We start from the raw sequence: 56,817 nt of genomic DNA on the forward strand, positions 1-56,817 counted from the left end.
AGGCCAAGCCACTCGCCGCGACTGAGCTCTTAATGGCGCTGCTCTGCTAGGTCGGTCACATGCTCGAGGCCGCCCGGCAAGCGCTTGATGCGCTCGTCCCCGCTGAGCTCGAGCCCGTTCCTCTTCAGCGCCTCGATCATGCTGTTGCCGCTGCGTAAATCAGCCCGAGAACCGAGCTCCCCAGAAGCACGGGGATGATCCCGATCTTGAAGCGAAAGACCGCCACCATCGCGCCCGCCGTCAGGACCAGCGCAGGCAGATTGATCGAGCTGAGCACAGGCACGTTTACGCTCATGCCGAAGGCGTTGACCTCGCGCAATGCGCCGAACAGTACGTGAAGGGCAAACCACAGCGCCAGGTTCAGGATCACGCCGACCACAGCTGCCGTGATCGCCGCTAGCGCGGCAGAAAGAGCTCTGTTGCTGCGCAGGGCCTCAACGAACGGCGCACCAACGAAGATCCAGAGGAAGCACGGCACGAAAGTGACCCACGTGGTGAGCAGCCCGCCGAGCGTGCCGGCCAGCAACGGATTGAGCGAACCCGGCGCACGATACGCTCCCATGAACCCCACGAATTGAGTGACCATGATGAGCGGGCCGGGCGTGGTTTCCGCCATGCCCAGCCCGTCCAGCATCTCGCCTGGCTTCAGCCAGCCATAGGTATCGACGGACTGCTGCGCCACATAGGCGAGCACGGCATAGGCGCCGCCGAAGGTTACAACGGCCATTTTCGAGAAGAAGACGGCGATGTTCGTGAAGACGTTGCCCGGTCCTGCAAGAACGAGCAATCCGAGCACCGGCACGAACCAGAGCGCCAGAAAAACACCGCCGATCTTGAGCGACCAGCTGAGCGGCGGGCGCGCATGCGACGGGATTTCCTCCCCGAGCGCGGTGTCGGCATCGGCGACCTGGTTGCCGCCCACCTTGCCGTGGCCGCCACTCGATCCGAAGGCGGCAGCGCCGGCTCGCTCGCCGATGAAACCGACTATTGCTGCCGCTAGGATGATCACGGGAAATGGTACCCGGAAGAAGAACAGCGCAACGAATGCGGCTGCCGCGAGCGCGATCATCACGTTGTTCCTGAGCGCTCGCCTGCCAACGCGAACGACGGCCTCAAGCACAATCGCGAGGACCGCAGCCTTCAGCCCGAAAAACAGCGCCTGAACTGCACCGACATTGCCGAAGATGGCGTAGATCCAGCTGAGCACCATGATCGACACGACACCAGGCAGAACGAACAGGACGCCGGCAACGAGGCCGCCCTTGGTCTTGTGGAGGAGCCAGCCGATGTAGACGGCGAGTTGCTGGGCCTCGGGGCCGGGCAGCAGCGTGCAAAAGTTGAGCGCGTGCAGGAAACGCATCTCGCCGATCCAGCGCTTCTCCTCCACGAGAATGCGATGCATGACGGCGATTTGTCCGGCTGGCCCGCCGAAGCTCAGGGCTGCGACCCGCACCCATACCCGCACGGCCTCGCTGAATGAGATGCCATGATGGGGTGTGTCGGTCTGCAAGGCCGATACGGCCGTGGTACCGGCGAGATTGGCCATGGCTTGATACCTACTTACCCGCGTTTCTGGCGAAAATACTGGTAGAGATTGTCGAAGACGGAAGCGCCCTGCGAGGTCCGCTCGTCGTCCTTCCTGTTGTTGGCGGCGATGCCGGTGATCAGGCTGGCGATGCCGGTGGCTTCCTCGCGTCCGAACTTGCTGTCCTTGAGATCTATGTCGTGAACGATCTCGGCTATGGCTTGCAGTGCCGGATCGGAAAGTCCCGCGCGCTTGAGCAATACCTCGAAGCTGCAGCTGTCGCCTTCATGGGTGATCTCGCCTTCGAACATGTCGAACCGCAGTTCACCCGGTTTCGGGATGTAGCCCTTGCCAGGTACGAAGCGGATGATCGCTTCCGGATCGATGAAGCGGCGGATGAGCCAGCTGCAAGCGATGCGATCCACATGCACGTCGCGACGCGTGACCCAGGTCCGGCCCTTGAGGTCCGAGATCAAATCACCTGACTTTGACGCTTCCTCGCTCACGGCCGGCTCCTCTGCAACGTTCCGTTCGAGTTCCCCGAGCAGTCCCTCGACCGCAAGGCGGCCCGTGGCGCCGAAAAAGTCGATCGCATCGAGCTCAACGAGCCGCTTGCGCAGCCGCCCTAGCTGCGACCGCGCCTCTGCGCGTTTTTGCGCGGACGCGTTCGCCTCGACATCCGCAATGAGGCTGCGAGCTTGCTCAACGATCTCGGCGTAGTCGGCATCACGCGCGGAATTGAATAGCGTCTCGACTTGCGCATCAGACAGGCCGTCGACCAGGCGCGCCTCGCAGACAATCGCTTCACCACCGCCAGCGATGATCTCCTTGAGTAGCCACTCGAAATCCTCCTGTGTCTCGGCGTTGGCGGGCAGCGCATAGACCGTGCTTTTGACTGCCACCGCGCCGATGCCTTGCAGCCGCCGCCAGATCTTCACGCGAAAGTAGGCCGGCTTGGTCGGCAGCTGATGAATGAGGAGCAGCCAGCGCTGCTCCCTCGGTTCCGCCCCCTCGTTCATGAACATACCGTATCATCTAATCGTGAAAATGCAACACTTGTATCACCAAAACCCCAGGGCTAGCATCTGCCTATCATCGATGCCGACCTCATCATGTGCGGGAAAAAGGGAGGACTTCACCATGAAATGGGTCACTCGCGAACGTCCTGTCATTGACCGCATTGCCTGTCCTTGGTTGATTGCGCGCTTCATCGACAAGGAACCGGAGTTTCTGTTCGTGCCGCCAGTCCAAGTGGTTCGGGTAGCGCAGGAAACTGGGGCGACTCCTTACGACGTGCCCGGTGTTGAGCTCACGCATGTCGGGGATGGCTGCAGCTTCGATACGTTCGTCTCGAAATATGACCTGGATCGCGACCCCGCCATCGCAACTATTGCCGCGATCGTGCGCGGCGCAGACACCGACCGGCACGACCTTACCCCGCAGTCCGCCGGTCTCCTGGCAATCTCGATGGGGCTGCGGGACGTGACGCCCGACGACCACGAGGTGCTTAGGCATGGGTTCGTTATTTACGACGCGCTCTACGCCTGGGCCGCGCGCCGACAGGCGGAGAAACACAGCTGGCCTCCGACGATGAAACCGGCGGCCTGACCGGCTGCCGCAAGTCGCAATTCCGGAAGCGTGCTGCCGCTTTCTGGGCGGGCGATGTTTACCGATTTGGGCACTTGGGACTGAGTACAGGAGTAAAACCATGCATGCAAAAAGCGTAGCTGGCCTCGCGTTTGCGGCAGCCCTCGGAGTCGCTCAACCTGTTCTGGCGGCACCTGACTGGAAGGCCGTAGCGCAGGCGCTTGGAAAATCCGGTACCGCGATGCCGGATGGCGTTTATCGCGTCGGGCTGCCGCGGTCGGACCTGAAGGTGACGGTCGATGGAATCGAGATCAAACCGGCATTCGCGCTCGGCGGCTGGCTCGCTTTCCAGGCGGCAGGCGACAAGGATGCCATGGTCATGGGCGATCTCGTACTCACAGAGAACGAGATCAACCCGGTGATGGAAAGCCTTGCGGGGTCGGGGATCGAGACAACCGGGCTTCACAACCATCTGTTACGCGCCGACCCGGCGACGATGTACATGCATGTCGAAGGGCACGGCGATGCCGTCAAGCTGGCCGACAGCCTTCATGCCGCCCTCGCGCTCAGCAAGACGCCGTTCGGGTCGTCGCCGAGCGCGAAGTCAGAAACCGTTGACCTCGATACGGCTGGCATCGATGGCATCATGGGCAGCAAGGGCAAGGTGAATGGCGGCGTCTACCAGTTCACCATTCCGCGGGCCGACAAGATCACGGAAAGCGGCATGCCCGTTCCGGCATCGATGGGTACCGGCATCGCCATCAACTTCGAGCCGCTCGGTGGCGGCAAGGCTGCAATCACCGGCGATTTCGTTTTGACGTCCGAGGAAGTGAATCCCGTGCTCCGCCAGCTGAGAGAACATGGGATCGAGGTGACCGCGCTGCACAATCATATGCTCGCCGAACAGCCGCGTCTGTTTTTCATGCACTTCTGGTCTCACGACGACGCCGCGACCCTGGCGCGCGGCCTCAGATCCGCCTTGGACAAGACCAACCTGCAGCGCTCCTGATGAAGCTGATGATTAGTGGGCGCCAATGCGAAGACCTTCCGTGCAGGCGGTAAGCATCCTGCTAGCGGGTGCGTTCGTCGCCGCTACTGCGCCACCTGTCGCGCAGGCGGCTGAAGCAGCGCCCCTCCAACTCGTGACGAAGATCCCGCTCGGCGAAGTGAAAGGCCGAATCGACCACATGGCGATTGATCTGGCTGGGCAGCGCCTCTTCGTGGCCGAACTCGGTAACGACAGCGTGGGGATCGTCGACCTGAAGACATCGCAAGTGTCGGGCCGGGTCCGCGGACTCAAGGAGCCCCAGGGTGTCGGCTATGTCGGTTCGAATGACACGCTCTACGTGGCCGACGCGGGCGACGGAACAGTGCATCTGTTTCGCGGGCAGGACCTCAAGAAGGCAGGCCGTATCCGGCTTGGCGAAGACGCGGACAACATCCGGATCGACAGCGCCGGCAACCAGGTGTTCGTGGGCTATGGCAAGGGAGCGCTGGCAATCATCGATGCCAGCAAAAAGCGGAAGGTTGCCGACATTGCACTGGATGGCCATCCCGAAAGCTTCCGGCTGGAGAGCGGCGGAAGCCGGATCTTCGTGAACGTTCCCGACGCGCATGCGATCGAGGTGGCCGACCGACAGGGCAATAAGGTGGACACCCGCTGGGCGACCGCTCAAGCCGGCGAGAACTATCCGATGGCGCTGGACGAGGCCTCGCGGCAAGTTATCGTGGTGTTCCGTAAGCCGGCGACGCTGGCCGCGTTCTCCATGCAGGACGGAGCGCCGGTCGCACGTGCAGCAGTTTGCGGGGATGCCGATGATGTGTTCGTCGATGCGACGCGGCACCGGGTCTATGTCAGCTGTGGCGAAGGCTACCTCGACGTCTTCGAACCGGAAGACGGCGGCTTCCGGCGCATCGCACATCTCGCCACCGCTCCAGGCGCACGTACGTCGCTGTTCGTATCTGAGCTCGACCTCCTATTCCTCGCCGTTCGGGCCGGAACCACGGAAAAAGCGGCTATCTGGACATATCGGCCCACGCCTTGAGGGACCGCAACTTCGAAGATGGAGTGTCGTGACATCGCTGACGAAGGTCCGAGCAGGCGCGCGGCACGGCGCCGCGGCATTGGACGAGCACCGGATGTCACGCGCGTTCTCCTGGCTCGCTCCATGCGCGCCTTCGGGGATGGCTATGTCGCTATCCTGCTGCCTGTTCATCTTTCCCATTTTGGCTACGATGCCTTCGCTGTCGGCCTGATCTCGACGGCGACCCTGTTGGGCTCTGCCATTCTGACGCTGGCTGTCGGGCTGCTCTCTCACCGGATTTCTCGGCGGAGCGCCCTGCTCGGTGCCGCCCTTCTGATGACCATGACCGGGTTGGGCTTCGCCGGGCTCGACAGCTTCTGGCCGCTGGTCGTGATCGCGTTCGTGGGAACACTCAACCCGTCAGGCGGCGACGTCAGCGTCTTCCTACCGCTCGAGCATACCGTCCTCTCCCAGGTGATCGCTGACGCGGATCGGACGGCAGCGTTCGCCCGCTATAGCGCGGCGGGTGCCTTTTTCGGCGCCCTCGGAGCGCTCTTCGTCGGGGTGGTCGACTGGCTCGCCATACTCCTTGCGCCCTCAACGACGGGCGCTCTCCTCTTCGGGCTCTACGGTGCCATCGGGCTGCTCACATTCCTGCTGTACCGCCGTTTGTCACCCAGGGTCGAGGCTGGCGCCGACCGCCGGCCGGCACCGTTGGGCCCGTCGCGAAGTATAGTCTATCAGCTCGCTGCGCTGTTTTCGGTTGATGCATTCGGGGGAGGTCTAGTTATTAACGCCTTGCTGACGCTCTGGCTCAGAGCGCGCTTCGGGCTCGATGTCTCCACAATCGGAGCGATCTTCTTCGTGACCAGTCTGTGTTCCGCGGCCTCCTACTTCGCAGCGGTGCCGCTTGCCGGACGTTTCGGGTTGGTGAACACGATGGTGTTCACGCACCTGCCGTCCAACTTGTTCCTGATCCTGACCGCCTTTGCGTCGACAGTCTGGGTCGCATTCGGGCTCCTGATCCTGCGGGCACTGCTGTCCCAGATGGACGTGCCGACCCGCTCGTCCTACGTCATGGCTGTGGTGCAGCCGGAGGAGCGGCCCGCGGCCGCGAGCGCGACCGCAGTGCCGCGCAGTCTTGCATCCGCGGTCGCACCGCTGCTGTCCGGCTGGTTGCTGAGTGTGTCGCCCTTTGGCTGGCCGCTCATCCTCGCAGGGATCATCAAGGCGGCTTACGATTTAGCGCTGCTGCAGCGGTTCTCCGGCATCAAACCGCCTGAGGAACATTGCGGCGAATGAGGGGCGCATCTCAATGGCGTGTTCCGGAGCGTACAGTTCTGCCCGAATGGCCAGGGAGGCCCCGGCTTCCTGCAAGTGGAACCCACACTGTGGTTGAAGCGTTTTGAGCGCAGCATGCTGGGCCGCGCCCGGCCTTCCCTTCGACAGTCAAGCCAAGGTGCGGCCGCACAGCGGTTTGCGGAAGGAGAAGGTACCATGATCCGCAGTTTCCTGGTTACTACGGTGCTTGCGACGCTTGTCGCGACAGCCGCCTACGCCCAACAGGCGCCGGCGCCCGCACCGGCTCCCGAGCCGCCAAAGCCCGTCCAGGCCGACGGCTATCTCGCCAGCAACTACATCGGCACGAGCGTCTACAACGGCACAGACCCCAACGCCCAGAAAATCGGCAAGGTGAACGACATCCTTATCGACTCGAAGGGCACGGCCAAATCGATCGTGATTGGCGTTGGCGGCTTCCTCGGTATTGGCGAAAAGAACGTCGCAATCGACTTTCCCAAGCTCTCCTGGGTAGAGGCCAATGGCCAACGCTGGATGGTGACAGCCGCCAGCAAGGAACAGCTCGAAGCGGCGTCTGCGTTTGATACCACGCCTTATCGGCCGGCACCGCCGCCACCTGCGTCAGGCGGAACGATGGCGACACCTCCGGCGACCACGCCTCCGGCCAATACATCGCAGTAATCGGTGACTGGCTCCGCCGCGGTGGTAAAGCAGGGGGCCGACGGCAAGCTCGCGCGGGAAACGGCGCGAGCTTTTTTCATCTATGACGGCAGCGCAGTCTAAGATTAGGCTGGAAGAGTGTCCGAGCCGGTATTCCAGCCCGGCTTGCAAGAACCAGACTTCCGCCACCAACGCTACCCAACGAACTGCCTCAGAACGATCAGCGTCGCAGCGCCGGCGAGGAACATCGTCAGCATGCCACCGCGCAACGCCACCAGTCCGGCGACAGCGAGCGCGGTCCATTCGATCCAGCTCCCCTGCATGGCGGCGGGAGCGACCAGCGTCGTGAGCACAGCCGCCGGCACGGCATTGAGCGCTGCCTCGATCCGCGGATGGACATGCTCGAAGCGCGACAGCACGAGATGGCCGCCGATGCGAGTGAGGTAGGTCGCGACCGCGCCGGCCAGGATGATCCAGATCGTGGTGCTCAACCGCCTGCTCCCGCCCTTCCATCGGACATTCCAGTCTTTGCCCGGACGGGCATGGCAGCAGCGAGCACGACCCCGGCGAGCGCGCCGAGCGAGACGTGCCACGGCGAGCCGACGAAGTGTTCGGCCGCGACCGATGCGACTGCGCTCGCCGCCACCACCGGCAGCCAGAGCGGCCGTTTCCTGAAGCTCATGACAAGGCCGAGGAAATAGATGGGCAGCAGGAAGTCGAGTCCGAGAGCTTCAGTGTTTTCGACGAACCGGCCGAAATAGGCACCCAGGCCGGATTCGATCACCCAGGGCAGCCAGAGTGCCGCGCCGAAGCCGAAATACCAGGCGAAGCTGACTGTCTTGCCTGCCTCCCTCCTTCGCTCCGTCTCGGCGAACTGCGGATCCGTGAGCAGGAAAAAGGAGAGCGCCTTGTGCAGGAGCGGCCATGCCGACACGCGCCGTCCGAAAGCGGCCGAATAGAGCACGTGGCGAAAATTGACGGCGAATATCGAAAAGACGATCAGCCATGGCGCGAGCTTCTGGCCGAACAGCTCGATACCGACCATCTGACTGGCGCCGCCATAGACGACAGCGCTCATCAGCATCGTCTCCAAGATCGAAAAGCCGTTGTCCACGGCGAGAGCGCCGAACAGGATGCCGAACGGAACGATGGCCACGGCCACGGGAACGCCAGTACGCACACCCTCCATCAATTCGCGCAGCGTGGCGCCGCGATCGATCGTTTCGACAGCCATTGGCCCTCCAGATCGGGGTTTTAGCTGGAGCATGATCCCGAAAGTTGCAGACTTTTCGGATAAGATCATGCTGCAAAAACAAAGACCTAGATCAGAATGAATAACTCCATTTCATTCTGATCTAGGTCGGGCGGATCGACCTGTCACATGAATTCGCTTGAGCGAATCTTCAGCGATCGTGATCCGATCCTGACGGCTCCTGCCAGGATCAGGCCGGAACGAGACGGCCTTCGATCGCCCTCCCCCAGTCGAGCAGTGGCCTTGCCCGCACGGTGAAATCGACGAGCTCGTCGAGAAGCTTCGGGCTGTGGATGCCGGCAGGATCGATCGCATGACGGGCGATGAAATGCCGGTTGCGGACGGCCTCGCTCAGGTCCGGATCCGTCACATGCTCGAACCCGCGCGGCAGGCGCTTCATGCGCTGGTCATCGCTGAGCTCGAGCCCGTTCTTCTTCAACGCCGCGACCATGGCGCGGAATTCGGAGGGACGCGTGACGATCGCGCTGCGCATTGACTGGAGCAGTTCAGGCCGGGACTGCCACCAGGCAAGACCTGCGAAACACCTGTCGACGCCGACATAGATGAAAAGGACGCCTTCCGACGTCTTTCGCCCGTCGGGCGAGAGGATGGCCGAGAGGTGCTGGTTATACGGCCGCTTGTCCTTGGAGAAACGCACGTCCCGCGTGATGCGGAACATCGACTTCTTGCGGTCCCCCTTGAGCCCAAGACCCAGCGTGGCGAAACGCTCAGTCAGCGCGTCGATCAAGTCGCCGAACGGCTCGCGCAGCTCGCGCTCGAAGAGATCCCGGTTCTCCTGGAACCATTCCCGGCTTTGATGGAAATCCAGCGCCTTGAGAAAGGGGATCGCCTTCTCCCCAAACCCGTTGAAGACCGCGCTCATCAGGCCGCTCCGCCGACCCGCTCGAACCACGCGTTCTCGTCGATCACCTCGATGCCGAGTTCCGTCGCCTGCTTGAGCTTCGAGCCGGCGCCCGGTCCGGCGACGACTAGGTCGGTCTTCTTCGAAACAGAACCGGCAACCTTGGCGCCGAGCTTCTCGGCCATCGCCTTCGCCTCGTCGCGGGACATGCGCTCCAGCGCCCCTGTGAAGACGATCGTCTTGCCGGCGACCGGCGAATCCGTCTTCGGCCGCTCCGCGTCGATCACATCGATCTCTGCCGCGAGCTCCTCCACCAGCTTGCGGTTGTGTTCCTCAGCAAAGTAGCGGGCGACCGCGTCTATGGCTGCATCGCCTATGTCCTCAAGCGCATCCATCTCGGCCCTTGCGTGCTCATCGCCGCCGGCGATCGCCAGAGCTGCATCGTGAAATGCCTGCCAGTTGCCATAGGCGCGCGCAAAGGTCACAGCGGTACGCTCGCCGACGTGACGGATGCCGAGACTGTAGATCATCCGATCGAGGCCGATTCTGCGACGGTCCTCTATCGCCGCGAAAAGCTTTCCGACGGAGACGTCGCCGTAGCCGTCCTTCTCCTTGAGCTTGATCTGGTTCTCTGCGTCGCGGCGGGCGAGCGTGAAAATGTCGGCGGGGCTCTTCACCGGCAGGTCAGGGTCTGTGAAGAAGAATTCGATCTGCTTTTCGCCGAGGCCCTCGATGTCGAAGGCGCGGCGCGACACGAAGTGACGGAGGTGCTCGATGCGCTGGAACGGACAGGCGAACTCGCCCGAACAGCGCCGCACCACCCCCTCCGCGCCGCCGGCCGTTGCGTCGCGCACGATCGGCGTCTTGAGCTCGCAGGGGCAGACGGTCGGGAAGTGGAACGGTTTGGCGTCCTCTGGCCGCTTGTCCGGCACGTAGCCGAGGATCTGTGGGATCACGTCCCCGGCCCGCTGTACGATAACCGTGTCGCCGATCATGACGCCGAGCCGCTCGATCTCCTCGGCATTGTGCAGCGTTGCGTTGACGACGACGACGCCGCCGACCGTCACCGGCTGCAGCCGCGCCACCGGCGTCAGCGCCCCCGTCCGGCCGACTTGGATGTCGATCCCGTTGAGGATGGTCATCGCCTTCTCTGCCGGGAATTTGTGGGCGATTGCCCAGCGCGGCGTGCGCGAGACGTAGCCAAGTCGCGCCTGCAGGTCCAGCCGGTTGACCTTATAGACGACGCCGTCAATGTCGTAGCCGAGCGTCGCGCGGTTCTCTTCGATGAAATGATAGTGGGCGAGTAGCCCCTCGACGTCGGTGAACAGCTTCATCAGCGGGTTGGTATGGAAGCCGTAGCTCGCGAAGGCTTCGACCATGCCCATCTGGGTGTCGGCGGGCATCTTGCTGATCTCGCCCCAGGCATACGCGAAGAAGCGCAGTGGGCGGCTGGCGGTGATCGAAGTGTCGAGCTGGCGCAATGACCCCGCCGCGGAGTTGCGCGGATTCGCGAAGATCTGCTTGCCGGCCTTGGCGTTGCGGCGATTGAGCTCGGCGAAATCGGCGGTGCGCATATAGACTTCGCCGCGCACCTCGAGAATGTCCGGAAAGTCCCCGGAAAGCACATTGGGGATCTCGGCGACTGTCCTGGCATTGGCGGTCACGTCCTCGCCGACCTGCCCGTCGCCGCGCGTAGCTGCTTTCACCAGCCGCCCATGCTCGTAACGCAGCGAGAGCGACAGCCCATCGATCTTCGGTTCGGCCGTAAATGCCAGCTCCTTCTCGCCGTCCAGGCGCAGGAAACGCCTCACACGGGCGACGAAATCGGTGACGTCCTGGTCGGCGAACGCGTTGTCGAGCGATCCCATCGGCACGGCGTGCACGACCTTGCGGAACTTCTCCGACACCGCCGCCCCGACTTGTTTGGACGGCGAGTCCTCGCGCACCAATCCCGGGAAGCGTTGCTCGATGGCGAGGTTGCGGCGACGCAGAGCATCGTACTCCGCGTCGGAAATGAGCGGCGCGTCCTCCGTGTGGTAACGCTCGTTATGGAAGGCAATTTCCTTGGCGAGCCTCGCAAGCTCGGAAGTCGCCTCCTCTTCGTTCAGCTGATCGACGGGCTTGCTGGCGAGTTGCTGGCTGGGCATTGGGTGCTGGGACAGTTTGGTGCTGGGGACAGTTTACTTTTTTCGGAAGAGTGCGAGTTCGTCTAAGTCTTTGGCAAGTGCCGAAAAAAGTAAACTGTCCCAGGGGCGTAGCTGGCACTCAACTGACAGCCGTGTTTTCCCGAAGCAGGCGCTCCGCGGCTGCTCGAGCTTCCTCGGTAATGGTGGCACCGGCGAGCATGCGCGCTATCTCTTCCTGGCGGGCAAGCCTGTCCATTTCGGCGACCCCGGTCGAGACACGGTCGGCGCCCCCGCTCTTCGAGATGAGGTAATGCGTCTGCGCACGCGCGGCGACCTGAGGCGCATGCGTGACCGAAAGCACTTGCACGCGCTCGGCAAGCCGCGCCAATCGCTGCCCGATCGCGTCGGCGACCGAGCCTCCGACGCCAGAATCGATCTCGTCGAAGACCAGGGTCGGCGCCGACCCACGGTCGGCGAGCGCGACCTTCAGCGCCAACAGGAATCGCGACAGCTCGCCGCCCGAGGCGATCTTCATCAGCGGTCCAGGCTTCGTGCCGGGGTTGGTGCGCACCCAGAACTCGACATGGTCGATGCCCTCCGGCGTGCGGTTCTCCGCCGATGCCGAGAGATTGACGATGAATTCCGCCCGCTCCAGCTTGAGCGCCGGCAGCTCACCCATGACGGCGCGCGACAACGAAGCCGCCGCGGCGGCTCTTGCCTCCGACAGGCTCACCGCCTCACGATCATACTCGTCGCGTGCTGTTGCCGCCTGCGCTTCCAACGCGTGCAGCCGTCCCTCGCCGGCATCAAGATCGGCCAGGTCGGCCAGCATCGAATCGCGCAGCTCCGCAAGATCGTCCACCTGGACGCCGAACTTCCGGGAGGCCGCGCGCAAGGCAAAGAGGCGCTCCTCGGCGCTCTCCAGCGCCTTCGGATCGAACTCGCTGGCACGCATCGCCACCTCGACCGCCGACTGCGCGGCGTCGAGCGAAATCAATCCGCTGTCGATTGCCTTGATGATTTCGTCGAGCAGCCCCGGTGCTTCGGCCGCCTTGCGCTGCAGGCGCCTGAGAAGGCTCGCGAGTTGCGGCACGGCAGATGCCGGCCCCGAAAGCACGTCCTGCGCATCGGCGATATCGGCAGCGATCTTCTCCGCCCGCATCATCGCGGCACGTTTCTCCGAAAGTTCGGTCTCCTCGCCTGGCTGAGGATCGAGCTTGGAGAGCTCGGCGGCCGACGCGCGGAGGTATTCGGCCTCGCGCGCCGACGCCTCGACCTTTGCGCGATGCCGCGACAGCTCCTGCTCGGCGCTGCGCCAGCGCTTCCAAAGCTCCGCCACGCCGTCGGCAAGGCCGACATGGCCGCCGAATGCATCGAGCAGCTGCCGGTGCATCGCCGGCTCGACGAGCGCACGGTCGTCATGCTGGCCGTGGATTTCGACCAGGGCGCGACCGATGTCGCGCATCAGCGCCACGCTTGCCGGCTGGTCGTTGACGAAGACGCGCGTGCGTCCGTCAGCGGCCTGGACGCGCTTCAGGATGATGTCGCCGTCATCCTCGATCGCATTGTCGGCGAGCAGCATCCGCGCGGGATGGTTGCGCGGTACATCGAACACCGCTGTCACCTGCCCTTGCGCTGCACCATGACGGACAAGCGACGCATCACCGCGAGCGCCCAGCGCCAGCGACAGGGAATCGAGCAGTATGGATTTGCCGGCGCCGGTTTCGCCGGTCAGCACGGAGAGTCCGGAGCCGAAGTCGATCTCCAGCTTCTCGATCAGGACAATATCGCGAATCAACAGATGCGATAGCATGTCCCGGAACTTACGAGGTTCCGATGAGCTTGCCAGCCTTGGAGAGCCATGAACCGGTGTTCTCGCGCGGTTGCAGGCCGCCAGTCTGCAAAAGCGCGTAGGAATCCTTGTACCATTGGCTGTCAGGATAGTTGTTGCCCAGCACTGCCGCTGCAGTCTGCGCCTCGTCCGTCAGGCCCATCGCGTAGTAGGCCTCTGTCAGGCGCGACAGCGCCTCTTCAACCTGCCGCGTGTTCGAGTAGTTTTCGACGACGATGCGGAAGCGCTTGATGGCGGCAATATATTCGCGGCGCTCGAGATAGTAGCGGCCGATCTGCATCTCCTTGCCGGCGAGCTGATCGCGCGCGAAACGCATTTTGGTCTTGGCGTCCTCGACATATTCCGAATCGGGCCAGCGCTGCACCAGCTCGTCCATCGCCTCTATGGTGCGCCGTGCTTCTTTCTGATCCTGCGTCACGTCGCGGATCTGCCGGTAATAGCTCAGCCCGATGATATATTGCGCATACGCGGCGTCGGGATTGCTGGGGTAGAGATTGACGTAACGCTTGGCGGCGTTGATCGCGTCGGTATAGTTGCCTTGTCGATACTGGGCGAAGGCGGCCATGACCATCGATTTGCGCGCCTGTTCCGAATACGGATGCTGGCGATCGACGGCTTCGAACTTCTTGCCCGCCTCCCTGAGATTGCCCTGCTCCAGATTGGCGAGCCCCTGGTTGTAGAGCTGGTCAGCCGGCTCGGTCTGCTCGACATAGGTGGCGAGATCGATGTCTTTGTCTGACGAGCAGGCTGAAAGCAGCGGCAGTCCCGCGGCGCAGAATATGGCGAAAGCCGACCTGACAAGCGGTCTGACCGACATCGTTGTGTGCACTCTACTCATGCGGAAAGCCGCCCTTTCGGAGCGTTGTTCTTCATTGCAAGGCCGTCATATCTCATAACGGCCCGTATACAGCAACGGCATGGCCAGCCAATGGCGCCAATTTGTGGCGTCAATACCGTCGCCCACAGGAATCAATCGATTTCGGCTGCGCTGTGTATTGCGCGCAACAGTATCCGGCAAAACTTACCGAGCTTTCGAATAAGATCATGCTGAAAAAGAGCCGGAGCAGGATGGATGGGTCCGTTCGGACTCAACCTGCTCTGGCCTGGAGCCTCAAAGCACCCAAGGGGCGTAGGCCGGTGCGTTGACGGCGATCAACTCGGCCGAACGGCCGCGCTCGCGGCGCGTCGCTTCGACGATCTCGAACGCACTGCTGTCAGAAAGCAGGTGGCGAAGTGCTGCTGCGTTGAGCTTGTGACCGCCGCGATAGGAGCGGAAGCAGCCGATGAAGCGCGCGCCGGCCAGCGCAAGGTCACCCATGGCATCAAGCGTCTTGTGCCGTGCGAATTCGTCCGGATAGCGCAGGCCTTCCATGTTGATGATGGCGCCGTCGTCGCCGACGACGACGGAATTTTCCAGCGATGAGCCGAGCGCATAGCCTGCCGCCCAAAGCCGCTCGACGTCGCGCATGAACCCGAAGGTGCGGGCCCGCGCGATGTCGCGCCGGAAAACCTTGGGATCGATGTCCGACTTGAATGCCTGCCTGCCGATTGCCGGATTCTCGAAATCGATCTCAACCTCGAAGCGCGTTCCGTCATAGGGCTGGAATTCCGCCCAGGACGCACCGCTGTCGATCCTTACCGGCTTGACGACGCGAATATAGCGGCGATGCGCCGAGAGCTGCTCGATGCCTGCCTGCTCGAAGGCCTCTACGAAAGCCGCGGCGCTGCCGTCCAGGATCGGCGCTTCCGTACCGTCGACCTCGATCGCGACATTGTCGATGCCGAGTCCGAGCAGCGCAGCCATAAGGTGCTCGACCGTCGCGACGTGACTTGAGGAGAGCTTACCGAGAACGGTGCAGAGGTCGGTCGCCCCGACCTCGGAGACCAGCGCGCGGATCTCCGTCCCGTCATTGCAGTGGAAGACTACGCCCGTATCGGCATCCGCAGGATTGAAATGCATGGTGACCGGTCGTCCGCTGTGGACGCCGACACCAGACAATGTCACCCTGGACCGGAGAGTAGTCTGACGATCGTGCAACTCAACCCCCTATGCTCGCCCATTTCGTCCGCTCGCGGATTGCGGCTCTCGTGGAACCACGCCGGAAACACATCCCCTTGCCTCCAGCACCCGCCCGCCGGATTGTGACGGAACATAGACACGCAACCGGGTGACTCCAAATCAAGCTTCATTACCCGATGTAACGGCCAAAGGGCGCGCGAAAGTCGTAGTAACTCCCCGTAATTCCTTGTCTTTCATGCGTGATGGGCGGACGCTTTCCCGGCGTCCGCCCACGACATTTCAGCGCACCGGCAAGGCAGTCAGTTTGCTTGCCGCCGCAAGAATGCCGGAATCTCCAAATGGTCCTCCTCCTGGACGATACGCGGCTGCGGCACCGGGCGGCCATGCTCGTCGAGCTGGCTGCGGCGCGGTGCATAGAGCTGCGCATCCTGGGGAGCCAGGCGACGCGCTTCCGGGGCCGGCTGGCGCAGCTTCGGCTCGCGCGGCTGCGCCGCCTGCAGCCTGGCCGGCTCTTCCTCGCGCCGCGACAGGCCATTGGTGAGTCGCTTCAGCAAGCCCATCGGGCCGCGCTCCTCGTGATCGGCAGGACGGCCGCTATGAGCTTCGACCTCGGCCTGGACGATCGGCGGGAAGTCTTCCACGCGTGGCATGCGCGGCTGCGGCGCCGGCTGCGGCTCGCGAAGCTGCGGGGCGGCATGCGCAACCGGCGCGGGTTGATGCTGGACCGGAGCATGGTGGTGCTGAACCTGCGCGGGATGATGCTGAACAGGGGCCGGAGGAGCCTGGAACAGCCTGCTCTGCGGGCGGAAATCATCAGCGGGCGCTGCGGCCGGCCTCATGGCTGCGAAATCGGCTGCGTTCGATTCGGCCATACGAATCGCCTCGGCGACCGGATCGCCGACATCTGCGCGCATCGCCTGCTCCGCAACCGGCTGCGTGGCAAGCGCTGGACGTGCCTCTGCCGGACGAGCCTGCGGCTTCGGAGGCTGGCGGATCGCAGCGATGGGCGCGGCCGCAGCGATCTCGGCAGCCGACTTGTCGATGCCAGTCGCCACCACGGAAACGCGGATGACGCCTTCGAGATCCTCGTCGAAGGTCGCGCCGAGGATGATGTTGGCATCCTGGTCCACCTCTTCGCGAATTCGAGTCGCCGCCTCGTCGACCTCGAACAGCGTCAGGTCACGGCCACCGGTGATGGAAATCAGCAGGCCCTTGGCTCCCTTCATCGAGGTCTCGTCGAGCAGCGGGTTGGAGATCGCCGCCTCCGCTGCCGCCATGGCGCGGCCCTCGCCAGATGCCTCGCCGGTGCCCATCATGGCCTTGCCCATCTCGCGCATCACCGAGCGAACGTCGGCGAAGTCGAGGTTGATCAGGCCTTCCTTGACCATCAGGTCGGTGATGCAGGCGACACCCGAGTAAAGCACCTGATCGGCCATCGCGAAGGCATCCGCGAAAGTGGTCTTGTCGTTCGCCAGCCGGAACAGGTTCTGGTTGGGAATGACAATCAGAGTATCGACGCACTTCTGCAGCTCTTCGATGCCGAAATCCGCGGTCTTCATGCGGCGCTGGCCCTCGAAGTGGAAAGGCTTGGTGACGACGCCGACGGTGAGGATGCCCTTCTCGCGCGCGGCACGAGCAACGACCGGGGCAGCGCCCGTACCGGTGCCACCGCCCATGCCGGCAGTGACGAAACACATATGGGTGTTGGACAGGTGGTCGATGATCTCATCGATGCATTCCTCCGCGGCAGCGCGGCCCACCTCCGGCTGGGAGCCCGCACCCAGGCCCTCGGTGACATGCGCGCCGAGCTGGATGAGCCGCTCGGCCTTCGACATCGTCAGCGCCTGCGCGTCGGTGTTGGCGACCACGAACTCGACCCCCTTCAGGCCGGCGGTGATCATGTTGTTGACGGCATTGCCGCCGCCCCCGCCGACGCCGAAGACGGTGATGCGGGGCTTGAGCTCGGTGATATCCGGCTTTTGGAGATTGATCGTCATTGTCCTGTCCTTTGCCTTTCCTGCCGCTCGCCGCCGCGGCTACCGTGGGCTGCGCCCCGATTTTCCTAAAAACTGTCCCTGAACCACTGACTCATTCGATGGAACGTGCCGCCGGTACCGGTCATGCGCGGCACGAAACTTCCCTTTGCCTGCTTGCTCTCGAAACTCGCCACCTGCGGATAGATCAGGAGGCCGACGGGGGCCGAGAAAGCCGGCCCCTTGGCCGCTTCCGGAAGGCCGGCCACGCCGAGCGGGCGACCGATCCTGACATTGCGCCCGAGTATGCGCCGCGCTGCCTCCGGCAGTCCGGCGAGCTGGCTGGAGCCGCCGGTGAGCACGACGCGTTTTCCGACGGCATTGCCGTAGCCCGACTTGTTGAGACGGTCGCGGATCAGTTCCAGCGTCTCGTCGATGCGCGCGCGGATGATGCGCGTCATGGCAGAGCGCGGCACCTGGATCGGCATTTCGCTGTCGTCGGCACCGATCGGCTGCACGCTCACGACATCGCGGTCGTCTCCGCTGCCGGGCAACGCCGAACCGTGCATGACTTTCAGCCGCTCGGCATTGTCGAGTCGCGTCGAGAGACCGCGCGCCAGGTCCATCGTGACATGGCTTCCGCCGACGGGAATGGAGTCGGCGTAAGCGAACTTGCCGTCCGCGAAGACCGAGATCGTCGTCGTGCCGCCGCCCATGTCGATGCAGGCAGCCCCCATCTCCAGCTCGTCGTCCACGAGCGCGGCGAGGCCGCTCGCATAAGGCGTTGCGACCATCCGCTCGACCGACAGATGCGCGCGATTCACGCACAGCTCGAGATTGCGCAGCGGCGCGACATCGCCGGTGAGCACATGCATGTCCACGCCGAGCTGCGCACCGACCATGCCGCGCGGATCGCGAATGCCACGCTCGCCGTCGAGCGAGAATGAGGTCGGCAACGAGTGGACGACCTCGCGCTCGGATTTCAGCGCCTGCTTGGCGCCGGCCATGAGCACGCGCTTTATGTCGCCGGCTTCGACCTCATGACCGCCGAGGTTGATGGAGGCGACAAAGGTCTCGCTCTTCAAACGGCCGGCGGCCACGTTGACGATCAGCGAATCGACGGTCAGGCCGGCCATGCGCTCGGCCGCGTCGACAGCGAGGCGGACCGACTGCTCGGCCTTGTCGAGATCGATGACCACGCCCGATTTCACGCCGCGCGACTTCTGATGGCCGATGCCGATGACCTGCACCTGATGGGTGCGGCCGCGCAGGAGCTGGCTCTCCTCCTGCGGCTTCAGCCGGGCGATCATGCAGCACACTTTCGTCGATCCGACATCAAGCACGGTCACCACGCCGGAGCGCCGTGCATCGCCGTTCTTTGGGGCGCCGAGCCAGCTCATATCTTTTTCTCCGGCCTCGACGCGGCCTTGAGCCGCTCTTTGAACGCAGCTTCGCGACGAGTAGCAGCTTCGGGAGTAAGCTGGACCACAAGGCGGTCTGTAAGACGCATGTCCACGGACGCGATATCGCGCGACAGCAGCCCGAACTCGCGATCCGTCGCCGCGAGCTCGTCGAGCGCCTGATCCTCGTCCAGCTCGGGAAGCTTGACGGTTACGCCGTTCTCGAACCTGAGATCCCAACGCCGTTCGGCGACCCGGATATAGCCCTTGATGCGCAAGGCAAGCTCGGGATGGCGACGCATCTTCTCGATGAAAGCAGGTGCAGCTTCCGGAGCGCCACGACCGATGATCAGCGGCAACTTCGCCTGTTGCCCGCCGGAATAAGGCACGATCACGCGGCCCGAGCGCTCGACAACGGAAAGCTCGCTGCCAAACTGCCAGATCGCGTAGGCCTTGCGCTCCTCGATCTGGACTTCCAACGTATCGGGGTAGACTTTGCGGACTGCCGCGGTCTCGACCCATGGAAGTTCGGCAATCCGCTCCCGCGCGGACTCGGCATCGAAGCCGATCGTAGAGGTCCAGCCGTCGAGTCCCAGACGCTCGAGAATGTCGATCTCTGAAGTCTCATGGTGGCCGGAGACCTTCACCGCATCGATGGCGAAGCCAAGCCGCGAAGTCACTGCCTGCGCCATCGTCGGAATATGGCCACCCAGATATGCGCCATAGAGACTGAATGCGCCGAGAAAGCCCGCCGTGAGCATGGAGGCAGAATAGCGCGGCGCCTCCAGCTCGCCGGCAGCCAGACGGCCGAGCAGCCGTGCCGGCCGGCGCAGGACGCGCGGCAAAACGATGCCATCGGACGGCTTGCCGCGAGCGGCGGCCGACACGCCGCGCTCACCCGACAGCCATGACATCAACGCAGACACGAAGCCTCCTCCACCATCCAACTGACGAGATCGCCGAACGAATGCCCCGCCTGTGCAGCGATCTCCGGCACCAGCGAAGTCGGCGTCATGCCCGGCTGCGTGTTCACCTCCAGCCAGACGAGCTCGCCATTTTCGGAATGGCGGTCGTCGTAACGGAAGTCCGACCGGGAGACGCCCCGGCAGCCGATTGCTTGATGCGCCTTAAGCGCCAGTGTCTGTATTTTTTGGTAAATATTCGGTGAAACTTTTGCGGGGCATTCGTGTTTTGAGCCGCCGGGCACATATTTCGAGTCGTAATCGTAGAAGGAATGGCCGACCGGGATGATCTCGGTAACGCCGAGCGCGACATCGCCCATCACAGCGCAAGTGAGTTCGCGACCGTATATGTAGCGCTCCACCATGACGATCTCGCCATACGGCCAATCGGGCGAGCCGATGATCTGCGGGGGATGCGACTGATCCTCCTTGACGATGACGACACCGAAGCTCGACCCTTCGTTGACCGGCTTGACGACGTAGGGCGGCTTCATCGGGTGTTTGCCTACGATCGCGAAACGGTTGACGATTTTGGATTCAGCAACAGGGATGCCGACCGCCTTGGCGACCCGCTTGGCCTGCTCCTTGTTCATGGCCAGCGCGGAAGCAAGCACCCCGGAATGGGTGTAGGGAATTTCCAGATACTCGAGAATGCCCTGGATCGTGCCATCCTCTCCGTATGGCCCGTGCAGCGCGTTGAAGGCGACGTCCGGCTTCAGCTTCTGCAGCACCGATCCGACATCGCGCGCGACGTCGACGCGCGTAACCTTGTAGCCAGCCTCCTCGAGCGCATCGGCGCAGGCACTTCCGGAAGACAGCGACACGGGCCGCTCGGAGGAAAAACCTCCCATTAGTACGGCCACATGCTTCTTCTTCATTCCCCGTCATCCCCTTTCGACCAGGGTTCCAGCCTGCTCCCAAATGCAAGAGTCAGCTATCGCCGGAAGCTCGAGCCCCCAGGAGCTTTCGCGGCGAACGCGTCAAACGACTCAAATCAGGGAACGCCTCGGAGCCAAAGAATCAGAGCTTTGATTCGCTGGCAAGACCGGATTTCGCTGCAGATTCAAATCGGAGTCCGATATCCCTCCGATATGGCATTTTGGACTCACTTCGAGGGCGAGGTCGGCATCGATGTTCCAGCCTGAAGCGGCTCCGATTAGGTCTCCCGGACAGGAAGTCGCCGAACCTGAAAGCCCGTTTTGCTCTGCTCGAAACCGGCCCGTTCGTAGAATCTCAAGGTTCCGCGATCCTTCGAGCCCGTCAGCAGCATGACCTTGTAGCACCCCGACTGCCAGGCAACGGAAACCGCCTCCTGTAGAATCGCTTGGCCGTACCCACGCTTGCGACTTTTTGCATCGGTAATGACGTTCTCGATCAGCGCGTAGGGCGCTCCTCCTCTCGTCAGGTTCGGCACCACCACGAGCGAACAACTCGTCACAAGAGCTTCATCCTTGAAGCCAAGGAGAACCGCGCTTCCGTCATAACGCAGGAAGCGGTCCAGAATTACGGTTGCATCCTGCATCGACAATGCTGGACCATCTGGATGGAGCTGGTCGTACAGCAGCAAGAGCGCCGGCAGATCAGCCCGCGTTGCAGTTCGGATGTGCAGGTCGTTTGTCACTGCCTGTGGGACCGATTACAGCAATTGCCCCAGGAACTCCTGCACCTCATGGCCCGGCTTGAAATTGCCGATGCGCTTGATCTCCCATTGCAGGCGGATGCCCGAACTCTCCAGCACGCGCGCGCGCACCGTCTCTCCAAGATGCTCCAGGTCGTAGCCGGTCGCATTGCCGGTGTTGATCATGAAGTTGCAATGCATGGGCGACATCTGCGCGCCGCCGATCATCAGGCCACGGCAGCCGGCCTTGTCGATCTCCTTCCAGGCCGACGTGCCGTCGGGATTTTTGAACGTCGAGCCGCCCGTCTTCTCGCGGATCGGCTGCACCGTTTCGCGATGGTGCTGGACCGCCGCCATCGCCGCCTTGATCGCCTCGCGATCCTCCGGAAAGCCCTCGAACACCGCGGATGTGAAAATCAGGTCCTTAGGTGCGGACGAGTGACGATAGGCATAGCCCATGTCCGCATTCGAGAGGATATGGACCTCGCCCTTGCGGTCGAGCGCCCGCACCTCGATCACGCGCTCTCGCGTCTCAACCCCATTTGCGCCGGCATTCATGCGCAAGGCCCCTCCCACGCCGCCCGGAATGCCGTGAAAGAAGTGGAAGCCGCCGATGCCGGCCTCAAGCGCAGCAGCCGCCAACCGCTTGTCCGGCGTCGCCGCACCGGCCCTGATCCGGGTCGTCGAGACCACCTCAGCCTCGCCGAAGCCCCTTGCCGAAAGCCTCACCACGAACCCGGGGATGCCGCCTTCGCGCACGAGCAGGTTCGAGCCGATGCCGACGAGGGTGATCGGAACATCTTCCGGCACGGCTCTGAGGAAGGCCGCAAGGTCGTCCTCGTCGGCCGGCTGATAGAGCGCGTCGGCAACGCCGCCGGCGCGAAACCAGGTGATCTTGTCCATCTCTGCGCCGGGCGTCAGCCGGCCGCGCAAGCCTTCCAGACGGTCGCCGAGCTGGGCCAGAAGGGCAGAACCTCGGTTCATGCCTGCGTCCTGCCCGGTTCGGTCTCCGCCAGTTCCTTGGGCAGCGCATAGGCCCATTGGGTGATATTGCCGGCACCGAGAAAGACAACGAAATCGCCAGGCCTGGCGAGCTCGCGCACGATGGGCGCGATCGCCTGAGGCCCCTCAATGTAGCGGGCATTGCGATGACCGCCGGCACGAATTTGCGACACGAGCGCCTCCGAATTGGTGCCCTCGATCGGATCCTCGCCGGCCGCATAGACCGGAGCGACCAGCACCGTATCTGCGTCATGAAAGCAGGCCGCGAAATCGTCGAACAGGTCGTGCAGGCGCGTGTAGCGGTGTGGCTGCGCAACCGCAATGATCCTGCCATTGCAGGAATCGCGGGCCGCCTTCAGCACCGCCTTGATCTCCACCGGATGGTGCCCGTAGTCGTCGAAGAACTGCACACCGTTCCATGTGCCCGTCGGCGTGAAGCGACGCTTGACACCACCGAAGGACGACAGCCCTTTGCGGATTTCGTCGGGCGTCAGGCCGAGCTCGTGAGCAACGGCGATCGCCGCCGTCGCGTTGGAAACATTGTGCTGGCCGGGCATGGGCAGGCGCAGATTGTCAATGGTCGTGGGGGCACCCGTTTTGCGGTCGCGAATAACGACGTCGAAGAGAGAAGCCGCGCCGTCCATGCCGCGGCGGATGAAGCGCACGTCCGCCTGCGCATTCTCTCCGTAGGTGATCACGCGGCGATCCTCGATGTGCGAAACAAGTGCATGCACTTCGGGATGGTCGGTGCACATCACGCCGAAGCCATAGAACGGCACGTTTTCTACGAATTGCCGGAAAGCTTCCCGGACCTTGTCGAAAGTGCCGTAGTGGTCGAGATGCTCCGGATCGATATTGGTGACCACGGCGATGTCGGCCGGAAGCTTGAGGAAGGTGCCGTCGCTCTCGTCGGCCTCCACCACCATCCACTCCCCGGCTCCCATGCGGGCATTCGTGCCGTAAGCATTGATGATGCCGCCATTGACGACTGTGGGATCGAGGCCGCCGGCTTCGAGCAGGGTGGCGACCAGCGATGTCGTCGTTGTCTTGCCATGCGTGCCCCCGATCGCGATCGCCTGACGGAAACGCATCAGCTCGGCAAGCATTTCGGCGCGCCTGACGATGGGCAGCAGCCTTTCGCGCGCGGCCTTCAGCTCCGGATTGCCCTTCTTGATCGCCGTCGAGACCACGACCACCTCGGCATCGCCGACATTTTCGGCGCGATGGCCGACGAAGCACTCGATGCCTTTTTCGCGCAGCCGCTGCACATTGGCGCCATCCGCCTGGTCGGAGCCCTGCACGCGGTAACCGAGATTGTGCAGCACCTCGGCGATGCCGCTCATGCCAATGCCGCCGATGCCTATGAAATGCACCAGGCCGATGGTCCGCGGCATCTTCATAGCCCGGCTGTCTCCCTGAATTCTAAAACAGTCTTTCCTGACGCAATAGCCTCCGTCAGGTCGGCGAGCAACCGCGCTGCGTCCGGGCGGCCCACGGTTCTTGCGGATTTTGCCATTGCGGCAAGCCTGGCGGGCTCGTTGATCAGGCCGCCAATCAGCGCAGCTAGCCTCTCAGGCGACAATGTCGGCTGAGGATGCAGTTCCGCACCGCCTGCAGCCGCAAGCGCAGCGGCGTTCGCAGCCTGGTCGTGATCGAGCGCGTAGGGATAGGGAACGAGCAGAGCGGGGCGACCGATCACGGCGATTTCGGAGACGGTTGATGCGCCCGAGCGAGAAATGACGAGCTGCGCCGCGGCCATGCGCTCGGCAATGTCGGTGAAGAACGGCAGGACTTCCGCCTCGACGCCGCAGGCCGCGAAGGCTGCCTTGGCGCGCACGACATCCCCCGCGCGGGCTTGCTGCGTGACCTTCAGTCGGCGGCGCTGCTCCTCTGGAAGCAGCGCGATCGCTGCGGGAACCGCATCCGAAAAGAACTGCGCGCCCTGGCTGCCGCCGAAGACGACCAGCCTGAAGTCTGCGTCGTTCTCCGAGGGCTGATAGGCAGTTTTCGCGGCATCCAGCACGGCAGGCCGTACCGGATTGCCGGTGACGACGGTCTTCTCCCCCGTCTTGCTGTTGTCGGGACTGAGGAATCCTCCGGCGATGGCATCGACTCGAGCCGCAAGCGCCCTGTTGGCGCGGCCCATCACCGCGTTCTGCTCGTGGATCAGGGTCGGGACCTTCCGCCGCGTCGCCGCATAAAGCGGCGGCAGGGTCGGGTAACCGCCGAAGCCGACCACAGCCGCCGGCGCGATCCTGCCGATCACTTCGGACGACTGCCTGACCCCTCGCCAGATCGTAAGCAGCGAGTTGGCGAGCGAGAAGGGATTGCGCGAGCCGAGCGTCGCCGAGTGGATGCGATGCACCTCGGCGGCCGGGAAGTGAATGGCGAAGCGCTCCACGCGGTCGTCGGTCGCGAGATGGATTTTCCAGCCGCGGCGGATCAGCTCATGGGCGAGAGCCTCGGCCGGGAAAAGGTGGCCGCCGGTGCCGCCGGCGGCAAGCAGGATCGTGCGCCTCGCCATTATTCGGCAGGCACTACCCTTGGCGGCACTCGGGTCATCCCGATCTGAGTGCGCTTCTCGGGTCGTTTGCGGGTCAGCGCCAGCACCATGCCCATCGAGATCGCGATCGCGATCTGCGAAGACCCGCCATAAGAGATGAAGGGCAGCGTCATGCCTTTGGCGGGCATGAGCTGCAGGTTGACCGCCATGTTGATGATCGACTGGAAGCCGAACACGATGACGAGGCCGGCGACCGCATACCGCGTGAAATCATCCTTCTCCTTCAACGCTATGGTGAGGCCGCGCAGCACGATGAAGGCGAAGATCAGCATGATAGCGAAGCAAAGCATGATGCCGAATTCCTCGCCCGCGACGGCGAAGACGAAGTCGGCATGGCTGTCGGGGATCACCCGCTTTACCGTCCCCTCGCCTGGGCCCACACCCCACCAGCCGCCATGGATCAGCGCTTCCCGGCCCATGTCGACCTGGAACGTGTCGCCCTCGCCGGTCAGGAAGCGATCGACGCGGCCGGCGACGTGCGGGAAGATGGTGTAGGCCGCGAACGCGCCTCCTATGGCCGCGCCGCCAAGCGAGATGATCCAGAACCAGGACATGCCGGCCATGAAGAACATTGCGCCCCAGGTGCCGGAGATCAGCATGGTCTGGCCAAGATCGGGCTGAGCGACAAGAAGCGAAAGCACCAGGCCGAAGAGGATGATGGCAAAGAGATTGCCGGGGATGTCGGGTTGGCGGGCGTGCTCGGCGAACAGCCAGGCGCAGATGATGACGAAGGCCGGCTTCAGGAACTCCGAGGGCTGTATCGACAGGCCGGCCAGCGACACCCAGCGCCGCGCGCCCTTCACCTCGACCCCGACATAGAGCACGGCCACCATCAAAAGCAGCATGAGCACGAGCATCACAAGCGACATGCGCCTGATCTCGCGCGCGTCGAGGAAGGAGACGATCAGCATCACGACAAGCGCCGGAAGCGTGAACACGATCTGACGCGTGGCGAAATGGAAGCTGTCGAGACCGATGCGCTCGGCGACCGCCGGGCTCGCGGCGAAGGAGAGCACGATACCGAGGCCCATCAGCGACAGGAACGCCGCAAGGAACCAGCGATCCACCGTCCACCACCAGTTTGCAACCGGGCTCTTGTCGACGCGACTCAGCATCAGCGCACCCCTCCGATCGGTTGGACTCCCTCGATGGCCGCAACCGCGGCCCGAAACGCTTCGCCACGAATCTCGAAGTTCTTATACTGGTCGAAGCTTGCGCAAGCCGGGGATAGCAGAACGGCCACCTCCCCTGTTTCGTCGCGCGCCGCGTCTGCGGCGGCGTGCTCGACCGCCGCATCCAGCGTTCCGGAAATCTCGTAAGGCACCGCCTCGCCGAGCGTCGCGGAGAAAGCCGGCGCCGCCTCGCCTATGAGATAGGCCTTGGCGATGCGCGGAAAATAGCCGCGCAGGGATTCGATTCCGCCTTCCTTGGGAAGGCCGCCGGCGATCCAATAGATGCGCGGAAAGGTCGAGAGCGCCGGCGCAGCCGCGTCGGCATTGGTCGCCTTGGAGTCGTTGACAAACAGAACGTTGCTCTTACTGCCGACGAGCTCCATGCGGTGCGCCAGGCCCGGGAAGCTTTCGAGCCCCGATTGTATCTCACCGAGATCGAGCCCGACCTTCAGGCAGGCAGCCACGGCCGCGAGCGCGTTCTGCGCGTTGTGCTGGCCGCGCAACGAGCCGATCCCTTCGAGGAAGCCAATCCGCTCATAGCGGCCATGTACCGCCTCCATGAGATCGGTGCCGTCGGCAAAATAGCCGTCCGGCAAGGGCAGCCGCTTGGAAATGCGGATGACTTCCTTGCCGGCACGCTCTAGGCGGTCGGCAATCTGTGCGCAGTAGATGTCGTCGACGCCGATGATGGCAGCGTCGCTGCCCGCGACCAGCCGCTCCTTGATCGCGGCGTAGTGCTGCATGGTGCCATGCCGGTCGAGATGATCGGGCGTCAGGTTGAGCAGAATGCCTGCCGTCGGATTTATCGAAGGCGCGAGGTCGATCTGGTAGGAAGAGCACTCTACGACGTAGAAGCGATCCGATGTCGGCGGGTCGAGCGTCATCACGGCGCGGCCGATATTGCCGCCCATCTGAGCATCGCGTCCCGACGATTTGATGATGTGCGCTGCAAGCGCCGTGGTGGTCGACTTGCCGTTCGTGCCGGTGATCGCGATGAACGGCGCCGTCGGAGCGGATTTCGTCCGCTCGCGCGCGAAAAGTTCGACGTCGCCGATGATCTCCACGCCAGCGCCCCGGGCAAGCTCCACCGCCCAGTGCGGCTTTGGATGCGTCAGCGGCACCCCGGGCGAAAGCACGCAGGACGCAAAGCCGCTCCAGTCCGCCTGCCTGAGGTCACTGACCGGAATCCCCTCCTGCTCGGCACGGGCGACGCTCTCGGGATTGTCGTCCCACGCCACTACGCTCGCACCGCCTTCAACGAGCGCGTGGGCGGTCGCGAGCCCCGATCCCCCGAGGCCGAAAAGGGCGACAGCTTTGCCTGAGAATGAGCTCGCTGGGATCATTTCGCTCTCAGCGCAGCTTGAGCGTCGACAAACCGATGAGCGCCAGGATGACGGCGATGATCCAGAAGCGGATCACGACCTGGCTTTCGGTCCAGCCGAGCTTCTCGAAGTGGTGGTGGATGGGGGCCATGAGGAACACCCTGCGGCCGGTCATCTTGAAGTAGCCGACCTGTATGATGACGGACAGCGCCTCCATCACGAACAGGCCGCCGACGATGGCCATGACGATCTCGTGCTTGGTGGCGACGGCCACCGTGCCGGTGAGTCCACCAAGCGCCAATGATCCGGTATCGCCCATGAAGATGGCGGCGGGCGGCGCATTGAACCAGAGGAAGCCGAGGCCGGCGCCGATCACCGCACCGAGCACGACGGCCAGCTCGCCGGTGCCCGGGACGAAATGGATCTGCAGATATTCCGCGAACACCGCGTTCCCGGAAAGATAGGCGATCACGCCGAAGGACGCAGCGGCGATCATGATCGGCACGATCGCTAGTCCGTCGAGGCCATCGGTCAGGTTTACCGCATTTCCCGCTCCGACAATGACAAAGCCGGCCACCGGGATGAAGAACCAGCCGAGATTGATGAGCAGGTCCTTGATGAAGGGAAAGGTCAGGGAGGAGGAGAACGGAGCCTGCCCCGCGCGCATGATGATCCAGGCGGCGAACCCGGCGATCACGAACTCGATGGCGAGCCGCACCCGGCCGGAAAGGCCGAGATGCGACTGCTTGGTCACCTTCAGGTAATCGTCGTAGAAGCCGATCGCTCCGAAGCCGACCGTGACCAGCAGGACGACCCAGACGTAGACGCTCTTCAAATTCGTCCAGAGCAGCGACGACACGATGATGCCGCAGAGGATCATCAGGCCGCCCATTGTGGGCGTGCCGGCCTTCTTGAAATGGGTCTGCGGCCCGTCGGCGCGGATCGGCTGGCCCTTGCCCTGCCGGATGCGAAGCGAGTTGATGATCGTCGGGCCGAACAGGAAAATCAGCATGCAGGACGTGATCAGCGCTCCGCCGGTACGGAAGGTAATGTATCGAAAGACATTGAATATCGATGCCTCATTGGCGAATTCAGCAAGCAACGTCAGCATTGGGCGGATTCCCCCTAAGCGCGTTCAGGCGCGCTTCGCATTGGCGGCTTGCGCCGGAAATTTGCTCGTCAGCGCGTCGACCAGCTTCGAGAAGCCGACGCCCTTCGATGATTTGATCATGACCGTGTCGCCTGCTCGCACCGAATTCATGAGCACGGGCTTAAGTTCCTCGACGTCAGCCCTGTACTCGACCGGAGTTCCGCCGGAAAGCCTTTCGGCGAGCGCCTTCATTTCCGGCCCGGCTAGCAGAACGAGATCGACATGCCTGTCCCTGATCAATTCCGCAAGCCCTGCATGCAGCTTCGCGGAGTGATCACCGAGCTCCAGCATATCGCCCAGCACCGCTATGCGACGGCCTGCATCTGAGACAGGCGCCGCGTCAAGCAGGTCGAGCGCGGCCTTCATCGATGCCGGGTTGGCATTATAGCTCTCGTCGATCAAGCACAAGGTTCCGCCCGGCACCGCCAATTCGTGACGCCGTCCGCGGCCGGCCTCTGGTACCAGCGTGGCGAGCGCAGCGGCCACCTTGATCACGTCCGCGCCGGCGATATCGGCCGCCCCGAGCACCGCCAGCGCGTTCTGGACGGAATGCCGCCCCGGCGTTCCGATGCGCGCTTCGATGTCGCGGCCGCCGATACGCACGACGATCGACGAGCCTTCCGCATCGGCCTCGCATTGGACGAGCTTGAAGTTTGCCCGCGCATGCTCGCCGAAGCCAAGCACACGCTCGACCCCGGCGTCGCGCGCCAGTTTCCGAAGCAGGCTCCACCGCCTGTCATCGCGATTGAGAAGGGCAGCGCCGCCTTTCTCCACGCCTTCGAAGATCTCTGACTTGGAGGTCGCGATCTCATCGAGATTGCGGAAATGGCCTAGATGGGCGGCGGCAATCAGCGTCACCACTGCAACGTGCGGTCTCACCATCTTTGAGAGCGGCCTGATCTCGCCGGCGTGGTTCATGCCGATTTCGAAGACCGCGAAGTCGGCATCTTGTGGAAGCCGGGCAAGGGTCAGCGGCACGCCCCAATGATTGTTGAACGACTTCTCGGAGGCGTGCACCTTGCCCACGGTCGAAAGCGTGTGGCGCAGCGCCTCCTTTGTGCTCGTCTTGCCGGCCGAGCCCGTCACGGCAATGATCTTCGCCCTTGAGCGGGCGCGCGCCGCAATGCCGGCAAGTTCCAGTGCCTTCAGCACGTCCGGCACGACGATCTTTGGAACGTTGAGGCGGCCGAGCGCCGGCAGCTTGTGCTCGGCAACCACCAGCACGCCCGCCCCTGCCGCTACCGCGGCCGTTGCGAAATCATGGCCGTCAAGCGTATCGCCCCGGATCGCGAAAAAGGCGTCGCCGAGCTTCAGCGTCCGCGTATCGATCGAGACACCGCCGATGCTTTCGGGCATTTGCCCGAGCGGCCGTCCCGCCGTGGCTTCGACCAGCGCAGCACCGCTCCACAAATGCATCATGCGGCGCGCTCCCGAAGCGCTGCGAGCACCTCTTCATGGTCGGAAAACGGCAGCGTCACCGTTCCGATCGTCTGGCCATGCTCATGCCCTTTGCCGGCAACGACCAGCGTGTCCCCGCTCTTCAGCATCGCGACGGCTTCCTGGATCGCCTTGCGCCGATCGCCGATTTCGCGGGCGCCGCTGGCTGCGGCCAGAATCTCAGCACGTATTTTCTCCGGCACTTCAGAGCGTGGATTATCGTCGGTGACGATCACCACATCGGCAAGCCTCGTGGCGATCTCGCCCATGATCGGCCTTTTGCCTTTATCGCGGTCGCCGCCGCAGCCGAAAACGACGACCACCCGTCCCGTGGTGAAGGGCCGTACCGCTTCCAGCACGTTTTGCAATGCGTCCGGCTTGTGCGCGTAATCGACATAGACAGGCGCGCCATCGGCAGTTGTCCCGACCAGTTCGAGGCGGCCGGACGCGCCTTTGAGATGCTCGAGCGCTGAAAGCGCCTTGGCGGTCGGCGTGCCGGTCGAGATGGCGAGGCCCGCGGCGACAAGCGCGTTATGGATCTGGAAATCGCCGGCAAGCGGCAGGTCGATCTCGTAGAGCGTGCCGCCGGCGTCGATTTCGGCGCGCTGCCGATGCCGCTCGTGCTCGACACGCTTGATCCCCAGGAATGTGCCCTTGCGTCCGACCGTAATGACATCCAGGCCCGCCGCCCTGGCTGCGGCAATCGTGGGCTCCGACCATGGATCGTCGGCAAAGATGATGGCAGGTGCCCCCTTCGGCAACAGCGTATCGAACAGGCGGAGCTTCGCCCGGTGGTAATGCTCGACCGTCGGGTGATAGTCCATGTGATCGCGGCCGAGATTGGTGAAGCCGCCCGCCGCAAGCTTCACGCCGTCGAGGCGACGTTGATCCAGCCCGTGGCTCGAGGCCTCCATCGACGCATGCGTTACGCCAGCGTCGGCAAGTTCGCTCAGCAGCTTGTGCAGCGCCACCGGGTCCGGCGTGGTCAGCGCGCCATATTCGTTGCGGCCCGGAGCGATGAGACCCGTCGTGCCGATGCTCGCCGCCGTCTTGCCCTCGCTCTCCCAGATCTGCCGCGTGAACGAGGCGACAGAGGTTTTCCCGGCAGTGCCGGTGACCGCGACCGTGATCTTTGGCTGTGCGCCATAGAAACGCGCCGCAGCCAGAGCCAGCGCGCGCCTCGGATCGTCTGTTTCGATCACCGGGACCGAGGCAGCGGAAAGGTTGGAACCCCGCGAGGCTACGATCGCGCTCGCGCCTCGTTCTACGGCATCCGCAGCGTAGGCGGCGCCGTCGGCCTTGGCGCCGGCAATCGCGAAGAACAGGGATCCCTGCTCGACGGTACGCGAATCCGACGAAAGCCCGGCGACGGCGATATTGCCGATCTGTCCTCCCCCGACAGGCAGAATACCGGCAAAGTCCTCGAGTTTCATCGAAATCCAGTCACGTCAAATGGATGGCACCGGCGGTGCCTTGAGAGGCAGAATCAAGGGTATGCGACCAATGTAGGCTTATCTTCATGGCCGAAATCTGGTTTCACGCCAAGCATGGCGGCAGACCGGCGTATGATATTGGCGACGATCGGCGCCGCATTGGAGCCGGCTGTGGCGCCCATTCCGGGTTTTTCAGGCTTGGGTTCATCGACGATGCTGAGCACGATGTACTGGGGATCGTCCATCGGGAAGGCCGCAACGAAGGCGTTGAAACGCGTATCGTTGGAGTAACGGCCGTTGACGACCTTCTCGGCGGTGCCGGTTTTGCCGCCGACCCGGTATCCCGGCACCAGGGCGCGCCTGCCCGACCCCTTCTCCGCGTTCAACTTGTACAGGTAGCGCAGCCCCTCCACGGTCGAGTCCTTGACCACCTTCTTGGCCACCGCCATCGCCTGCTCCTGCGTGCGCGGCAGGAAGGTCGGCTCGATCAGGTAGCCGTTCATCAGCGCCGCACAGCCCACCGCCGTCTGCAACGGCGTAGTCGACACGCCGTGCCCGAAGGCGATCGTGATCGAGTTCACCTGCTTCCACACCCTTGGCTCGGTAGGCTTGGCGACCTCCGGCAGCTCCGTCTGCATCCGCTCGAGAACGCCGAGGCGATGCAGGAACTCGCGATGTCCATCGATTCCGACGACCTCCGCCTCGCGGGCCGAGCCGATATTCGAGGAGTAGATGAACACCTCAGGCACGGAAAGAACACGGTTCTTGCCGTGGAAGTCGTGGATGGTCTGGCGTCCGATCGTTATGGGGCGCATCGCATCGAACCGGCTGTCGAGCGTGACCTTCCCCGAATCCAGCGCCATCGCCGTCGTGAAGCTCTTGAATGTCGAGCCCATCTCATACAGGCCGGCAGACATGCGGTTCAGCCGGTCCTTGTCGTTGGCGTTGTACGGATTGTTCGGATCGAAGTCGGGCACAGAAGCCATGGCCAGCACTTCGCCGGTTTTGATGTTGAGCACCACCGCGCCCGCCGCGATGGCGTGGTACCGCTCCATCCCTTGCGCGATCTCGTCGCGCACAATGTACTGGACCCTGAGATCTATCGAGAGCTTGACCGGCTCGAGATCCTTGGCGGTTGCAAGGCCCGTCGCCTGCAGATCGGCGAGGCCCTGCTCGTCGATATACTTCTCCATGCCGGCGATGCCCTGGTTGTCGATGTTGACCAGGCCAAGAATATGGGAGGCGGTCTCGCCGCCAGGGTAGAAGCGCCGGTTCTCGGTGCGGAACCCGATGCCCGGAATACCGAGCTTCATGATGTCGCTTTGCTGTTTGGGCGAAAGCTGACGCCTCAGCCACACGAAGCCGGTGCCGCTCTTGAGCTTGCGGTATGTCTGCTCGTAGTCGAGATCGGGCAGCACGCTCGCAAGCTTCTCGGTCGCCTCGTCCGCATCGACAATACGCCGCGGTTCGGCAAAGAGCGAAGCCGTCTTGATGTCCGTCGCAAGCACCTCGCCGTTGCGGTCGAGGATGTCCGGGCGTGCGGCCGTGATGCGCGCTCCGGGCGGGCCGGAATCGTCGGGCTCCTGCGTTCCGAGATACACCAGTCGGCCGGCGATCGCGCAGTAGATCGACAGGAACACTGCCATGGTCATCACGACGCGGTTGCGCGCCTTGCCGCCGGTCGACTTGCCGGCACCCTCGACGACAATGCCTGCGGCGCCAGCCGCGGCACGCCTGCGCAAAAATTTTGCGAGCAAGGTTTTCATTCCGCTACCGCCCCGGTCACGATGTGATCCGTCCCCGTTCGATCCGTATCATTGTCGGCCACGCCACCCAGGCGCTGCGTCGAGAAGTCCTGCATTTCGACCGGCTTCGGCGGCAGGTCATCGAGGCTGCCGATCTGGTGCGCCTCGACCGGCTGCAGATGCAGCTCGTCCTGATAGATGTCGGTGAGCCTCTGTAGGCGAGACGGCTGGGTGAGCAGGCTCCAGTCCGCCTTCAAAAGATTGATCGTGTCCTGCTCGTACTTGATCTCGGACTCGATCTTGTGGACTTCGGCTAGCCGGGCCTCCGCCCTGTGCTTGGTGTTGTAGGTGAAGGCTGCGGCCGAGACCATGACCCCGATGAGCAGTATGTCGCTGGTGCGGAACACTGGAACTATCTCTCCCCCGATGAATAGGGATCGGGCAATGCTGGAAGACCAAATTGGCCCATATCGGCGGGCCTGGGAGGTTTGTCCGTGCGTGCGGCGATCCTGAGCTTTGCGGAGCGGGCGCGCGGATTGGCCGCTATTTCGGTGTCCGTGGGCGAGATCGGCCCGTTGACCTTCTCGAAGGTGGGCGCCGGCGCCTTTGCATCCGGCAGATGCCGCGATACGGCCGGCCGGCCGGAACGGTCTGCGATGAAGCGCTTGACGATGCGGTCTTCCAGCGAGTGGAAGGTGACAACCGCGAGCCGACCGCCCGGCTTCAGCGCTCGCTCCGCCGCCAGCAGCGCACGGGCAAGCTCGCCGAGCTCGTCATTGACGAAAATGCGCAGCGCCTGGAAAACGCGGGTTGCAGGATGGATCTTGTCCTTGGGGCTGCGGCCGACATGAGCCTCGATCGCTTCTGCAAGCTCGAGCGTGCGTGTGAAAGGCCGCTCGGCGCGGCGCCTCTCGATCATGCGCGCGATGCGGCCGGCATGCCGTTCTTCGCCGAGGAAGCCGAAAATGCGCGCCAGATCCCCGGCCTTGAAGCGATTGACGACGTCGGCTGCGCTGAGCCCTGCTTTTGCCATGCGCATGTCAAGCGGACCGTCGGCACGGAAGGAAAAACCACGTTCAGGTTCATCCAGCTGCATCGACGATACGCCGATGTCGAGCACGACGCCGTCGACCATCTCGCCCGCAAATTCATCGAGGCGGGAAAACGGTCCGTGCACCAGCCTGAGCTTGCCCTTGAATGCGACCGCAAGATCGGCACCCGCCGCGATCGCATCGGGATCGCGGTCGATCGCGATCACGTTTGCACCGGCGGCGAGCAGCGCCCGCGTATAGCCGCCCGCACCGAATGTTCCGTCGACGATCGTCGCACCCGAAAGCGGCTCGAGCGCCGTCGCGACTTCACTCAGCAGGACCGGAATGTGGCGGGCCGGTCCGCCAACGGCCTGGATATCCCGGCCGCGGCCCGCCATCATTCCGGTTCCCCCGTCGGCCGCAGCATCCCCGTCGCGGCCTGCCGAAGCTTGAGCAACCGCGCGCGGGCCTCCGCACGATAGTCGCTGAACCGCTCCGGCTCCCATATCTGGAAAAAGTGCCCGCGGCCGACGAAGGCCACGTCCGTCGTGATCCCCGTATGCTCGCGGATGAAATCGCTCACCGTGATGCGGCCATCCTGATCGAGCTTCAGGAAGGCTCCGTCGCCGTGACAAAAGAAGGACATGTCGTCCGCAGTCTGCAGAAAAGGATCCTCCAGCGCTATGCGCTGTTCGTAGCGGTCGAGCAGGTCCGGGCCGCCCACGTCGAGCGCGGCCACGTCCAGCGCCCTCAGCGCATATAGATCCGAAAAGCCACGTTTCTGCAGGACCGAACGGAAATGCGCCGGTACCGACACCCGGCCCTTCGCATCGATCCTGTTCACTGCGCTGGACAGAAACCGGTCCATCACCTGCTACTGCCGCCTCCTTCGCATCGCCCTTCCGCATGCAGACACCCGCACCGGGCAACGCGGTTCTCAAAGTCTTTTTCTCGCTCGTTTCGGGACAAAACGACTTCGTCCGGACAGCCGCCGCGGCTGCCGGTTTGACGGACGCCTTACCCCGAACTGCAACGAAATATTGATTGAGTGAATGGGATAGCATGGGCCTCTATGGGCGTCAACGGGAACAGACCGGAACGGCCCGCGACAGACGGCCGCCCAGCGTTCAAATCGGCGCATTCGGCTTTATCGTCGATTAACGCTAACGAAGAGTTATTGAGCGTCACGACGCCCCCTTCCGCGCTTGCGGAAGGCGCGCCGCCGACCTAAGCCTCGACGACCGCTTTGATCGACTATCCCGAGGGAGCCATGACAGAGACCCCGCAGTCGCGCGCAGCCCGCCTCGCCCATCTCCGGCGCGACGAACTGGCCAAGGGCGACCCCGTGCCTCTGCCGCTGACCATGGCGTCGATGTACCACCTGCCCGGCGACCCGACGGGTTTCAATCAATATGGCCGCTTTTTCAACCCGACCTGGTCAGCCGTCGAAAAGCTGCTTGGACACCTCGAAGAAGCAACCGCCCTCGCCTTTCCGTCCGGCATGGCCGCCATCTCGGCCGTTTTCTTCGCGCTGCTCAAGAGCGGCGACCGCATCCTCCTGCCTTCCGACGGCTACTATACGACCCGTGTCCTTGCTGACCGCTTCCTGAAATCCATGGGGATCGCGATCGACACACGCCCGACCTCGAGTTTCCTGGACGGCGGCTTCGAAAGCTACAGGCTCGTCTTCGTCGAAACTCCTTCCAATCCCGGACTTGACATCTGCGACATCGCCGCGGTGGCCGGAGCGGCGCATGCTGCAGGAGCGCTCGTTGTCGCCGACAATACGACCATGACACCTTACGGCCAGCGACCGCTCGACCTCGGCGCAGATATTGTCGTAGCCGCCGACACCAAGGCACCGAACGGCCATTCCGACGTGCTGTTCGGCCATGTCACGAGCCGCAATCCGGAGATCGTCTCCGCTGTTGCGGACTGGCGCAAACTCTCCGGCGCAATCCCCGGGCCATTCGAGGCCTGGCTCGTTCATCGCGGACTGGAAACGCTGGAGGTGCGCTTCGACCGCATGTGCAATTCAGCGGAAGTCATTGTTCAGCGGCTCAAGGACCATCCCGCCATCGACGCCGTCCGTTTTCCCGGCTTGCCGGATGACCCTTCTCACAATCTTGCACGTATGCAGATGGATCGCTTCGGCTTCCTGATCGGGCTGACGCTGGAGAGCGAGCAGGCCGCCGAGAGCTTCATCAATAAATGTGCTCTGATCCAGCCGGCGACCTCCTTCGGTGGCGTGCACAGCTCGGCCGAGCGCCGTGCCCGCTGGGGCGACGCCGTTGCGCCGGGCTACGTCCGGCTGTCGGTCGGCTGCGAGCCGGCCGAGGAATTGTGGAGGGCGATGCAGGAGGCATTGGCATGACCCAATCCCTGAATTCATGAACCGTATTCTTCCTCAGTCAGATCACGGCTGCCATGCAGCACGCGCACGATCACAATGGCGTCGTCCTTGACGCGATAGAGCGTCAGGTAGTCACCAACCACCACATGCCGGAGGCCTATAGCGATGTCGTTACGCGCTGCTCCTGAATACGGCTGTGTAGCCAGCAAGTCCCAGCGCCTTCGAAGCGATCGAGGAGCCGGTCGGCTGCTGCCACGCTGAAAGCAGCGACGTAAAGCCAAATCTCGATGAGATCTTCTTCCGCCCTCGCGGTCCGGATCACCGGCAGTTCAATCACGCCCGATCCTTGGACTGCCGAAGCCTCGCTCGCGCCTCTGCCTTGATCTCGTCTATGGAGACGATCCGTCCGGGTCCGCTATCCAACCCCTCCAGATAAAGCCGCCGCAGTTCATCGATCGTGTGGCCGAGCAGATCTCGCTTTTCCTTCCAGTCGCGAAGCGCATCGCGGATAACTTCACTGGCGGAAGCATACTCACCAGCGGCCACGGCTTCATCTACAGCGGTCGCGAGGTCTGCTGAAAGCGTGATGCTTCGTTTGTGGACTTGTCCCATCGCTACCTCTATGTGACTTCGAGCGAAGATGGTACGATTTAATCGTACCAAGGGCAAGACTGGAGAGCAATGGAAGGTGCGTTGGCGGTCCGAGCTCGATACCGATGGCAAGATCGCCTTGGGTAGGAGATCGGCTGACTCGCGCTAATAAACAGACGCGTCTTGTGGTAGGGTGCCGATCAATACGGATTCAATGACTTGCATGAGGCGAGGAGTTTTGAATGCTGTACGTCGATATCCCTACTCGTTCGGAATTCAAAGCGCTCAACGACTTGCGGAGCGATGCTTGCGTTTCGATTTATCTGAAGACGACGCCGCTTACGCAGGAGAGCGATGCTTCACGGATCGAACTGGGCAATCTTTGCCGGCAGGCACGCGAGCAACTCGAGGCGGAATCTTTCGACAAGCGACGTCTTGCATCCTTGATGGAGGAATTCGATGTCCTGGCGGAGGACGAAGAGTTCTGGCGGTTGCAGGCCAACAGCCTCGCCGTCCTGGCCACCCCTGACAGCCTGCGAACCTTTCGCCTTGCCAACCATCTTACGCCGATGGTCGAAGTAGCGGACAGGTTCCATCTGAACCCGCTGCTCCGGGCTATTACATTTCCGCACTCGGCCTACATCCTGGCCTTCTCCGAGAACGCCGTTCGGCTTGTGGAGATGAATGCCGATCTGCCGGCGACCACGCTCAAGATCGTTGGAATGCCCAAGAGTGCCGCAAGTGCCGTCGGCAAATCGACCATCAACGATCGTTCCCCGAGCGGCCGCATCCACGGCCTGGAGGGGCAGAACGTCCGGCTGCAGCAGTACGCGCGCAAGGTCGATGCCGCTCTGCGGCCATTCCTGACGGGGCGCGAGATACCGATGATCCTGGCCGCGACCGGACGAATGATGTCCGTGTACCGGGCGGTGAATAGCTATCCGTATCTGTTGCCCGGCGGTATTGAAACCAGTCCGGACCGCATATCGGATGCCGATCTCGCGCAAGCTGCGCGGCCGGTCTTGGATGCGGCCTACGCAGGCGAGATCGAGGAATTGAAGGCGCTTTACGAAAAGCGGGCCGGCGAAGGCCGGGCGACGACGGACATATCCGATGCCGCGCGCGCAGCGACGTTCGGTGCGGTCGGGTGGCTGATGGTGGATATTGACTCCGTCGTCCCTGGGACGGTCGACGAGGAGACAGGCGCGGTCGAATTCGCCGAAGGGGCGGATGCACGTTCCTACGGTTTGGTTGACGAGATCGCCGGCCGTGCGCTCTCCAGCGGAGCGCGCGTGCTTGGCGTGCGCCGCGCGGACCTTCCGAGGCAGGCGGAGTTGGCGGCCATCCTGCGTTATCCCATTTAGGCTTTGGGAATATTGTGCCAGCCGGCCTGTAAGCCGGGTTCTGTATGGCCTCGGCGCCTTGCGAGCGCCGCGACGTGGCGGCCATTCATCTTGGGCGTGCGTTGCCGCGCGCCTCACGCAACCTACCCGGACGACGGGCCGGAAACTGCCCCGAGAGTTGCCTCTCTCGCCGTCCCTATTCGGTCTTGCTCCCGGTGTGGTTTACCATGCCGCTTTCCGTTGCCGGAAGCGCGGTGGGCTCTTACCCCACCCTTTCACCCTTACCCGCCTCCGCGGCTTGCGCCGCTCCAGCCTGGCCAGCCCTAAAGGGCTTGCTGCTACGAAGCCCTAAGGCCGAAGGCGGGCGGTTTGCTTTCTGTGGCACTGTCACTAGGGTCGCCCCCGCCGGATGTTATCCGGCACCGTGTCTCCATGGAGCCCGGACTTTCCTCAAGCGCAACCTTTCGGCTCTCGCACCTGCGGCCGCCCGGCCGACTGGCGTTGCGTATAAAGGGAGTTCCGGGGAAAAACGCAACCCCCTTCCACGCGATACGCACCGAAGGTCCGCGCAGCAAAGCCACAGCAACTTCAAAGAATCATACTACCCGACGTCAGGCGGAAGAGCTGCCAGGAGTCCGTGCAATGTTTCGATAGTCGACAGGTCCGCCACTCCGTCGACGCGCTCGGGTCTGAAATGCCTCTGGAACGCGGCGACCACCGCTTCGGTCGTAACATCGAACGCCCCGGTGATCTCGACCCCATAGCCATAAAGCGCGAGCATCGACTGCAGCGCGTCGACTGGCTCGCCGTGTTCCCCGACCGACAGGAAGCGCCCCCCGCGGAGCGGGGCCGGCTTGACAAAATGGCCGATCCCGGCCGCAGCGAGCGTCGCCCAGGGAAACTTTTCGCCCGGATCGACCTTCCGGCCCGGCGCCGTATCGGAATGGGCAAGCACCCGCTCTGGGCGGATTGAATAGCGTTCGGCGATATCCCGGCAAAGAGCGATGAGGGCCTCGACCTGGCGCGCCGCGAAGTCCGGATAGCCATAGGCATGGCCGGGATTGGCGACCTCGATGCCGATCGAGCAGGAATTGATGTCCGTTCGGCCGAGCCAGGAACCACGGCCTGCATGCCAGGCCCGGTCGGCTTCGCGCACCATCTGTACGATCGAGCCGTCCTCATGCACGAGATAGTGGCAGGATACCTCGCTCACCGGGTCGCAGAGCCAGGCCTCCGCCGAGGACCCTGTCTCCATGCCGGTATAGTGTATGAGAATGATTTCGGGGCGCAGCCCATCGCGCCGCGGGCCGAAATTCGGCGAGACCCTGACGTCCGCCAAAGCATAATCCGGAAGAAAACCGCTCATGCGGCCCTCAAGCCCCGCTCGATCAACTCATATGCGGCATTGAGCGCGGCGACCCGCGTCGTCGCGATCGCGATGAATTCTTCGGGAACGCCGCGCGCAATCAGCCTGTCAGGATGGTTCTCCGCGATCAGGCGGCGATAGTGCCGCCGCACCTCTTCGAAGGGTGAGCCGCGTTCGACGCCGAGCACGGCGTACGGATCGGCCCCCGCGCCCAGGACCACATGGCGGGCAAGAATGCTCTGATAGTGCTGTTCATCGATCTTGAAGATCTCGGCGATGCGGCGCAGGAACGTCCCTTCCCGCTCGTGCAACACCCCGTCCGCCTTGGCGATATGGAAGAGCCCATCAAGTATGTCGGTGAGCATGGGGCAATTGTCTCGGCCCGAACCGCACAGCCCCGCCATCTTCTCGGCGTAAGCCTCGTAGCCGGAGGTATCCTGCTTGGCGAGATCGTAGAGCCGCGCCACATTGCGCGCCTCGTTCCTCGGTATGGCGAAAATCTCCTGGAACGCGCGCACCTCATCCTGTGTCACGACGCCGTCGGCCTTCGCCATCTTGGCCGAGAGCGCGATCATGGCGATCGAGAACGCCACCTTTCGCCGCAATTGAGGATCGCCCTCGAAAATGGTGCGTACCGCCTCGATCACGTCGGAGACGCCGAAGCCTGATTTGGTGATGCGCGAGACAAACTCGCCGACGCGAAGCCAGACGGACATGAAGCTGCTTTAGACTATTTCCGCCCAGGATTGAAAGCCGGCCAGGCGGCCAAGATACCTCGACATTGGCAGACTTGCAGCGGATGACCCTCGGCAGGCGCCGGCGTTCATCGCCGGGCAAGCCTGGTCCCTTCGGCTCAGTGACAATCCAGACGCGCGTGCCAAGGAGGCGACCACCTCACATGACCTGCTAGCCGCGGCCGGCGTCATGACGCGCGGACATTTCCGCCAAGCTGACCCGATCCTGGCAGCGAAAGCGCTCGCTGGCTCCTGGGCCCTCTTTCAGGTTTGCGACGCCTGCCTACTGCTTGGGAGCCTGGTTGGTCTGCGCCGGCTGCTGTTGCTGCATCGTATTGGTGCCGGTGGCGCCGCCCGTGCTCGGCTGTTGAGTCGAGGGTTGTTGTGTCGTCGCAGGCGGCGTGGTCTCTTGGCTGCTGCCACCTCCTTTGTTACAAGCGGCGAGCGACATGAGTGAAATTGCTACCACCGGTACAACAAAAATTCTCGACATCTGGGGTTCCCTCCTCAGTAGTCGTCCGGACAGAGTGAACAATCGAAACTCGATCCGACAAATATCGCTAGACACCTTGATTGAGGCAAAGTTTGGTCCGGCGACAGGGGAACTTGGGCTCAGACGACGATTTGCTTTGGCTTCGGGCGAAACATTGCGCGCTATGCCGAAAAAGAAGAAGCCGGCTGACGCCGGCCTCTCCTCTCGGATTTCTACGGCTTCGGAGCCGGGTTGGTCTGCCCCGGCTGCTGTTGCTCCATCGTGTTCGTGCCGGTGCCGTCCGTACCTGGCTGGGTCGGCGCCGGCTGTGGCGCAGGAGTGGTGCTTTGCGTCTGCGTATTGTCGGTGCCGGTGCCGTTGTTGCTGCAAGCAGCAACTCCGAACAGGGCGACAGCCGCCACAGATGCGAGAACTAGCTTTTTCATGACTGGTCTCCTCTTAAACCGCAGTGTCTTGGGTACTGGTGCCGGTCACTCGCAGCGGTAACGAGAGCGTGAAAAATTTGTTTCTTCACGTTCAGTTTCGAGCTGTAACAACCGTGGCCCGCTCAACGCCGTGATCGTCGGCGTTGCCGCGGCTTGCGGTCGGCACTAACACGTCCATCAGGACCAACACTGAAAGGCGTGGCCATGCCCGGCAGATGGGATTTCTGGATCGACCGCGGCGGCACATTCACGGACGTCATCGGCCGCTCCCCGGAGGGAGGGCTCAATGCGCGCAAGCTGCTTTCAGAGAATCCCGGGGCGTATCGCGACGCAGCCGTGCAGGGTATCCGTGACCTGCTGGGCCTGATACCGGGCGAGCCGGTGCCGGCGGATCGCATCGGCGACGTCAGAATGGGTACGACGGTTGCCACCAATGCGCTGCTGGAGCGGAAGGGCGAGCGCACATTGCTCCTGATCACCAGGGGCTTCCGCGATGCGCTGAGCATCGCCTACCAGGCGCGGCCGGACATCTTCGCCAAGGAAATCGTGCTTCCCGAACAGCTCTACCAGCGCGTCATAGAGATCGACGAACGGGTGCGGGCCGACGGTACGGTGGAGAAAGCTGTCGACCTCACGGCGGCCCAGATGGAAATCGCGCGTGCGCAAGGCGACGGCTTCGATGCTGTGGCCATTGTCCTCATGCACGCCTGGAAATATCCGCAACATGAGGAGGCGCTTGCAAGGCTTTGCCGGAATGCAGGCTTCTCGCAGGTATCCGCCAGCCATGAGGTTTCGCCACTGGTCAAGCTTATCGGTCGTGGCGACACGACCGTCGTCGACGCCTACCTCTCGCCGATCCTGTCGCGATACGTGCGGCAAGTCGCAGGAGAGCTGGGGCTGGCGCCGACTTCCAGTATCACGGGGGAGGTCATCCAATCTCCGTCGCCCCGCCTCATGTTCATGATGTCCTCCGGCGGGCTGACCGCCGCCGAAAAGTTCCGCGGCAAGGATGCGATCCTGTCCGGTCCGGCCGGCGGCGTGGTCGGCATGGTCGAGACGGCGAAGCTCGCCGGGTTCGGGACCGTGATCGGCTTCGATATGGGCGGCACCTCGACCGACGTCGCCCATTATGGCGGCGAATATGAGCGCGCCTTCGACACCGAGGTCGCCGGCGTGCGGATCCGCGCGCCGATGATGCGCATCCATACTGTCGCGGCCGGCGGCGGATCGATCCTGCATTACGAGGCGGGCCGCTTCCGCGCAGGCCCGGACTCGGCCGGCGCCAATCCTGGGCCCGCCTGCTATCGCCGCGGCGGGCCGCTCACCGTCACCGACGCCAATGTGCTCGTCGGCAAGCTGCAGCCGGACTTCTTCCCGGCTATCTTCGGACCGGGCCAGAACGAGAGGCTGGATGCCGAGAGGGTGAAGGAAAAGTTCGCAGCGCTGGCGCAGGAGATCGGCGGCAAGTCGCCCGAGGAAGTCGCCGAGGGTTTCATCACCGTGGCCGTCGAGAATATGGCGAATGCCATCAAGAAGATTTCGGTGCAGCGCGGCTACGACGTGACGCGCTACCTCCTCAATTGCTTCGGCGGCGCGGGCGGCCAGCATGCCTGCCTGGTCGCAGACGCGCTGGGCATGGAGTCGGTGCTGATCCACCCCTTCTCCGGCCTGCTTTCGGCCTATGGCATCGGGCTCTCCTCCGTCTTTGCGTCGCGTCAGCAGGCGCTGCTGAAAACCCTGTCGGAAGATTCGCTCGGCTACATCGACGAACTGATCGCGAGTCTCAGCGAGGCGGTGCTGACCGAGCTTGCCGATCAGGGTATCGAGCGTGGGCATGCGATGTGGCGGCCGCTGCTGCATATTCGCTATGACGGCACCGACACTGCGCTTCCAGTCGACTTCAGCGCCGGGTCCATCGACGCCGCGAGGCGAGACTTCGAAACTGCCCACAAGGCGCAGTTCGGCTTCGTCTATGAAGACCGGCCGCTGGTGATCGAGGCGATCGCGATCGAGGGGAGCGACCGCGCCGACAAGCGCCAGGCAGAGACTGCATCGACGCTGGAGGAAGTCGACGCAATACCTTCCGAGACCCGCAGGATTTTCACCGAAGGCGAATGGCGCGAGGTCGGCGTCTTCCATCGCGAGGCGCTCCGCCCCGGTCACCGTGTCTCCGGTCCGGCCTTGGTCATCGAGAAGCACCAGACGATCGTGCTCGAGCCGGGCTGGCGGGCCGAGATCACGGCGATGAACCATGTGCTGATGCGCCGCGCGGAGAAAAAACGCCGCCACGCGGCGATCGGCACCGAGGCCGACCCTATCCTGCTCGAGGTCTTCAATAATCTCTTCATGTCGATCGCCGAGCAGATGGGTGTCACCCTCCAGAACACCGCCTATTCGGTGAACATCAAGGAGCGGCTGGACTTCTCCTGCGCCGTCTTCGATCGCACCGGCGCGCTCGTCGCCAATGCGCCGCACATGCCGGTGCATCTCGGCTCCATGGACCGCTCGGTCGAGACGATCATCCGCCTCAACGCAGGCGACGTGCATCCGGGCGACGTGTTCGCGCTGAACGCGCCCTATAATGGCGGCACCCATCTGCCCGACATTACCGTGGTGACGCCGGTGTTCGACGAGAAGGCCAGTGACATATTGTTCTGGGTCGCCTCGCGCGGCCATCACGCGGACGTAGGTGGGACTGCGCCCGGTTCGATGACGCCGCTTGCGACGACCGTCGAGGAGGAAGGCGTGCTGATCGACAATTTCCGGCTCGTCGAGAGAGGCCGATTTCGCGAAAAGGAATTGGAGGAGCTGCTTACCGACCACCCCTACCCGGTGCGTAATCTTCGCCAGAACGTCGCGGACCTCAAGGCCCAGATCGCCGCAAACGAGAAGGGCGTGGCTGAGCTCAAGAAGATGGTCGCTACCTTCGGGCTAAACGTGGTTGAAGCCTATATGACGCATGTCCAGGACAATGCGGCCGAAAGCGTGCGCCGGGTGCTCGACCGCCTGCCCGATCGTTGCGAATACGAATATCCCACCGAGACCGGCCAGGTCATCAAGGTGCAGATATCAGTCGACCGGGAGCGGCGCGAGGCGACGGTCGATTTCACCGGCACGTCGAAGGTCGAAAAGAACAACTTCAACGCTCCGGAGCCCGTCACCCGCGCCGCGGTGCTCTACGCCTTCCGCGTCATGGTCGAGGGTGCGATCCCGATGAATGCCGGCTGTCTGAGGCCGATCAACATCGTGATCCCGGATGGCTGCATGCTGAAGCCCTCCTACCCTGCTGCAGTCGTGGCTGGCAACGTCGAGACCTCGCAGCACGTCACCAATGCGATGTTCGGCGCGATGGGTGCGCTCGCCAACGCGCAAGGGACGATGAACAACCTCACCTTTGGCAATTCGAACTACCAGTATTACGAGACGATCTGCTCCGGCTCCCCGGCCGGCCGCATGAACGACGGCCGCGGCTTTGCCGGTACAGCCGCCGTCCATACGCACATGACCAACTCGCGGCTCACCGACCCGGAGGTGCTGGAACTGCGCTTCCCCGTGCTCCTGGAGGACTTCCATATCCGGCGGGGCTCTGGAGGCAAGGGCGAATTTTCGGGCGGGGACGGCACCAGGCGCACCATCCGTTTCCTCGAGAAGATGGAATGCGCGATCCTTTCCTCGCACCGCTCACGCCCGCCACGCGGCCTCGACGGCGGCGGAGACGGTGAGCCCGGCAGCACGGAAATCCGTCGCCTCGACGGCACCATCGAGACGCTGAAAGCTTGCGACCAGACGGTGCTCGAGGCCGGCGAGGCGGTGACGGTGACGACGCCGACGCCGGGCGGTTTCCGACCGGATGCCCCCTTAAGTGACGAGATACCCGCCGTCGATGACGAGTATCGTGCCGGTGACGAAGCCTGACAGCGGCGACGACAGATAGAGCGCGCCGCCGGCGATTTCCGACGGTCCGCCCCAGCGCCGCATGGCTGTGCGATCGACAATCTGCTGGTTGCGCACCGGATCGTCCCGCAACGCCTGTGTGAGCGGCGTTGCGATCCATCCGGGGGCGATCGCGTTCACCCGGATACGGTCCTTCGCGTAGGCGATCGCCAGTGATTTTGTAAGCTGGGCAACGCCACCCTTGGAGGCCGAGTAGCCGGGAACGAGACCGCCGCCCAGGAAAGAGAGCATCGAAGCGGTGTTGACGATTGTCCCGCCATGCTCCGCCAGTCGCGGCCGCGCGGCCGCACAGACCCGCATCGAGCCGCTGAGATTGATGTCGACGACGTCCGCGAAGACTTCCGGCTCCAGCTCCTCCCCTCGCCGGATGACCCCCGCGCAGTTGATCACGTGATCCAGACGCGGCAGGCTGGATACCAGGGCGCTGACGGCACCACCATCGCGCACGTCGAGCTTTGCGAATTGCCCGCGCGCCAGCGCGGGCAGCTTGCGCGCGAGTTCGATCTCGGAATTCGCGACGCCTGTCGCCATGACGTCGGCGCCCAGCGCCAGAAAAGCTTCGACGATGGCGGCGCCGATCCCGGAAGTGCCGCCTGTCACCAGCACTTGCCGCCCTTGGAACAGGCCCGGCCTGAGATAGTCGGCGGCGTTTCGGAAAACCTCAGCGGATGAATTGGTCGACATAGTCTTCGCCCAGCCCGACTTTGCCGTAATGCGCACGGCACATGTCTATCTTCGTAAACACGTCTTCGAAGCCGAGCGGCTCACCGTAGGCGTCGACGTAGTACATGATGCCGTTGACCTGGAAATAGGTGATCATCTCTTCCACATCGTCGGGAACGACCAGGGTATGCGTCTCACCCGGAGGCTCGAAGACATATCCGCCTTCTTCAGCCACCCACTCATGCTCGAGATAGTGCCAGCGTCCCTTGAGAACGAAGCCGTGAACGGCTTGCGGGTGGCGGTGGCGGCTGAGCACGCCCGACTTGCGCACACGCAGCAAGTTCATCCAGTAGCCCTGAGAACGGTTGAGGCACAGCGGCCTGAACCAGACGCTCTCGCCCTGGGGTACCCAGATGCGCTCGTCGCTCGGGATCGCCGGCGCAATGACGATATCCGCAAGCGCCTCTTTCGGCATCGGATGCTGGTAGGGCATGCGCGGATTGGGATCGCTTTTCATGGGCGGCATCGTCGACTCCTGGTCTCGTGAATTTGAACTTCGCCTCGTTCTGACAGGCGGCTGCGATCGCAAAGACGTCCTTATCGCTCAGGCTTCCAGGCCAGGAAACAGGACAATCGTTCCGCCTGCAAATTTGCAGAAGTATCGTTTGGATCGCTTGATGGCTGGTTCTCGCCAAAAATATGCTATATTAGAAATACTCTATACTTTGAGAAGCACGCGGCGGGGAGGAGAACCTCCCATGGTTTACGATACGCGCCTGGCGCGCGAACGCGACTTCCATAACGAGCGCTTCGGGGCCCCCGAAGAACGCAAGCAGGACGCATTTTACTATTTCGCGGCCAGGACCGCCATCCACGACTACTGGCGACGGGTAGAGGCGGCCGCCGATGGCAAGGAAGCGCTCGAGTACGGCTGTGCGGATGGCAGGAGCAGCATTCGCCTGGCCGGCTCGGTGAAGCGGATTACCGGCATCGACCTCTCGGACGTCGCGATCCGGCAGGCTAACGAGGAAGCGAGCCGCCGCGCCTTGCACAACGTGACCTTCCAGGTCGACAATGCCGAAGATATGAGCCTGCCGGACGCGAGCTTCGACCTCGTGTTCGGTAGCGGCATCCTGCACCACCTCGTCCTGGAGAAGGCCCTCAGCGAGATTTGCCGGGTGCTCCGCCCTGGCGGCAAGGCGATTTTCTTCGAACCGCTCGGCCACAATCCGATGATCAACCTTTACCGCAACCGCACGCCGGAGGCCCGCACCATCGACGAGCATCCACTCCTTAAGTCGGATCTCGATATCGTGCGCCGGCACTTCTCCAAGTGCGAACTGGAATTTTTCTCCCTCACCACGCTCGCCGCCATTCCCTTTTTCGGGAGCCGCTTCGGTTCCGCCATCCGGACCGCCGGCGAACAAGTCGACAAGCTGCTCCTGAAGCTGCCCGGCCTAAGATGGCAGGCGTGGATCACGGTGATGGATCTCGAGAAGTAAGCACGCGAGCGCGGGCGAGCGCGGGTTTTCGGCCTCGGCAACTCTCCTCCGCAGCCAAGCCCCTGTCACGCACGTGTCATGCGCCTCGTCTACCCGCAGCCAAACCTGGCTGCGGAGATGATTCCATATGACCGACCTGTCGGCCGATCTGAGCCCGAGAAAAACCAAGCCGATCAGGACGGCGGTTTACCAGAACAAGGCAGTCTCGAGGGCGGGCGTCTCCGAGCGGCTGTTCGCGCTGGTCTTTTCCGGCCTCGTCTATCCGCAGATCTGGGAGGACCCCGAGATCGACATGGAAGCGATGGAGCTCAGGGAAGGCCACCGGATTGTCACCATCGCTTCCGGCGGCTGCAACCTGCTCGCCTATCTCAGCCGCTCGCCGGCCTCGATCGATGCAGTCGATCTCAACAAGGCCCATATCGCGCTCAATCGGCTGAAGCTCGCCGCCTTCCGTCATCTGCCCTCGCATGGCGATGTCTTCCGCTTCTTCGGCGAGGCGGGAAATCGGCACAACGGTGCGGCCTACGACCGGTTCATCGCACCGAATCTCGATGCGCTCTCGAGGCAATACTGGGAGAAGCGGAACTGGCGCGGCAAGCGGCGCATTTCCGCCTTCGAGAGGAACTTCTATCGCAAAGGGGCGCTCGGCTTCTTCATCGGCATCGGTCATCGCGCGGCGCGCCTCTACGGCGTCAAGGTCGGCGATATCATGAATGCGACCAGCCCGCGCGAGCAGCGCCGCTTCTTCGAGGAGGAGCTGGCGCCGATCTTCCAGAAGCGGCTGATCCGCCGCGCGACCTCGCTGAAATCCTCGCTCTTCGCGCTCGGCATCCCGCCGGCGCAGTATGACGCGCTGGTCGCATGCGGCGACGGCGACATGGCGCGTGTGCTGTCGATGCGGCTCGAAAAGCTCGCCTGCCATTTTCCATTGAAGGACAACTATTTCGCCTGGCAGGCTTTCGCCCGCTGCTATCCGAAGCCCGGCGAGGCGGCGTTGCCGACCTACCTTGACGAAGTCCACTACGAGTCGATCCGGGCCAATGCTGACCGCGTCAGGATCCATCACCGCAACATCGTCGAGCTCTTGCAGGACAAGCCCGCCGGCAGCGTCGATCGCTTCGTGCTGCTCGACGCGCAGGATTGGATGACCGATGCACAGCTCAACGAGTTGTGGGCGGAGATCACCCGCACCGCCGCGCCGAACGCGCGCGTCATCTTCCGCACCGCAGCCGAGCCGACACTTCTGCCCGGCCGTGTGAGCGACAGCGTGCTCGGCCAATGGGACTATCGCGAGGCTCAGTCGATGGAATTCCATCGGCGCGACCGCTCCGCGATCTATGGCGGCTTCCACCTCTGCGTGAAGAAGCCGTCATGAGCCTGGTGCATCAGCCCGGCGGTCACGCCTCGCTGATGGACGGCGTCTATCGCCGCCAGCGCCACGTCTACGACCTCACCCGCAAATACTATCTGCTCGGCCGCGACCGGCTGCTTTCCGGAATGGACGTGCCGCCGGAAGGAACCATGCTCGAGATAGGCTGCGGCACCGGTCGCAACCTGGTGCTCGCGTCCCGCCTCTATCCCGACGCACGGCTCTTCGGCCTCGACATATCGTCCGAGATGCTGCGCTCGGCGGCCGGCTCGCTGGCGAAAGAAGGAATCGCTGAGCGCGCGAAGCTCTCGCTGGGCGATGCGACCGATTTCGATGCCTTGGCGCTGTTCGGCCGCGACCGCTTCGACCGGGTCTTCATCTCCTATGCACTGTCGATGATTCCGGGCTGGGAGCGCGCCATCGCGCAGGGGCTCGCATGTCTGGCGCCGGGCGGTTCGCTGCATATCGTCGATTTCGGCAGCCAGGAAGGCATGCCGGGCTGGTTCCGCTCCGTGCTGAGAGCCTGGCTTGCCAGGTTCCACGTCTCCCCGCGCGACACTCTCCATGGCGAACTGACGAAACAGGCGGCATTCGCCGGCATGGGGCTGGAATTCAGGTCGCTCTACCGCGGCTACGCAGTCCATGCGGTGGTGCACCGACCGCGGCAATAGCATCGTTCGCCTACTCCAATGCCTTCATCACCGCCGCGACCAGACCTTGCGGTCTGTAATGGAGCACGGCGGGCGTGAGCCCCATGCGCACTACGACTAGGTCTTTCGACGGGATGACGGCAACAGACTGGCCGTCATGGCCTTGGAACCAGAAGGTGTCGTCGGGAAGCCCGAAACCGGCGTCGGGGTCCTGACCGGCCGGCGTGCCGTCTCCCGGCCCTTTGAGCCAGACCTCACCCTTGCCATATCGGCCATTTGAAGCCGGCGCTTCCTCATGCATCCAGTCGACGAAGCCGGTCGGGAGGATTTCCTGCCTGTTCCAGACGCCCTTCCTCAGGATGAACAGGCCGAAGCGCGCCCAGTCGCGCGCGGTGGCATAGAGGTAGGATGAGCCGGCGAAGGTGCCGCGCTCGTCGGGCTCGAGCACGGCGCTTGTCATGCCGATCGGGTCGAACAGCGTCTTCTTCGGCCAGGAGAGCGCTTCGGTGCCCGCGGCGTTCTGCCAGATGCGCGAAATTATGCTGGCGGTGCCGCTCGAATAGCTGAAAACCTTGCCGATCTCGTTGACCAGCGGCTTGTCCGCCGCGAAGCCAGCCATGTCGGGCTCCAGATAAAGCATGCGCGTGACGTCGCTCACGGCGCCATAATCCTCGTTGAACGCAAGCCCGGAGGACATCGCCATCAGGTCTGCAAGACTGATGTCGCTGCGGCCGTCTCGCTTCCACGCCCCCAGGAGGTGCTTCTGGTCGAGGCTGAGCTTGCCGGTCTTGACCAGCGTGCCGACGATCGCCGCATTGACCGATTTCGTCATCGACCAGCCGAGCAGCGGTGTCTCGGCCGCGAAGCCGTCGCCATATCGTTCGGCGACGATGCGGCCGTTTTTGACCACGACGACGGCGCGCATCTGCGGGCCGATCAGCGTCGGATCATTTAGAATCCTGGCAAGCGACGGGTCCTGCGAGGGTTGCACTGCCTTGCCTTCCGGCCAGAGCGCATCGGACGCTGCCGGCGCCGGATCGAGGGTTGGTACAGTGGCTACCGCATCGAGCCTGCCGTCGGGCACCAAGGTACAGCCGAAACCGTCGCGCGCGACGGCGAAGCTCCTGCCGAATACTCCGAGCAGGCTCGCCGTCACGGTCTTCGCGTCGCGATCGACGGAGGCGTCAATGTATCTCAGCAGCCAGTGCCCCGGCGCCTGCACGTCGAGCTTCAGGACCTGGTCGGCCTCGCGGCCGGCAATGAAGACATTGGAGCAGACGATCTTGGCCGAATAGCCGGACGCCACGCGCAGCAGCTCGGGCGGCGACAAATATAGCCCGCCGGCAAAGGCAGCGATGGCGACGATGACGATCCCGAGGAACCATCTGCCGATTTTTCGAACGGTTCGCATGCTTTCTTGTTGCTTCCTGCCGCGGTCTTGCCGTCTTTGCCTTCGATTTGCCGTTATTCCTCACTGAAGTTGAAAGACCTGTCGAGCACGATCAACCTATTTTAAACCATGATCGTGCACAGGATTGGAGAGGCGGCTGCGAGGGGTTCATACGCAGCCTCATTCCAGTGAAATGATCGCGCGGCCCGATATTGCAGGGCCATGGAGGGGAAAATGCGTCGACTGGCGGCGATCGTGGCCTTGGCGCTGCTCTCGGCCTGCACCACGGCCGACGACCTCGTGTCGACATCGGCGATCAGGTCCGATGGCACCACGGTCACCAGGGCGACAGTTGCCGTCGCGTATCCCCGCTTCGGGGACAGTGACCCGCATAAATGGGACTCGATTACGCCGTGGCACTACGCCGTGCATGGCGCCGACATCTCGAAATACCAGAGTTCGGTCGACTGGGAGAATGCCAGAGCCGCCGGCATTTCCTTCGCCTTCCTGAAGGCAACCGAGGGCGGTGATCGCGTCGACGACAATTTTGCCGAGAACTGGCAAAAGGCCAAGGCGGCCGGCGTGCCACGCGGCGCCTATCACTTCTATTATTTCTGCCGGCCGGCCGAGGAGCAGGCGGCCTGGTTCATCCGTAACGTGCCTCGCGACCGTTCCGCCTTGCCGCCGGTGCTCGACATGGAGTGGAACCCGCAGTCGCCGACCTGCAAGCTCAGACCCGATCCGCAGACAGTACGCTCGGAGATGCAGAAATTCCTGTCCATCGTCGAGCGTCACTACGGCAAGAAGCCGATCATCTACACCCCGATCGACTTCTTCCGGGACAACAATCTCTCGACCTTCCGCGGCTATCCCTATTGGCTGCGCTCGGTGGCCGGCCATCCCGACGACAAGTATAGCGGGCATCCCTTTACGTTCTGGCAGTATACCGGCACCGGCACGGTGCCCGGCATCAAGGGCAATGCCGACGTCAACGTCTTCAACGGCAGCCAGCTCGCCTGGAAAAAATGGTTGATGGCGAACACAAAATAATCGATTGAACGCCTCTGCCCGTTTTTCGCCACGGGCAGTTTGCATTGCATTGGCGGGTGCGGGCTTCTCGGGGCCCGGTAATGGCGTTTAGCAATGGCTCTACAGAGAGGCGTCATGGGATTGCGGGCCCAAGCGGTTGCAGCTTCGTTCATGCTTGCGTCGGCAATGCCGGCCCATGCCGTTGAATGCGGCGGTGATTTCAGTGCTTGGAAGAAGGGGTTCGAGGCCGAAGCCGGTGAGCAAGGGATCGGCCTGAAAGGCCAGCAGGCGCTTGACCAGGCCGGCATCGACCCGAATGTCTTGAAGCGCGACCGCGCCCAGGGCGTGTTTACCCAGTCATTCATCCAGTTCTCCTCTCGCATGGTGAATGCTTACCGGCTCAAGCAGGGCGCGGCGAACCTCAAGAAATATGCGGATGTCTTCGCGCGGGCGGAAGCCGAATACGGCGTGCCCCCGCCGGTGATCACCGCATTCTGGGCGCTGGAGACCGACTTCGGCGCCGTGCAGGGCGACTTCAAGACGCTGGACGCGTTGGCGACGCTGTCGCATGACTGCCGCCGGCCGGAGCTGTTCCGGCCACAATTGATGGCGCTCTTGAAGCTGATCGATCTCGGCACCGTGCCTCCGGACGTGCGCGGGGCCTGGGCCGGCGAAATCGGCCAGACACAGATCCTGCCCAAGGACTATCTGGAAAAGGGAGTCGACGGCGACGGAGACGGCGAGGTCGACCTGCGCGGCAGCCCGGCCGACGTGATCATGACCACTGCGAAATTCGTGCACTCGCTGGGCTGGCGCGCCGGCGAGCCTTGGCTCGAGGAAGTTCGGGTGCCCGACGAGCTCCCGTGGGAGCAGACCGGCCGCAACAGCCGGCTGCCGGTCTCGCAGTGGAGTGCCTGGGGAGTGACTTACCGCGACGGCGCGCCGCTCAAGGACAAAGGCGTGCCGGGCGGCATAGTCCTGCCCATGGGACGCAACGGACCGGCCTTCCTGGCCTATCCGAACTACGACGTCTATCTCGAATGGAACCAGTCCTTTGTCTATACGCTGACGGCCGCACATCTGGCCGACCGGCTTGCCGGTTCACCGCCCTACGACCCGCGCAATCCTGACCCTGCTCTGTCGGCGGACGAGATGAAGGCGCTGCAGACGCTTCTCCAAGGGCGCGGCTACGATGTCGGGAAAATCGACGGCGTGCTGGGCTCGGGCACGCGCGAGGCCGTGAGGCAGGAGCAAAAGCGGCTCGGCCTGCCGGTTGACGGCTGGCCGACGCAGGAGCTGCTGGCCAGGCTGTCGGCATAGAGCACGATTGCGAAAGGTCTCAGAGGACTTGTGAGCGAAGCTCACAGCGAGGTTCCTTGACTGGCAACGGAAACCCGCTGCTTGCGAGCTCCTGCTGCATGAATGCAAGCATGCACCGATGTCTTCACAAGGGACGTAAGTGCCACGGTCATGTTGACGAGCTGACGAGCCGTCTCAGTTTGCGTCTGCGGCGTGCGCCAGCAGCCTTTCACCGAAACCAGGCTCGCCTTCCGGCTTCGCGCGGAAATGGCTCGGGGCGTGCCCAAGCACCCGCTTGAACGCGCGGCTGAAGGAGGCTTCCGAATCATAACCCAGCTGCCGGGCGACCACCGAAATTCTCAAACCGTCTCTGGTGAGCCATTGCCGCGCCTGGTGCATGCGCACGCGCGCCACGTAGCGCGCCGGCGTCTCGCCGACGATTTCGGCGAAACGCTGGGCGAAACCGGAACGCGAAGCGCCCATGATCCTGGCGAGCGCAGGGACTGTCCACTCCCGGCTGGGGTCGAGATGGATCGCCGCCAGCACGCGGCCGATCTGCGGGTTCCTGACTGCCGCGATCCAGCCGGTGGCATCGCCGCAACCGCCCTCCACCCAGGCCCGCACGATCGTCGCGGCGAGCACGTCGGCGAGACGGGCGAGCATGCCGCTCGAGCCGACACGCTCTGCCATCACCTCGCGTACCATCGCTTCCAGGAGGTGCGGAACCGTGGGCTCGCTCTTCGCCAGATCATGGGCGCGCATCATGTCCGGCATCAGTGCAAGAAGCGGGTGGAGGCTGTCGAGGTTGAAGCGCATGCTGCCGCAGAAAAGCAACGATTTCGGCCCCTCGCCGAAGCACGACACGTCGAATATGTTCCCGCAAACCGGCTTCACCTCATATCGTTCGAGCGGCCCGGTCGGTACGCCCGGCGCGCTCGACAGCACGTGCTCGGCCCCGCGCGGGACGAGCACGGCGTCGCCAGGCCTGAGCTCGATCCATTCCTTGGACGGCGTGAGCATGTAGCAATTGCCGAGGCCGATGAAATGGAAGCGCGCGGCCGACTGCTGGGGAAAGTGAATGCCCCAGGGCTCGGCCATGACGCAGCGGCCATATTCGACGCCGTCAAGCCTCAGACCCCGCATCATTTCGGTCAGCGGATCGCCGGCTGAAGGGGATGGTAGTTTGGACGAATGATCAAGCATTGTGGCTTTTCTAACATGGAAAGTCCAAACGGTCACCGCCTATCTAGGCGCGGACTACCCATTGGAGAAGCCCCATGTCCGAAGTCATATCGGCCACTGCCGAACTGGAAACGCCTGCGAATGAAGGCGAACGCGCCGAGCCGCTCTGGGGCGCCGTTGCCTCGCTTTCGCTTGGTGTTTTTGGCCTTGTGACGGCCGAATTCCTGCCCGCCAGCCTGCTCACCCGGATGGCTGTCGATCTCAACGTGACCGACGGAGCCGCCGGTCAGACCGTGACAGCGACTGCAATCGTCGGCGCCCTGGCCGGACTGACGCTTGCGATCTTCACCAAAAGCATCGACCGCAGGCTCGTCCTATGGACGCTCACCTTGCTGCTCGTGCTCTCCAATCTGCTCGCCGCCACGGCGACAGGGCTTACCACGCTTCTTGTGGCGCGCGTGCTGCTCGGGATCGGGCTCGGCGGCTTCTGGTCCATGGCAGGGGCTTTGACGATGCGGCTCGTGCCGGAGCGGCTGGTGCCGCGCGCGATGTCGATCGTGCTTACCGGCGTTTCCGTCGCCACAGTGACCGCCGCGCCCCTCGGGGCCTATGTCGGCGATCTCTGGGGCTGGCGCGCGGCGTTCATCATCGCTGCCGCGGTAGGCGTCGTGGCACTGACGGTGCAGATCCTGACCATGCCGAAGCTGCCGCCTGTCGCCGCATCCAGCTTCCGTTCACTGATCGATCTCTTGAAGCGGCCGGCGCTGAGGATCGGGCTCATTGCATTGTTGCTGGTGATCTCCGGACACTTCGCCGGCTTTACCTATGTGCGCCCGTTCCTCGAAAAAGTGCCCGCTCTCAACATCGAAGCGATTTCCCTGGTATTGCTTGCCTACGGCATTGGCGGCTTCTTCGGCAATTTCACTGGCGGCTTCGTCGCCGAGCGGAGCATCAGGGCCGCCGTCACTGTCGGAGCGCTGGCGATTGCCGTCATGGCCCTCGTCATGATCTTGCTTGGCTCTTCGGCAATCGTCTCGAGTGCTGCCATTGCCGCCTGGGGCTTCTTCTTCGGCTTCCTGCCGGTCGGCTTCCAAAGCTGGACCGTCCGCACCGCACCCGATCAGGCGGAAGCCGCGGGCGGCCTGCTGGTGACCTCATTCCAGATCGCAATAACCGGCGGGGCGATCTTCGGCGGCCTGCTGCTCGACGCCTTCGGCCCGCTCGGCGTGATTGCCTACAGCGCGCTGGCCGCCTTGCTCGGCGCAGCATTGGTGTTCGCGCTCGGCAAGGAGTCGGCGCAGGAGAGTTGATAGGACGCTGCCGAAAGAGAGGATCGGCATCTCTCACTGTGCTACTGCGCGACGCTGGTGCCCCCCTCCCCCTTGTGGGGAGGGATTCAGGGTGGGGGTGCCCAGGCGACTATCCCGCAGGTTAGCTGAAGCAGGCGCCACCTCCGGCTCGGAATGGCGCGCGTCGCACCCCCACCCTCTATCCCTCCCCACAAGGGGGAGGGGGTCACGAGCGCAGCGCCATGATCTAAACCGCCATCGTCTCCAGGCTCGCAAAACTCTGCGGCGCCTCGCCTTGGTCGAACGGCGTCGTCACCTCGACGAAAGTGTCGGGATAGAAGCCGTTGAAGCGCGTCCTGAGCGACAGCGAATAGGCGCCAATATGGCCGATCTCGATCCAGTCTCCGGTGTCGATGGTTTCGGGAAGCCAGAACGGTCGCGACAATATGTCGACGGAATCGCAGGTCGCGCCGCACACCCTGAACGGCACGATCGAATTCGCATCGCCATTCCTCTGGCGGATCGCCGGGTCCGGAATGAAGCGGGCCGGCAGGGTGAGCTTGCCGGTCCATGAATCCGACAGCGATGCCCATATGCCGTCATTGATGTAGAGCCGCCGCCCTTTTCTCAACAGCACCCGCACGATCAGCGAGAACGCTCGGGCGACGATGACGCGGCCGGGCTCGGCAACCAGCGGCACGCGGTTGAACTGCCACTCCTCGATGTCGGCCTTGAGCCGCGCCATGATTTCCTCGAGCGAGGGCATCGGTTTCGACTTGCTGTTGGGGTCGTGGCCATACTCGGCCGGGAATCCACCGCCGACATCAAGCGCGGCAAGCGGGAAGCCCATTCGGTTGCGCACCCAGTCGGCCGAGGCGAGCGCGCGCTCATAGATATCGGGATCCTCGATCTGGCTGCCGACGTGAAAGCAGATGCCGACCTTGAAGCCGGCGCGATGGAGGCGCTGCGCCAGCTCGACCGCATAGGCAGGACCGGCGCCGAATTTCTTGGAGAGCTCGTAAGCCGCGGAGCCCTTGGTCTGGATGCGAACGAACACCGTGACCTTGCCCGGATCGATGTCGAGGGCGCGCACCACCCGGACGAGCTTGGCGACTTCGTCCTCATGGTCGATTGCGATGACACGGATGCCGTACTCTTCGAGCGCCAGCC

General features: G+C 63.4%; 51 protein-coding genes and 1 other RNA gene (1 of these 52 only partly in view). 14 read left to right on the forward strand and 38 right to left on the reverse strand.

Annotated features, from left to right (window positions below):
- Positions 1-136: 136 nt before the first annotated feature.
- Together chrA and SAZ10_RS03230 are read right to left on the reverse strand one after the other, a co-directional pair.
- The gene (gene chrA / locus SAZ10_RS03225) at positions 137-1,546 is read right to left on the reverse strand and encodes a chromate efflux transporter (RefSeq protein WP_318607707.1); all 1,410 of its coding nucleotides are present in this window, start codon (positions 1,544-1,546) and stop codon (positions 137-139) included.
- 14 nt (positions 1,547-1,560) lie between these two features.
- The gene (locus SAZ10_RS03230) at positions 1,561-2,544 is read right to left on the reverse strand and encodes a chromate resistance protein ChrB domain-containing protein (RefSeq protein WP_318607708.1); all 984 of its coding nucleotides are present in this window, start codon (positions 2,542-2,544) and stop codon (positions 1,561-1,563) included.
- 121 nt (positions 2,545-2,665) lie between these two features.
- Between SAZ10_RS03230 and SAZ10_RS03235 the strand changes: the two genes are divergently transcribed.
- The 5 genes from SAZ10_RS03235 (at position 2,666) to SAZ10_RS03255 (ending at position 7,116) form a co-directional block, all read left to right on the forward strand.
- Complete coding sequence (locus SAZ10_RS03235; RefSeq protein ID WP_318607709.1) at positions 2,666-3,133, forward strand: chromate resistance protein ChrB domain-containing protein; 468 nt, start codon at positions 2,666-2,668, stop codon at positions 3,131-3,133.
- Between the two features lie 100 nt (positions 3,134-3,233).
- Entirely contained in the window at positions 3,234-4,121 is an 888-nt protein-coding gene (locus SAZ10_RS03240; protein WP_318607710.1) for a DUF1259 domain-containing protein, read from the forward strand.
- 40 nt (positions 4,122-4,161) lie between these two features.
- Positions 4,162-5,157, forward strand: coding sequence for a hypothetical protein (locus SAZ10_RS03245; protein WP_318607711.1), 996 nt, complete (start codon positions 4,162-4,164; stop codon positions 5,155-5,157).
- 18 nt (positions 5,158-5,175) lie between these two features.
- Positions 5,176-6,438, forward strand: a complete 1,263-nt coding sequence (locus SAZ10_RS03250) for an MFS transporter (RefSeq protein ID WP_412535147.1) — start codon at positions 5,176-5,178, stop codon at positions 6,436-6,438.
- A 195-nt stretch (positions 6,439-6,633) separates the two neighbouring features.
- The gene (locus SAZ10_RS03255) at positions 6,634-7,116 is read left to right on the forward strand and encodes a PRC-barrel domain-containing protein (protein WP_318607712.1); all 483 of its coding nucleotides are present in this window, start codon (positions 6,634-6,636) and stop codon (positions 7,114-7,116) included.
- A gap of 173 nt (positions 7,117-7,289) precedes the next feature.
- Here the strand turns inward: SAZ10_RS03255 and SAZ10_RS03260 are convergent, their stop codons facing one another.
- The 24 genes from SAZ10_RS03260 to mraZ form a co-directional block, all read right to left on the reverse strand.
- Positions 7,290-7,586 carry an AzlD family protein gene (locus SAZ10_RS03260; RefSeq protein ID WP_318607713.1) on the reverse strand — a complete coding sequence of 99 codons (297 nt, stop codon included), beginning with the start codon at positions 7,584-7,586 and terminating at the stop codon, positions 7,290-7,292.
- Entirely contained in the window at positions 7,583-8,329 is a 747-nt protein-coding gene (locus tag SAZ10_RS03265) for an AzlC family ABC transporter permease (protein WP_318607714.1), read from the reverse strand. The genes SAZ10_RS03260 and SAZ10_RS03265 overlap by 4 nt, the downstream gene beginning before the upstream one ends.
- 208 nt (positions 8,330-8,537) lie before the next feature.
- Positions 8,538-9,230 carry a TIGR02453 family protein gene (locus tag SAZ10_RS03270; RefSeq protein ID WP_318607715.1) on the reverse strand — a complete coding sequence of 231 codons (693 nt, stop codon included), beginning with the start codon at positions 9,228-9,230 and terminating at the stop codon, positions 8,538-8,540.
- Positions 9,230-11,356 (reverse strand): NAD-dependent DNA ligase LigA, encoded by a 2,127-nt coding sequence (gene ligA, locus SAZ10_RS03275; RefSeq protein ID WP_318607716.1) that lies wholly within the window; start codon positions 11,354-11,356, stop codon positions 9,230-9,232. Before ligA ends, SAZ10_RS03270 begins: the two co-directional genes overlap by 1 nt.
- Positions 11,357-11,474: 118 nt before the next feature.
- Complete coding sequence (gene recN, locus SAZ10_RS03280) at positions 11,475-13,148, reverse strand: DNA repair protein RecN (protein WP_318607717.1); 1,674 nt, start codon at positions 13,146-13,148, stop codon at positions 11,475-11,477.
- A gap of 10 nt (positions 13,149-13,158) precedes the next feature.
- Complete coding sequence (locus SAZ10_RS03285) at positions 13,159-14,004, reverse strand: outer membrane protein assembly factor BamD (protein ID WP_318607718.1); 846 nt, start codon at positions 14,002-14,004, stop codon at positions 13,159-13,161.
- Between the two features lie 294 nt (positions 14,005-14,298).
- Positions 14,299-15,225 carry a UDP-3-O-acyl-N-acetylglucosamine deacetylase gene (gene lpxC, locus SAZ10_RS03290; protein WP_318607719.1) on the reverse strand — a complete coding sequence of 309 codons (927 nt, stop codon included), beginning with the start codon at positions 15,223-15,225 and terminating at the stop codon, positions 14,299-14,301.
- A gap of 281 nt (positions 15,226-15,506) precedes the next feature.
- Positions 15,507-17,204, reverse strand: coding sequence for a cell division protein FtsZ (gene ftsZ, locus SAZ10_RS03295; RefSeq protein ID WP_318607720.1), 1,698 nt, complete (start codon positions 17,202-17,204; stop codon positions 15,507-15,509).
- Between the two features lie 65 nt (positions 17,205-17,269).
- Entirely contained in the window at positions 17,270-18,580 is a 1,311-nt protein-coding gene (gene ftsA / locus SAZ10_RS03300; protein WP_318607721.1) for a cell division protein FtsA, read from the reverse strand.
- A complete protein-coding gene (locus tag SAZ10_RS03305) occupies positions 18,577-19,494 on the reverse strand; it encodes a cell division protein FtsQ/DivIB (RefSeq protein ID WP_412535155.1) in 918 nt (305 codons plus the stop codon). Before SAZ10_RS03305 ends, ftsA begins: the two co-directional genes overlap by 4 nt.
- A complete protein-coding gene (locus SAZ10_RS03310) occupies positions 19,494-20,420 on the reverse strand; it encodes a D-alanine--D-alanine ligase (protein ID WP_318607723.1) in 927 nt (308 codons plus the stop codon). Before SAZ10_RS03310 ends, SAZ10_RS03305 begins: the two co-directional genes overlap by 1 nt.
- Positions 20,421-20,698: 278 nt before the next feature.
- Positions 20,699-21,163, reverse strand: coding sequence for a GNAT family N-acetyltransferase (locus SAZ10_RS03315; protein WP_318607724.1), 465 nt, complete (start codon positions 21,161-21,163; stop codon positions 20,699-20,701).
- A 15-nt stretch (positions 21,164-21,178) separates the two neighbouring features.
- Positions 21,179-22,144, reverse strand: coding sequence for a UDP-N-acetylmuramate dehydrogenase (murB, locus tag SAZ10_RS03320; protein WP_318607725.1), 966 nt, complete (start codon positions 22,142-22,144; stop codon positions 21,179-21,181).
- The gene (murC, locus tag SAZ10_RS03325) at positions 22,141-23,562 is read right to left on the reverse strand and encodes a UDP-N-acetylmuramate--L-alanine ligase (RefSeq protein WP_318607726.1); all 1,422 of its coding nucleotides are present in this window, start codon (positions 23,560-23,562) and stop codon (positions 22,141-22,143) included. Before murC ends, murB begins: the two co-directional genes overlap by 4 nt.
- The gene (murG, locus tag SAZ10_RS03330; protein WP_318607727.1) at positions 23,559-24,686 is read right to left on the reverse strand and encodes an undecaprenyldiphospho-muramoylpentapeptide beta-N-acetylglucosaminyltransferase; all 1,128 of its coding nucleotides are present in this window, start codon (positions 24,684-24,686) and stop codon (positions 23,559-23,561) included. Before murG ends, murC begins: the two co-directional genes overlap by 4 nt.
- The gene (gene ftsW / locus SAZ10_RS03335) at positions 24,686-25,840 is read right to left on the reverse strand and encodes a putative lipid II flippase FtsW (protein ID WP_318607728.1); all 1,155 of its coding nucleotides are present in this window, start codon (positions 25,838-25,840) and stop codon (positions 24,686-24,688) included. The genes murG and ftsW overlap by 1 nt, the downstream gene beginning before the upstream one ends.
- The gene (gene murD, locus SAZ10_RS03340) at positions 25,840-27,240 is read right to left on the reverse strand and encodes a UDP-N-acetylmuramoyl-L-alanine--D-glutamate ligase (protein WP_318607729.1); all 1,401 of its coding nucleotides are present in this window, start codon (positions 27,238-27,240) and stop codon (positions 25,840-25,842) included. Before murD ends, ftsW begins: the two co-directional genes overlap by 1 nt.
- A 7-nt stretch (positions 27,241-27,247) precedes the next feature.
- Positions 27,248-28,330, reverse strand: coding sequence for a phospho-N-acetylmuramoyl-pentapeptide-transferase (gene mraY / locus SAZ10_RS03345; protein ID WP_318607730.1), 1,083 nt, complete (start codon positions 28,328-28,330; stop codon positions 27,248-27,250).
- 24 nt (positions 28,331-28,354) lie between these two features.
- Positions 28,355-29,788 carry a UDP-N-acetylmuramoylalanyl-D-glutamyl-2,6-diaminopimelate--D-alanyl-D-alanine ligase gene (locus SAZ10_RS03350; RefSeq protein ID WP_318607731.1) on the reverse strand — a complete coding sequence of 478 codons (1,434 nt, stop codon included), beginning with the start codon at positions 29,786-29,788 and terminating at the stop codon, positions 28,355-28,357.
- Complete coding sequence (locus SAZ10_RS03355; RefSeq protein ID WP_318607732.1) at positions 29,785-31,239, reverse strand: UDP-N-acetylmuramoyl-L-alanyl-D-glutamate--2,6-diaminopimelate ligase; 1,455 nt, start codon at positions 31,237-31,239, stop codon at positions 29,785-29,787. Before SAZ10_RS03355 ends, SAZ10_RS03350 begins: the two co-directional genes overlap by 4 nt.
- A 53-nt stretch (positions 31,240-31,292) precedes the next feature.
- Positions 31,293-33,005 (reverse strand): penicillin-binding protein 2, encoded by a 1,713-nt coding sequence (locus tag SAZ10_RS03360; RefSeq protein WP_318607733.1) that lies wholly within the window; start codon positions 33,003-33,005, stop codon positions 31,293-31,295.
- On the reverse strand, positions 33,002-33,391 hold the full coding sequence (locus tag SAZ10_RS03365; RefSeq protein ID WP_318607734.1) for a hypothetical protein: 390 nt from the start codon (positions 33,389-33,391) through the stop codon (positions 33,002-33,004). The genes SAZ10_RS03360 and SAZ10_RS03365 overlap by 4 nt, the downstream gene beginning before the upstream one ends.
- 5 nt (positions 33,392-33,396) lie before the next feature.
- On the reverse strand, positions 33,397-34,416 hold the full coding sequence (gene rsmH, locus SAZ10_RS03370; RefSeq protein ID WP_318607735.1) for a 16S rRNA (cytosine(1402)-N(4))-methyltransferase RsmH: 1,020 nt from the start codon (positions 34,414-34,416) through the stop codon (positions 33,397-33,399).
- Positions 34,413-34,883 carry a division/cell wall cluster transcriptional repressor MraZ gene (mraZ, locus tag SAZ10_RS03375; protein WP_318607736.1) on the reverse strand — a complete coding sequence of 157 codons (471 nt, stop codon included), beginning with the start codon at positions 34,881-34,883 and terminating at the stop codon, positions 34,413-34,415. Before mraZ ends, rsmH begins: the two co-directional genes overlap by 4 nt.
- 402 nt (positions 34,884-35,285) lie before the next feature.
- On the opposite strand from mraZ, the gene SAZ10_RS03380 reads away from it, so the two are divergent.
- Positions 35,286-36,389, forward strand: a complete 1,104-nt coding sequence (locus SAZ10_RS03380) for a cystathionine gamma-lyase (protein WP_318607737.1) — start codon at positions 35,286-35,288, stop codon at positions 36,387-36,389.
- A gap of 14 nt (positions 36,390-36,403) precedes the next feature.
- On the opposite strand, the gene SAZ10_RS03385 is transcribed toward SAZ10_RS03380, so the two are convergent.
- Both SAZ10_RS03385 and SAZ10_RS03390 read right to left on the reverse strand, forming a co-directional pair.
- Positions 36,404-36,577, reverse strand: coding sequence for a type II toxin-antitoxin system RelE/ParE family toxin (locus SAZ10_RS03385; protein WP_318607738.1), 174 nt, complete (start codon positions 36,575-36,577; stop codon positions 36,404-36,406).
- 124 nt (positions 36,578-36,701) lie between these two features.
- Positions 36,702-36,980 (reverse strand): type II toxin-antitoxin system ParD family antitoxin, encoded by a 279-nt coding sequence (locus SAZ10_RS03390; RefSeq protein WP_318607739.1) that lies wholly within the window; start codon positions 36,978-36,980, stop codon positions 36,702-36,704.
- A 221-nt stretch (positions 36,981-37,201) separates the two neighbouring features.
- Here SAZ10_RS03390 and SAZ10_RS03395 point away from each other — a divergent pair, with 221 nt between their 5' ends.
- The gene (locus SAZ10_RS03395) at positions 37,202-38,323 is read left to right on the forward strand and encodes a hypothetical protein (RefSeq protein ID WP_318607740.1); all 1,122 of its coding nucleotides are present in this window, start codon (positions 37,202-37,204) and stop codon (positions 38,321-38,323) included.
- A 13-nt stretch (positions 38,324-38,336) separates the two neighbouring features.
- Here the strand turns inward: SAZ10_RS03395 and rnpB are convergent.
- From rnpB to SAZ10_RS03420, 5 genes are all read right to left on the reverse strand, one after another.
- An RNA gene (gene rnpB / locus SAZ10_RS03400) (RNase P RNA component class A) lies at positions 38,337-38,801 on the reverse strand.
- 102 nt (positions 38,802-38,903) lie between these two features.
- On the reverse strand, positions 38,904-39,668 hold the full coding sequence (locus SAZ10_RS03405; protein ID WP_318607741.1) for an N-acetylmuramoyl-L-alanine amidase: 765 nt from the start codon (positions 39,666-39,668) through the stop codon (positions 38,904-38,906).
- Positions 39,665-40,384, reverse strand: a complete 720-nt coding sequence (locus SAZ10_RS03410) for a DnaJ family molecular chaperone (RefSeq protein WP_318607742.1) — start codon at positions 40,382-40,384, stop codon at positions 39,665-39,667. Before SAZ10_RS03410 ends, SAZ10_RS03405 begins: the two co-directional genes overlap by 4 nt.
- Positions 40,385-40,685: 301 nt before the next feature.
- Positions 40,686-40,895, reverse strand: coding sequence for a hypothetical protein (locus SAZ10_RS03415; protein ID WP_318607743.1), 210 nt, complete (start codon positions 40,893-40,895; stop codon positions 40,686-40,688).
- A gap of 212 nt (positions 40,896-41,107) precedes the next feature.
- On the reverse strand, positions 41,108-41,320 hold the full coding sequence (locus tag SAZ10_RS03420; protein WP_318607744.1) for a hypothetical protein: 213 nt from the start codon (positions 41,318-41,320) through the stop codon (positions 41,108-41,110).
- Between the two features lie 204 nt (positions 41,321-41,524).
- Between SAZ10_RS03420 and SAZ10_RS03425 the strand changes: the two genes are divergently transcribed.
- Positions 41,525-45,235: a hydantoinase B/oxoprolinase family protein gene (locus tag SAZ10_RS03425; RefSeq protein WP_318607745.1), complete on the forward strand. Its 3,711-nt coding sequence runs from the start codon at positions 41,525-41,527 to the stop codon at positions 45,233-45,235.
- Here SAZ10_RS03425 and SAZ10_RS03430 read toward each other — a convergent pair.
- Positions 45,179-45,958: an SDR family NAD(P)-dependent oxidoreductase gene (locus SAZ10_RS03430; RefSeq protein ID WP_318607746.1), complete on the reverse strand. Its 780-nt coding sequence runs from the start codon at positions 45,956-45,958 to the stop codon at positions 45,179-45,181. The two genes, SAZ10_RS03425 and SAZ10_RS03430, sit on opposite strands and share 57 nt — an antisense overlap.
- The gene (locus SAZ10_RS03435; RefSeq protein WP_318607747.1) at positions 45,936-46,463 is read right to left on the reverse strand and encodes a 2,4'-dihydroxyacetophenone dioxygenase family protein; all 528 of its coding nucleotides are present in this window, start codon (positions 46,461-46,463) and stop codon (positions 45,936-45,938) included. The genes SAZ10_RS03430 and SAZ10_RS03435 overlap by 23 nt, the downstream gene beginning before the upstream one ends.
- Here SAZ10_RS03435 and SAZ10_RS03440 point away from each other — a divergent pair.
- The 3 genes from SAZ10_RS03440 to SAZ10_RS03450 all read left to right on the forward strand — a co-directional run bounded on the left by SAZ10_RS03440 (position 46,453) and on the right by SAZ10_RS03450 (position 49,479).
- Positions 46,453-47,439 (forward strand): class I SAM-dependent methyltransferase, encoded by a 987-nt coding sequence (locus SAZ10_RS03440; RefSeq protein WP_318607748.1) that lies wholly within the window; start codon positions 46,453-46,455, stop codon positions 47,437-47,439. The genes SAZ10_RS03435 and SAZ10_RS03440 overlap by 11 nt on opposite strands.
- A 127-nt stretch (positions 47,440-47,566) precedes the next feature.
- A complete protein-coding gene (locus tag SAZ10_RS03445) occupies positions 47,567-48,814 on the forward strand; it encodes a DUF3419 family protein (RefSeq protein WP_318607749.1) in 1,248 nt (415 codons plus the stop codon).
- Positions 48,811-49,479, forward strand: a complete 669-nt coding sequence (locus SAZ10_RS03450) for a class I SAM-dependent methyltransferase (RefSeq protein ID WP_318607750.1) — start codon at positions 48,811-48,813, stop codon at positions 49,477-49,479. The genes SAZ10_RS03445 and SAZ10_RS03450 overlap by 4 nt, the downstream gene beginning before the upstream one ends.
- 10 nt (positions 49,480-49,489) lie before the next feature.
- Here the strand turns inward: SAZ10_RS03450 and SAZ10_RS03455 are convergent, their stop codons facing one another.
- The gene (locus SAZ10_RS03455; RefSeq protein WP_318607751.1) at positions 49,490-50,869 is read right to left on the reverse strand and encodes a serine hydrolase; all 1,380 of its coding nucleotides are present in this window, start codon (positions 50,867-50,869) and stop codon (positions 49,490-49,492) included.
- A gap of 213 nt (positions 50,870-51,082) precedes the next feature.
- On the opposite strand from SAZ10_RS03455, the gene SAZ10_RS03460 reads away from it, so the two are divergent.
- Both SAZ10_RS03460 and SAZ10_RS03465 read left to right on the forward strand, forming a co-directional pair.
- A complete protein-coding gene (locus tag SAZ10_RS03460; RefSeq protein ID WP_318607752.1) occupies positions 51,083-51,898 on the forward strand; it encodes a GH25 family lysozyme in 816 nt (271 codons plus the stop codon).
- Positions 51,899-52,012: 114 nt separating this feature from the next.
- Entirely contained in the window at positions 52,013-53,197 is a 1,185-nt protein-coding gene (locus SAZ10_RS03465) for a lytic murein transglycosylase (RefSeq protein WP_318607789.1), read from the forward strand.
- Positions 53,198-53,371: 174 nt separating this feature from the next.
- On the opposite strand, the gene SAZ10_RS03470 is transcribed toward SAZ10_RS03465, so the two are convergent.
- A complete protein-coding gene (locus SAZ10_RS03470) occupies positions 53,372-54,379 on the reverse strand; it encodes an AraC family transcriptional regulator (protein WP_318607753.1) in 1,008 nt (335 codons plus the stop codon).
- A 74-nt stretch (positions 54,380-54,453) separates the two neighbouring features.
- On the opposite strand from SAZ10_RS03470, the gene SAZ10_RS03475 reads away from it, so the two are divergent.
- Positions 54,454-55,668, forward strand: coding sequence for an MFS transporter (locus SAZ10_RS03475; RefSeq protein WP_318607754.1), 1,215 nt, complete (start codon positions 54,454-54,456; stop codon positions 55,666-55,668).
- 226 nt (positions 55,669-55,894) lie between these two features.
- On the opposite strand, the gene SAZ10_RS03480 is transcribed toward SAZ10_RS03475, so the two are convergent.
- Positions 55,895-56,817, reverse strand: the 3' portion of a protein-coding gene (locus tag SAZ10_RS03480; RefSeq protein ID WP_318607755.1) for an alanine racemase. The gene runs 298 nt beyond the window's last position; 923 of the gene's 1,221 nt are visible here — the last part of the coding sequence; its start codon lies off the right edge, out of view — the gene reads right to left on this strand; it ends in the stop codon at positions 55,895-55,897.

The organism is Mesorhizobium sp. BAC0120 (assembly GCF_033542235.1).
Lineage (GTDB): Bacteria > Pseudomonadota > Alphaproteobacteria > Rhizobiales > Rhizobiaceae > JAWRCU01.

Excerpts from the sequence above, each read along its gene's own strand:
- rsmH (WP_318607735.1), bottom strand. The coding sequence starts at position 34,416 with ATGATGGCGGGCCGCGGCCGGGATATCCAGGCCGTTGGCGGACCGGCC.
- SAZ10_RS03265 (WP_318607714.1), bottom strand. The coding sequence starts at position 8,329 with ATGGCTGTCGAAACGATCGATCGCGGCGCCACGCTGCGCGAATTGATG.
- SAZ10_RS03235 (WP_318607709.1), top strand. The coding sequence starts at position 2,666 with ATGAAATGGGTCACTCGCGAACGTCCTGTCATTGACCGCATTGCCTGT.
- ligA (WP_318607716.1), bottom strand. The coding sequence starts at position 11,356 with ATGCCCAGCCAGCAACTCGCCAGCAAGCCCGTCGATCAGCTGAACGAA.
- SAZ10_RS03415 (WP_318607743.1), bottom strand. The coding sequence starts at position 40,895 with ATGTCGAGAATTTTTGTTGTACCGGTGGTAGCAATTTCACTCATGTCG.
- SAZ10_RS03285 (WP_318607718.1), bottom strand. The coding sequence starts at position 14,004 with ATGTCGGTCAGACCGCTTGTCAGGTCGGCTTTCGCCATATTCTGCGCC.
- SAZ10_RS03250 (WP_412535147.1), top strand. The coding sequence starts at position 5,176 with ATGGAGTGTCGTGACATCGCTGACGAAGGTCCGAGCAGGCGCGCGGCA.
- mraZ (WP_318607736.1), bottom strand. The coding sequence starts at position 34,883 with ATGGACCGGTTTCTGTCCAGCGCAGTGAACAGGATCGATGCGAAGGGC.
- chrA (WP_318607707.1), bottom strand. The coding sequence starts at position 1,546 with ATGGCCAATCTCGCCGGTACCACGGCCGTATCGGCCTTGCAGACCGAC.
- ftsZ (WP_318607720.1), bottom strand. The coding sequence starts at position 17,204 with ATGACGATCAATCTCCAAAAGCCGGATATCACCGAGCTCAAGCCCCGC.
- SAZ10_RS03455 (WP_318607751.1), bottom strand. The coding sequence starts at position 50,869 with ATGCGAACCGTTCGAAAAATCGGCAGATGGTTCCTCGGGATCGTCATC.
- SAZ10_RS03450 (WP_318607750.1), top strand. The coding sequence starts at position 48,811 with ATGAGCCTGGTGCATCAGCCCGGCGGTCACGCCTCGCTGATGGACGGC.
- SAZ10_RS03405 (WP_318607741.1), bottom strand. The coding sequence starts at position 39,668 with ATGAGCGGTTTTCTTCCGGATTATGCTTTGGCGGACGTCAGGGTCTCG.
- SAZ10_RS03420 (WP_318607744.1), bottom strand. The coding sequence starts at position 41,320 with ATGAAAAAGCTAGTTCTCGCATCTGTGGCGGCTGTCGCCCTGTTCGGA.
- SAZ10_RS03270 (WP_318607715.1), bottom strand. The coding sequence starts at position 9,230 with ATGAGCGCGGTCTTCAACGGGTTTGGGGAGAAGGCGATCCCCTTTCTC.
- SAZ10_RS03240 (WP_318607710.1), top strand. The coding sequence starts at position 3,234 with ATGCATGCAAAAAGCGTAGCTGGCCTCGCGTTTGCGGCAGCCCTCGGA.
- SAZ10_RS03380 (WP_318607737.1), top strand. The coding sequence starts at position 35,286 with ATGACAGAGACCCCGCAGTCGCGCGCAGCCCGCCTCGCCCATCTCCGG.
- recN (WP_318607717.1), bottom strand. The coding sequence starts at position 13,148 with ATGCTATCGCATCTGTTGATTCGCGATATTGTCCTGATCGAGAAGCTG.
- SAZ10_RS03465 (WP_318607789.1), top strand. The coding sequence starts at position 52,013 with ATGGGATTGCGGGCCCAAGCGGTTGCAGCTTCGTTCATGCTTGCGTCG.
- SAZ10_RS03390 (WP_318607739.1), bottom strand. The coding sequence starts at position 36,980 with ATGGGACAAGTCCACAAACGAAGCATCACGCTTTCAGCAGACCTCGCG.
- murB (WP_318607725.1), bottom strand. The coding sequence starts at position 22,144 with ATGAACCGAGGTTCTGCCCTTCTGGCCCAGCTCGGCGACCGTCTGGAA.
- SAZ10_RS03475 (WP_318607754.1), top strand. The coding sequence starts at position 54,454 with ATGTCCGAAGTCATATCGGCCACTGCCGAACTGGAAACGCCTGCGAAT.
- SAZ10_RS03310 (WP_318607723.1), bottom strand. The coding sequence starts at position 20,420 with ATGAAGAAGAAGCATGTGGCCGTACTAATGGGAGGTTTTTCCTCCGAG.
- murC (WP_318607726.1), bottom strand. The coding sequence starts at position 23,562 with ATGAAGATGCCGCGGACCATCGGCCTGGTGCATTTCATAGGCATCGGC.
- SAZ10_RS03255 (WP_318607712.1), top strand. The coding sequence starts at position 6,634 with ATGATCCGCAGTTTCCTGGTTACTACGGTGCTTGCGACGCTTGTCGCG.
- SAZ10_RS03470 (WP_318607753.1), bottom strand. The coding sequence starts at position 54,379 with ATGCTTGATCATTCGTCCAAACTACCATCCCCTTCAGCCGGCGATCCG.
- SAZ10_RS03395 (WP_318607740.1), top strand. The coding sequence starts at position 37,202 with ATGCTGTACGTCGATATCCCTACTCGTTCGGAATTCAAAGCGCTCAAC.
- murG (WP_318607727.1), bottom strand. The coding sequence starts at position 24,686 with ATGGCGAGGCGCACGATCCTGCTTGCCGCCGGCGGCACCGGCGGCCAC.
- SAZ10_RS03305 (WP_412535155.1), bottom strand. The coding sequence starts at position 19,494 with ATGTCATGGCTGTCGGGTGAGCGCGGCGTGTCGGCCGCCGCTCGCGGC.
- ftsA (WP_318607721.1), bottom strand. The coding sequence starts at position 18,580 with ATGAGCTGGCTCGGCGCCCCAAAGAACGGCGATGCACGGCGCTCCGGC.
- SAZ10_RS03440 (WP_318607748.1), top strand. The coding sequence starts at position 46,453 with ATGGGCGGCATCGTCGACTCCTGGTCTCGTGAATTTGAACTTCGCCTC.
- SAZ10_RS03230 (WP_318607708.1), bottom strand. The coding sequence starts at position 2,544 with ATGAACGAGGGGGCGGAACCGAGGGAGCAGCGCTGGCTGCTCCTCATT.
- SAZ10_RS03460 (WP_318607752.1), top strand. The coding sequence starts at position 51,083 with ATGCGTCGACTGGCGGCGATCGTGGCCTTGGCGCTGCTCTCGGCCTGC.
- SAZ10_RS03445 (WP_318607749.1), top strand. The coding sequence starts at position 47,567 with ATGACCGACCTGTCGGCCGATCTGAGCCCGAGAAAAACCAAGCCGATC.
- murD (WP_318607729.1), bottom strand. The coding sequence starts at position 27,240 with ATGATCCCAGCGAGCTCATTCTCAGGCAAAGCTGTCGCCCTTTTCGGC.
- SAZ10_RS03425 (WP_318607745.1), top strand. The coding sequence starts at position 41,525 with ATGCCCGGCAGATGGGATTTCTGGATCGACCGCGGCGGCACATTCACG.
- SAZ10_RS03355 (WP_318607732.1), bottom strand. The coding sequence starts at position 31,239 with ATGAAACTCGAGGACTTTGCCGGTATTCTGCCTGTCGGGGGAGGACAG.
- SAZ10_RS03360 (WP_318607733.1), bottom strand. The coding sequence starts at position 33,005 with ATGAAAACCTTGCTCGCAAAATTTTTGCGCAGGCGTGCCGCGGCTGGC.
- SAZ10_RS03430 (WP_318607746.1), bottom strand. The coding sequence starts at position 45,958 with ATGTCGACCAATTCATCCGCTGAGGTTTTCCGAAACGCCGCCGACTAT.
- ftsW (WP_318607728.1), bottom strand. The coding sequence starts at position 25,840 with ATGCTGAGTCGCGTCGACAAGAGCCCGGTTGCAAACTGGTGGTGGACG.
- SAZ10_RS03350 (WP_318607731.1), bottom strand. The coding sequence starts at position 29,788 with ATGATGCATTTGTGGAGCGGTGCTGCGCTGGTCGAAGCCACGGCGGGA.
- SAZ10_RS03435 (WP_318607747.1), bottom strand. The coding sequence starts at position 46,463 with ATGCCGCCCATGAAAAGCGATCCCAATCCGCGCATGCCCTACCAGCAT.
- mraY (WP_318607730.1), bottom strand. The coding sequence starts at position 28,330 with ATGCTGACGTTGCTTGCTGAATTCGCCAATGAGGCATCGATATTCAAT.
- SAZ10_RS03410 (WP_318607742.1), bottom strand. The coding sequence starts at position 40,384 with ATGTCCGTCTGGCTTCGCGTCGGCGAGTTTGTCTCGCGCATCACCAAA.